56 protein-coding genes and 1 tRNA gene (1 of these 57 running past the window's edge) are annotated in these 57671 nt (G+C 44.1%); 27 read left to right on the plus strand and 30 right to left on the minus strand.

Annotated features, from left to right (window positions below):
* Positions 1-487 precede the first annotated feature (487 nt).
* The 3 genes from WA381_RS04080 to tnpA all read right to left on the minus strand — a co-directional run bounded on the left by WA381_RS04080 (position 488) and on the right by tnpA (position 1919).
* Positions 488-1165 carry an IS66 family transposase zinc-finger binding domain-containing protein gene (locus WA381_RS04080; RefSeq protein WP_264386962.1) on the minus strand — a complete coding sequence of 226 codons (678 nt, stop codon included), beginning with the start codon at positions 1163-1165 and terminating at the stop codon, positions 488-490.
* 86 nt (positions 1166-1251) lie between these two features.
* A complete protein-coding gene (gene tnpB, locus WA381_RS04085) occupies positions 1252-1602 on the minus strand; it encodes an IS66 family insertion sequence element accessory protein TnpB (protein WP_156086391.1) in 351 nt (116 codons plus the stop codon).
* Positions 1599-1919 (minus strand): IS66 family insertion sequence element accessory protein TnpA, encoded by a 321-nt coding sequence (gene tnpA, locus WA381_RS04090; RefSeq protein WP_156086390.1) that lies wholly within the window; start codon positions 1917-1919, stop codon positions 1599-1601. The genes tnpB and tnpA overlap by 4 nt, the downstream gene beginning before the upstream one ends.
* Positions 1920-2052: 133 nt before the next feature.
* Between tnpA and WA381_RS04095 the strand changes: the two genes are divergently transcribed.
* Positions 2053-2259, plus strand: coding sequence for a CcdB family protein (locus WA381_RS04095; RefSeq protein WP_289617965.1), 207 nt, complete (start codon positions 2053-2055; stop codon positions 2257-2259).
* A gap of 448 nt (positions 2260-2707) precedes the next feature.
* Here the strand turns inward: WA381_RS04095 and WA381_RS04100 are convergent, their stop codons facing one another.
* The 7 genes from WA381_RS04100 to pnp form a co-directional block, all read right to left on the minus strand.
* Positions 2708-3334 carry a hypothetical protein gene (locus tag WA381_RS04100; RefSeq protein WP_061485825.1) on the minus strand — a complete coding sequence of 209 codons (627 nt, stop codon included), beginning with the start codon at positions 3332-3334 and terminating at the stop codon, positions 2708-2710.
* On the minus strand, positions 3318-3914 hold the full coding sequence (locus tag WA381_RS04105; RefSeq protein ID WP_061485824.1) for a HEPN domain-containing protein: 597 nt from the start codon (positions 3912-3914) through the stop codon (positions 3318-3320). Before WA381_RS04105 ends, WA381_RS04100 begins: the two co-directional genes overlap by 17 nt.
* Positions 3898-4944: a DUF262 domain-containing protein gene (locus WA381_RS04110; protein WP_061485823.1), complete on the minus strand. Its 1047-nt coding sequence runs from the start codon at positions 4942-4944 to the stop codon at positions 3898-3900. The genes WA381_RS04105 and WA381_RS04110 overlap by 17 nt, the downstream gene beginning before the upstream one ends.
* Positions 4945-5063: 119 nt before the next feature.
* Positions 5064-5408 (minus strand): hypothetical protein, encoded by a 345-nt coding sequence (locus WA381_RS04115; RefSeq protein WP_061485822.1) that lies wholly within the window; start codon positions 5406-5408, stop codon positions 5064-5066.
* A 3-nt stretch (positions 5409-5411) separates the two neighbouring features.
* Positions 5412-6002: a hypothetical protein gene (locus WA381_RS04120; protein ID WP_061485821.1), complete on the minus strand. Its 591-nt coding sequence runs from the start codon at positions 6000-6002 to the stop codon at positions 5412-5414.
* Between the two features lie 280 nt (positions 6003-6282).
* The gene (locus tag WA381_RS04125) at positions 6283-6576 is read right to left on the minus strand and encodes a DUF1244 domain-containing protein (RefSeq protein WP_061485818.1); all 294 of its coding nucleotides are present in this window, start codon (positions 6574-6576) and stop codon (positions 6283-6285) included.
* Positions 6577-6751: 175 nt separating this feature from the next.
* Positions 6752-8863, minus strand: a complete 2112-nt coding sequence (pnp, locus tag WA381_RS04130; protein ID WP_039229711.1) for a polyribonucleotide nucleotidyltransferase — start codon at positions 8861-8863, stop codon at positions 6752-6754.
* Positions 8864-9202: 339 nt separating this feature from the next.
* Here pnp and WA381_RS04135 point away from each other — a divergent pair, with 339 nt between their 5' ends.
* Positions 9203-9757: an HNH endonuclease gene (locus WA381_RS04135; RefSeq protein ID WP_014949384.1), complete on the plus strand. Its 555-nt coding sequence runs from the start codon at positions 9203-9205 to the stop codon at positions 9755-9757.
* A 3-nt stretch (positions 9758-9760) separates the two neighbouring features.
* Here WA381_RS04135 and WA381_RS04140 read toward each other — a convergent pair whose 3' ends face one another.
* The 5 genes from WA381_RS04140 to WA381_RS04160 form a co-directional block, all read right to left on the minus strand.
* Entirely contained in the window at positions 9761-10711 is a 951-nt protein-coding gene (locus WA381_RS04140; protein WP_156086389.1) for a mechanosensitive ion channel family protein, read from the minus strand.
* 130 nt (positions 10712-10841) lie between these two features.
* Positions 10842-12089 carry a glutamate-5-semialdehyde dehydrogenase gene (locus WA381_RS04145; protein WP_061485817.1) on the minus strand — a complete coding sequence of 416 codons (1248 nt, stop codon included), beginning with the start codon at positions 12087-12089 and terminating at the stop codon, positions 10842-10844.
* Positions 12086-13195: a glutamate 5-kinase gene (proB, locus tag WA381_RS04150; protein WP_156086388.1), complete on the minus strand. Its 1110-nt coding sequence runs from the start codon at positions 13193-13195 to the stop codon at positions 12086-12088. Before proB ends, WA381_RS04145 begins: the two co-directional genes overlap by 4 nt.
* 16 nt (positions 13196-13211) lie before the next feature.
* Entirely contained in the window at positions 13212-14726 is a 1515-nt protein-coding gene (gene putP / locus WA381_RS04155; RefSeq protein WP_156087337.1) for a sodium/proline symporter PutP, read from the minus strand.
* A 367-nt stretch (positions 14727-15093) separates the two neighbouring features.
* A complete protein-coding gene (locus tag WA381_RS04160) occupies positions 15094-16140 on the minus strand; it encodes a DNA topoisomerase IB (RefSeq protein ID WP_156086387.1) in 1047 nt (348 codons plus the stop codon).
* Positions 16141-16723: 583 nt separating this feature from the next.
* Between WA381_RS04160 and WA381_RS04165 the strand changes: the two genes are divergently transcribed.
* Together WA381_RS04165 and WA381_RS04170 are read left to right on the plus strand one after the other, a co-directional pair.
* The gene (locus WA381_RS04165; protein WP_156086386.1) at positions 16724-17314 is read left to right on the plus strand and encodes a hypothetical protein; all 591 of its coding nucleotides are present in this window, start codon (positions 16724-16726) and stop codon (positions 17312-17314) included.
* A gap of 179 nt (positions 17315-17493) precedes the next feature.
* Positions 17494-18324, plus strand: coding sequence for an HAD family hydrolase (locus WA381_RS04170; RefSeq protein ID WP_014949377.1), 831 nt, complete (start codon positions 17494-17496; stop codon positions 18322-18324).
* Positions 18325-18395: 71 nt separating this feature from the next.
* Here WA381_RS04170 and WA381_RS04175 read toward each other — a convergent pair whose 3' ends face one another.
* A complete protein-coding gene (locus WA381_RS04175) occupies positions 18396-19100 on the minus strand; it encodes an SDR family NAD(P)-dependent oxidoreductase (protein WP_156086385.1) in 705 nt (234 codons plus the stop codon).
* A gap of 20 nt (positions 19101-19120) precedes the next feature.
* Positions 19121-19651 carry a DUF2878 domain-containing protein gene (locus WA381_RS04180; protein WP_156086384.1) on the minus strand — a complete coding sequence of 177 codons (531 nt, stop codon included), beginning with the start codon at positions 19649-19651 and terminating at the stop codon, positions 19121-19123.
* Between the two features lie 150 nt (positions 19652-19801).
* Here WA381_RS04180 and WA381_RS04185 point away from each other — a divergent pair, with 150 nt between their 5' ends.
* From WA381_RS04185 to WA381_RS04195, 3 genes are all read left to right on the plus strand, one after another.
* Positions 19802-21430 carry a diacylglycerol kinase family protein gene (locus tag WA381_RS04185; RefSeq protein ID WP_156086383.1) on the plus strand — a complete coding sequence of 543 codons (1629 nt, stop codon included), beginning with the start codon at positions 19802-19804 and terminating at the stop codon, positions 21428-21430.
* 7 nt (positions 21431-21437) lie between these two features.
* Positions 21438-22793, plus strand: a complete 1356-nt coding sequence (gene gdhA, locus WA381_RS04190; RefSeq protein ID WP_101564483.1) for an NADP-specific glutamate dehydrogenase — start codon at positions 21438-21440, stop codon at positions 22791-22793.
* A 229-nt stretch (positions 22794-23022) separates the two neighbouring features.
* Positions 23023-23478 (plus strand): hemerythrin domain-containing protein, encoded by a 456-nt coding sequence (locus WA381_RS04195; protein WP_014949372.1) that lies wholly within the window; start codon positions 23023-23025, stop codon positions 23476-23478.
* 152 nt (positions 23479-23630) lie between these two features.
* Here the strand turns inward: WA381_RS04195 and WA381_RS04200 are convergent, their stop codons facing one another.
* The 9 genes from WA381_RS04200 to rlmE all read right to left on the minus strand — a co-directional run bounded on the left by WA381_RS04200 (position 23631) and on the right by rlmE (position 33073).
* Positions 23631-23789 (minus strand): YqaE/Pmp3 family membrane protein, encoded by a 159-nt coding sequence (locus tag WA381_RS04200; RefSeq protein WP_014949371.1) that lies wholly within the window; start codon positions 23787-23789, stop codon positions 23631-23633.
* A gap of 193 nt (positions 23790-23982) precedes the next feature.
* Positions 23983-26277, minus strand: a complete 2295-nt coding sequence (locus tag WA381_RS04205; protein ID WP_156086382.1) for a putative bifunctional diguanylate cyclase/phosphodiesterase — start codon at positions 26275-26277, stop codon at positions 23983-23985.
* Positions 26278-26512: 235 nt separating this feature from the next.
* Positions 26513-26598, minus strand: a tRNA-Leu gene (locus WA381_RS04210).
* 10 nt (positions 26599-26608) lie between these two features.
* Positions 26609-27022: a preprotein translocase subunit SecG gene (gene secG, locus WA381_RS04215; protein WP_156086381.1), complete on the minus strand. Its 414-nt coding sequence runs from the start codon at positions 27020-27022 to the stop codon at positions 26609-26611.
* A 10-nt stretch (positions 27023-27032) separates the two neighbouring features.
* On the minus strand, positions 27033-27776 hold the full coding sequence (gene tpiA / locus WA381_RS04220; protein ID WP_156086380.1) for a triose-phosphate isomerase: 744 nt from the start codon (positions 27774-27776) through the stop codon (positions 27033-27035).
* 96 nt (positions 27777-27872) lie between these two features.
* On the minus strand, positions 27873-29216 hold the full coding sequence (gene glmM, locus WA381_RS04225) for a phosphoglucosamine mutase (protein ID WP_014949367.1): 1344 nt from the start codon (positions 29214-29216) through the stop codon (positions 27873-27875).
* 9 nt (positions 29217-29225) lie between these two features.
* The gene (folP, locus tag WA381_RS04230; RefSeq protein ID WP_156086379.1) at positions 29226-30050 is read right to left on the minus strand and encodes a dihydropteroate synthase; all 825 of its coding nucleotides are present in this window, start codon (positions 30048-30050) and stop codon (positions 29226-29228) included.
* A gap of 345 nt (positions 30051-30395) precedes the next feature.
* Positions 30396-32342 carry an ATP-dependent zinc metalloprotease FtsH gene (ftsH, locus tag WA381_RS04235; protein ID WP_014949365.1) on the minus strand — a complete coding sequence of 649 codons (1947 nt, stop codon included), beginning with the start codon at positions 32340-32342 and terminating at the stop codon, positions 30396-30398.
* A 101-nt stretch (positions 32343-32443) separates the two neighbouring features.
* Positions 32444-33073, minus strand: a complete 630-nt coding sequence (gene rlmE / locus WA381_RS04240) for a 23S rRNA (uridine(2552)-2'-O)-methyltransferase RlmE (protein ID WP_014949364.1) — start codon at positions 33071-33073, stop codon at positions 32444-32446.
* Positions 33074-33168: 95 nt separating this feature from the next.
* On the opposite strand from rlmE, the gene yhbY reads away from it, so the two are divergent.
* Together yhbY and WA381_RS04250 are read left to right on the plus strand one after the other, a co-directional pair.
* Positions 33169-33462 (plus strand): ribosome assembly RNA-binding protein YhbY, encoded by a 294-nt coding sequence (gene yhbY / locus WA381_RS04245; RefSeq protein ID WP_014949363.1) that lies wholly within the window; start codon positions 33169-33171, stop codon positions 33460-33462.
* A gap of 103 nt (positions 33463-33565) precedes the next feature.
* The gene (locus WA381_RS04250) at positions 33566-34342 is read left to right on the plus strand and encodes a 3-hydroxyacyl-CoA dehydrogenase (protein WP_156086378.1); all 777 of its coding nucleotides are present in this window, start codon (positions 33566-33568) and stop codon (positions 34340-34342) included.
* A gap of 78 nt (positions 34343-34420) precedes the next feature.
* Here the strand turns inward: WA381_RS04250 and WA381_RS04255 are convergent, their stop codons facing one another.
* Positions 34421-35125, minus strand: a complete 705-nt coding sequence (locus WA381_RS04255) for a hypothetical protein (RefSeq protein ID WP_156086377.1) — start codon at positions 35123-35125, stop codon at positions 34421-34423.
* 266 nt (positions 35126-35391) lie between these two features.
* Here WA381_RS04255 and WA381_RS04260 point away from each other — a divergent pair, with 266 nt between their 5' ends.
* A complete protein-coding gene (locus WA381_RS04260) occupies positions 35392-36294 on the plus strand; it encodes an RDD family protein (RefSeq protein WP_156086376.1) in 903 nt (300 codons plus the stop codon).
* Between the two features lie 143 nt (positions 36295-36437).
* On the opposite strand, the gene WA381_RS04265 is transcribed toward WA381_RS04260, so the two are convergent.
* Entirely contained in the window at positions 36438-38834 is a 2397-nt protein-coding gene (locus tag WA381_RS04265) for a Lon protease family protein (protein WP_156086375.1), read from the minus strand.
* A gap of 510 nt (positions 38835-39344) precedes the next feature.
* Between WA381_RS04265 and WA381_RS04270 the strand changes: the two genes are divergently transcribed.
* From WA381_RS04270 to WA381_RS04345, 16 genes are all read left to right on the plus strand, one after another.
* Complete coding sequence (locus tag WA381_RS04270; protein WP_014976415.1) at positions 39345-39962, plus strand: hypothetical protein; 618 nt, start codon at positions 39345-39347, stop codon at positions 39960-39962.
* A 311-nt stretch (positions 39963-40273) separates the two neighbouring features.
* Positions 40274-42877, plus strand: a complete 2604-nt coding sequence (gene leuS / locus WA381_RS04275; RefSeq protein ID WP_156086374.1) for a leucine--tRNA ligase — start codon at positions 40274-40276, stop codon at positions 42875-42877.
* Between the two features lie 11 nt (positions 42878-42888).
* Positions 42889-43425: an LPS-assembly lipoprotein LptE gene (locus WA381_RS04280; protein ID WP_014976413.1), complete on the plus strand. Its 537-nt coding sequence runs from the start codon at positions 42889-42891 to the stop codon at positions 43423-43425.
* Between the two features lie 15 nt (positions 43426-43440).
* Positions 43441-44469 carry a DNA polymerase III subunit delta gene (gene holA / locus WA381_RS04285; RefSeq protein ID WP_014949355.1) on the plus strand — a complete coding sequence of 343 codons (1029 nt, stop codon included), beginning with the start codon at positions 43441-43443 and terminating at the stop codon, positions 44467-44469.
* A 13-nt stretch (positions 44470-44482) separates the two neighbouring features.
* Positions 44483-45184, plus strand: a complete 702-nt coding sequence (gene nadD / locus WA381_RS04290; RefSeq protein ID WP_231506466.1) for a nicotinate (nicotinamide) nucleotide adenylyltransferase — start codon at positions 44483-44485, stop codon at positions 45182-45184.
* A gap of 17 nt (positions 45185-45201) precedes the next feature.
* On the plus strand, positions 45202-45519 hold the full coding sequence (gene rsfS, locus WA381_RS04295) for a ribosome silencing factor (protein ID WP_014949353.1): 318 nt from the start codon (positions 45202-45204) through the stop codon (positions 45517-45519).
* A 116-nt stretch (positions 45520-45635) separates the two neighbouring features.
* Positions 45636-46106 carry a 23S rRNA (pseudouridine(1915)-N(3))-methyltransferase RlmH gene (rlmH, locus tag WA381_RS04300; RefSeq protein ID WP_014949352.1) on the plus strand — a complete coding sequence of 157 codons (471 nt, stop codon included), beginning with the start codon at positions 45636-45638 and terminating at the stop codon, positions 46104-46106.
* Between the two features lie 30 nt (positions 46107-46136).
* The gene (gene mrdA, locus WA381_RS04305; protein ID WP_075176511.1) at positions 46137-48050 is read left to right on the plus strand and encodes a penicillin-binding protein 2; all 1914 of its coding nucleotides are present in this window, start codon (positions 46137-46139) and stop codon (positions 48048-48050) included.
* A complete protein-coding gene (rodA, locus tag WA381_RS04310; protein ID WP_039232696.1) occupies positions 48050-49165 on the plus strand; it encodes a rod shape-determining protein RodA in 1116 nt (371 codons plus the stop codon). The genes mrdA and rodA overlap by 1 nt, the downstream gene beginning before the upstream one ends.
* 5 nt (positions 49166-49170) lie before the next feature.
* Positions 49171-50193, plus strand: coding sequence for a septal ring lytic transglycosylase RlpA family protein (locus WA381_RS04315; protein ID WP_156086373.1), 1023 nt, complete (start codon positions 49171-49173; stop codon positions 50191-50193).
* Between the two features lie 318 nt (positions 50194-50511).
* The gene (locus WA381_RS04320) at positions 50512-51696 is read left to right on the plus strand and encodes a D-alanyl-D-alanine carboxypeptidase family protein (protein ID WP_014949348.1); all 1185 of its coding nucleotides are present in this window, start codon (positions 50512-50514) and stop codon (positions 51694-51696) included.
* Between the two features lie 101 nt (positions 51697-51797).
* Positions 51798-52061 (plus strand): DUF493 family protein YbeD, encoded by a 264-nt coding sequence (gene ybeD, locus WA381_RS04325; RefSeq protein WP_014949347.1) that lies wholly within the window; start codon positions 51798-51800, stop codon positions 52059-52061.
* Complete coding sequence (lipB, locus tag WA381_RS04330; RefSeq protein WP_014976409.1) at positions 52062-52733, plus strand: lipoyl(octanoyl) transferase LipB; 672 nt, start codon at positions 52062-52064, stop codon at positions 52731-52733.
* Positions 52726-53688, plus strand: a complete 963-nt coding sequence (lipA, locus tag WA381_RS04335; protein ID WP_061485800.1) for a lipoyl synthase — start codon at positions 52726-52728, stop codon at positions 53686-53688. Before lipB ends, lipA begins: the two co-directional genes overlap by 8 nt.
* A gap of 190 nt (positions 53689-53878) precedes the next feature.
* Positions 53879-54886, plus strand: coding sequence for an asparaginase (ansA, locus tag WA381_RS04340; RefSeq protein WP_061485799.1), 1008 nt, complete (start codon positions 53879-53881; stop codon positions 54884-54886).
* A 41-nt stretch (positions 54887-54927) separates the two neighbouring features.
* A complete protein-coding gene (locus WA381_RS04345) occupies positions 54928-55767 on the plus strand; it encodes a DUF2797 domain-containing protein (protein WP_101564466.1) in 840 nt (279 codons plus the stop codon).
* 100 nt (positions 55768-55867) lie between these two features.
* On the opposite strand, the gene WA381_RS04350 is transcribed toward WA381_RS04345, so the two are convergent.
* Positions 55868-56419 carry an NAD(P)H nitroreductase gene (locus WA381_RS04350; protein WP_014949342.1) on the minus strand — a complete coding sequence of 184 codons (552 nt, stop codon included), beginning with the start codon at positions 56417-56419 and terminating at the stop codon, positions 55868-55870.
* 169 nt (positions 56420-56588) lie between these two features.
* Positions 56589-57200, minus strand: coding sequence for an HvfX family Cu-binding RiPP maturation protein (locus WA381_RS04355; protein ID WP_101564464.1), 612 nt, complete (start codon positions 57198-57200; stop codon positions 56589-56591).
* A 399-nt stretch (positions 57201-57599) separates the two neighbouring features.
* Here WA381_RS04355 and sppA point away from each other — a divergent pair, with 399 nt between their 5' ends.
* On the plus strand, positions 57600-57671 hold the 5' end (the start) of the coding sequence (sppA, locus tag WA381_RS04360; RefSeq protein WP_156086372.1) for a signal peptide peptidase SppA. Its footprint extends 1794 nt past the window's final position; the window shows 72 of its 1866 coding nt (coding positions 1-72); the start codon lies at positions 57600-57602; its stop codon lies off the right edge, out of view.

The following is a 57671-nucleotide window of genomic DNA, read 5'->3' on the forward strand; positions in this document are numbered from 1 at the left end:
GTTTTATTATCGAGTTCGAGGAACGCCTCGAAAAGCATATTAACTAATGGCAGTTACACAGAATCTGTTACAGGCTCGCTAGTACATATTACAGAGCTTTATAGTGCGAGTACTCGTCGCTTCCGATATCTCCGGTACCACCACCATCGGAATTGCCGTGGTCTGACGACATTACATAAACATGCCTGTCTTGTTTAGTATTCATTGACTGCATCGTTTTTAGCGCAATCCAAAGTATAAAAAAGATGACTGTCTTGTTTAGTCCCCAGATGAATTTAGTGTATTTCACGCAAGCCAAAAACAAAAAAGCCAGCATTAGCTGGAGTACATAAACATGCCTGTCCTGTTAAGTAAGTAAGTATTTTAAGTGTGGTTTATTATTGAAACAAATATGTTTGTCTTTTTTAGTCGTTTAATACACATAAAGGTGACTGTCTTATTTAGTCCCATAGTGACTAATTCCTAAATGTTTAACGACATATGTTGTTTAAAAAGGGGCAAAGCCAAACGAGCCCTTGGATTTTTGTCGCTGGCGATTGTTAGTATTCTTTGTAAAGGTGCCTGTCTTTTTTAGTACTCCGTGCTGTTTGAACATCGCTTCTTGTCGATAAAGCGGTAACCCATACTGATATTTGCTGGTGATGATTTGACTTAACAAGCTTGGCGTTGCGTAGCCTTTTGGGATCACGCTGTGAGGTACGGGCGCTTGTTTAATCGTGTTGCTGATACCGTCCTTTTCACAGGTACGGCACGCATATTTAGGGCGAACATGCTCAATCACGTTGACCTGAGCAGGAATAAACTGAAGCTTCTCTGACTTATCTTCACCAATGCGATGTAATTCGCCCGCACAACAGCCACAGATTTTTTCTTCGTCGCTAATATCGTGAACGATAACTTCACGAGGCAGGTCTTTAGGTAGCGGTTTACGTGTGGGCTTTTTACGAGTATAGCTAATCGTTTCTTCGGCTGTTTCAGCTTCAACAACCAGTTCTTCCGCTTCATTGAACAACTCACCTTGCCCAGGGTGGCCTTCGGTGCTTTTTCCAAACTGCTTATGCTGGGCAACGCGGAACTGTTCTTCTAAATAGGCAATCCGCGCGCGCTTCTCTTCAAGAAGCGCTTCAAGTTCAGCGATGCGGGATTGGTATTCTTTCTCGTTCATACCACCATTATCCCGTATTAAGCTGCTGATTACCTTACATTATTAAGACTATTTCGTGATCGTTAATCGCTACTTATGATCACAGGTTATAAGCCGGATGCGTTGTAGTGCAACGGCTGATGGCCTATGACATCGTAACCCGATAACAGCCATTGTAGCTGTTGCTCACTCATATGCATCTGTTTTAAGTTCGCATCGACAGGCCACTTAAAACGATGCTTCTCGAGGCGTTTATACCAGAGAGCGAAGCCCGTTTTATCCCAATAGAGTATTTTGACCTTATCGCGCTTTTTGTTGCGGAAGACGAACAGTGCATCGCGAAACGGATTCAGGTTCATATCCTGCTCAACAACGACAATTAAGCCATTTATCGATTTGCGGAAATCGACGATATCCATGTACAGGTAAATGTCGGCAGGCTCTACGAACATCTTCATTCGGACAATGCCTTCATCACGGTAGCAATCCAGTGAGGGTTAATATTGATTGGCACGCTAAGTTGAGCATTTCCAAGTTGCAGGAGAAGTTCGCCACCCATTGCTTCGGTGTAGGATTCAACCTTCGTGACTTCACGTTTCACCTGAACAAACTTGTTGCTTGTTCGCTGTAACCGAATATCACGACGCCTGGTGTAGTAAGTTTGAACATTAATCTGCTGTTGGCGACAAAACGCCACTGCGGTGAGCCCGCTTTGCTTTTGCTGCTCGAATAAGTTGAGCCAGTCTTGCACTTCTCTTCGTTGATATTGCGGCATGGTCATTCTCCTTAACAAAAAGAGAACACCATGCCGTAGCTGACTTATGAATTGAACGTGGGGATTACCGGACGGACACAAAAAAGAAGCTGCTTAACAGCTTAGGCGACAACTACCTTGAAAAACGCCGGTTGTGCCGTTGACACAGAATAAGACTAAAAACAGTCTTTATATGAAAAACCTTACGCCGGAAATAGAATTCGAAGGCGAGACATACCTATTCATGACTCAACAACTTAGTTCCATACCCGAAGATGTGCTCAAAGACTGCATCGGTTCTTTAGAGCAATCCCGCGAATTGCTAATAGGTGCAATAGACTTTGCTATTACTGGAATATAGCCTTTCTATAAGAGACTCTGACAGGTGGGCATAACGGCATAATGTGCCTAGAGAAGTGCACAAATGAGCCTGTCTTGTTTAGTCGTAGTTCTAATTACCTTTAAACACGATGACACTCTTTAAAAGTGCTAGTTCCATATTCTCACTAAGCGTAAGACAGATAACAAATGTAGTATTTCCTCCCTAAGCGCATAAGACAGGTACCGAATGCATACCGTTGTAAAAAGTGACTGTCCTGTTTAGTCTTACACAAACATGCCTGTCTTATTTAGTCTTTTTTGCGACATAATTCTTCCTTAAAAATCTAACGCCTAAAGCAGAGGCGCATTTACGCGTCCACTGCCTTTACTTGTTAGGCTAGTCTGTCCACAGACATGCCTGTCTTGTTTAGTACGTTTTCATCTACAAACTTGCCTGTCCTATTTAGTTTTTTGTTTAGTTATTCGGATTATAAGGGAACTTTTACCGCATGATCCCATAAACTAGTATCATATAATAAAACTGAAACTTCGCTTGGCTCTTTAATTAACCCTCCCGAAATACCTTGTTGAACAAGAAATCTCGACGCTTCACCTTTGTTATTCATACCTTCGACAATATCTTCATAAAACCTATGGCCACCAACATCAAATTCCTCATCATCAAATCTATCATTGTAGAACGCTTTCGCAACCGAAATCACATGGGGATCATCATGTTTTTTGATGCTTTTCGAATAGTAAATAAATGATTTACCGTCTAATTTAGACTTTGGAAATTTATAAATATGGTCGATAGAGTTGTTGTGTGACCTTGCGTTATTTTTCTCTGTTGAAAAATAAATCCCCCAACCGTATTTGTTGGATACTTTACCTATTTTAGAGTCGTCGAAATCAGTAAAGCTTGCTGTTGGTGAATGCCAAAGAAACTCTTCTTCATTCTTTTTAGTTTTTTTAAACCACATGAACATCGGCTCCAAAGAACATAACGCCCGCCTCAACGAGCAAATTTTGCTGGCGGCAGTTTTGCCGCGCAGCGCAAAAGTGGTGACAGTAAAATTTGTCCGTTGCAGGCTCTTGTTATGCGGCTGCTTCATCTACTGCTTCTTTTACCGCAGCCATATAGGGGACTATAACGTCGATATAAGCCTTGAGATCGCCAAATGATACATCTGCGGCTGTATCATTATGATGAACAATATTATTTCTTTTGGTAACTATTGTATTTATTAGATCCTTGTTGCTTTCAAAGTTTTCCTTTTTAGCTAAGTCAATTCCTAGCAACTGAAATAATTTCAAAGTTCTATATGGATTGGCGGAAATTTCGTTCGCAATATCTTTTTTTGTCACAGGCAGCGATATATCACTGTAATTCAAGTGTTTATCCTTTATCCCCGTAGCAAGCCTCCAATGCAGAAAATTGTGCGGAATTTGCGCAGAAACAACTCGACTTGAAATGGATTGACTATGTTTAAACGCAACATCTTGTAAAAATGCTTCTAGATAACTACAAACACTTATTAAATAGGACTTCACAAAAAAATTAACATTATCTATAAATAGGATATCAGGTTCATCGCAGAGTACACGTTGTTCAGAAATCTCAACCACTTGCTTTAATAATTCAAATTGCTCTGAGTACTGCGTAAACGGGCAAGAACTAGTTGATTGCATCATCTAACAAAGGTCTCCATAGATTTCTTCGTCTTAGAATTGATGTTTTTTTCTGTAAACCACCTGAAAGTGTGCGTCTAAACTCATCACTTGCGCACAATTCATTATATGCAGTTTTAATCTCTTCTTTTCTCTCTAAGATTATTTGCTCATCTAATAATCCTACTGTAACCATAAGCAAATCATAGTGGACCATGCCTTGTTTTGGTCTATCGCGTGTTACATCAGAGAACAACCCCTCCCCAAAGACATTTTTACAATTGTTTATAGCGCTATGAAATTTTGAGCGCAGCTGGGTGATTTCATCTTCAGCCGACTCAAAATTTTGCTCCATGTAACTGTCAAGAAAATCACTTAAAACATCGTTAAATTCGGCTAGCTCAAGATCACTAGAGAATGCCAAGAACCTCAACACCTGTTCATCAGGCTCTCGATTATCACGAACCTTGCCACTTCCATCCACAATACCAAAATTCTTTATTTCATCTGTTTCAGCTAATTCGACGAGGAGGTCGTCAAGAGCCCCGGGGTAAATGGCATGCCTAATTTCTTGCGGGCTTAACTGGACGGCGCCCTGATTTAGTCTCGCGAATATTTCTCTAATTAGTTTCTTGGGATTTTCCTTACGAAGAACAATGCAACGAATTGTTGTGGACTCTAATTCGGCTTGTAAATCGCCAAGTTCTGAGAATTTTTTTCCCTCTAACTCTTTAAATGTTGTCATCCCCTCCAAAGCAAATTCATCGTTAAAAAATCTAGTTATAGTTGTTAACCTTTGCACACCATCAATAACTAACTGCTTTCTATTGTCATCTTCAGCGAAATAACACGAGGGAAGTGGAATTCGCATTAGGCATGATTCTATAAATTTCGACGCTCTTCCCCAACCATCCTTGTCCCATTTATATTTTCTTTGAAACTCTGGGTTCAGTATTGTCTTAGGATTATCGGAAGTGATTCTTGAGACTAATGTTTCAAACGGATAATCAATTGGGTATAGATTTAACGTCTTGTCTTGAACTTCTTCACTCATTTTTATTCCTATATTTTGTAAATTGTCGATTTCTTCGCATAACGCTCGCATTTGCGGCTGATTTGGAGCGCAGCGGAAAACCAGTCCGACAACATGCGCTTGTTATGTTAATACCCTACCTACTTTCCTGTTATAGGTAATAGTACCGGTACTTCAAACTGAATCCTGCTCACTGAGCTATTTTGCGAACTATTGGAATTTGCTGAAGATACAGATATAGAGCCTACAGAACCACCATCATTTGCTGATGTTTGTTCTTCAGCAACTGTAACAGCAACATCGAACTCAACCTTTTGTAATGGAACACCAGTTTCTCGGCAGTATGCATGGCCTTCAGTGTTGCTGTGAAATCTTGCGGTAATTGGGTTAACTTTAGCATTTTGAGTATTTCCATACTCTTGTGCAGCCACGACCCCTTTTATAATTTGCTTTAACGTTTCCGAAACAAAATCATCGAGTTTCATAATTTACCCCAATAAAGAAACTAAAAAAGAACCGATCGACGCAATACTACCTGCATTAGGCAGCCCATTTAAAAGAGTTTTAACTACCGCTTTGCTTGGCTTGCCACTTTCGACTTGAGCTTCAACTGCATCAATAACTTCATAGGAGGCCAATTGCTCTTCTTCAGGAAGACATAGTCTATCAATTTCGTTACGTAAAGCAGCGATATGCTCTTGAAGTTCAGGATTTAAATTTACAATATTGACCGAGTTATCTGTAGAGTGTTGGTTAATTCTATTGTTTGTGCCGGATATATTGTAAGTAATATGTTGGACAGCTGCTTTTGCTTCAGGAAGACCGAGTTTGATAACATCCATTTGGTACCCAGCAGGAATACCATGGAATTTTTCGTGAAAACCCGGATCGATAACTTTGTATGTTTCTTCTGCACCGTTACTCATTGAACGCTGAATTAAGTCACCAGTCTCTATCAAAATATCAGAACGCTGAATAAATATCTTATCCTTTTGAACGCTAGATTTGATATCCGAAATTATTACTCCGTCTTGTTTTAGCACTTTCACGATGTCATTCATTAGATCATCAAATGGCATTTTTCGAACTCTCCTTGGTAACTTAACAGCGTACTCGCCCCCAAACCGTCATGCTATTCCACACAACTTTCGGGAAAATTGTCCTTGTATTTATAACTACAATAAACCACAACCAACAGAAAAATAAAGAAAAAACGCAATACTTTTTATCACGCGCATATTAAAAGCACCATATCAGCGCACAGACGCCACGACTGCTTTTCGCTCGTCCCCAAAAAAACAAAAAAGCCAGCATAAGCTGGCTTCAAAACACAAAAATAAATTTCGTCTTATCTAAAAACTACTTCTTCTGCCTAGCAGCCAACTTCTCCAACTGCTCGTCAGTCGCCGGAAGCTGGTGCTTCTCTTTCCACTCTGAATACGGCATTTTGTATACCACTTCGCGTGCGGCTTCGTAGTCGATATCAGCGCCCTGCTCGCTTGCAGCCGCCGAATACCATTTTGCCAAGCAGTTACGGCAGAAGTCGGCCAAAATCATCAGGTCGATGTTCTGAACGTCTTTGTTTGCGTCTAAGTGTTCTACTAAGCGGCGGAATACCGCTGCTTCTACTTCGGTTTGCGTTTGCTTATCCATTATCCAATACCTCTAAAAAAGCGCTTTTTCGTTATGGGTTGAATGTGTGGCGTAAATGTATGGGTTAGTGGGTAAAACCCAACCCGTTTTTACTTTTAAAACCTAAAACGAAAAAAGGGAGCCAAGCTCCCTTTTTACTTATATACAGCTAACTAGGTTTAAAACCTAATTGGCATTACTCTGCGTCGTCAGACTTAGGCGCTGGCTTTTCTAGAAGCTCTTTAATGCTTAGACGTACACGGTTTTGGCGATCGATTTCCATAACCTTAACGTCAACCATTTGGCCTTCTTCTAGGTAGTCAGTTACTTTGTTCACACGCTCGTGAGCGATTTGTGAAATGTGAACAAGACCTTCTTTACCTGGAAGTACTTCTACGAACGCACCGAAGTCTACAATACGTGTAATCTTACCGTTGTAAGTCTTACCAACTTCAATTTCAGCCGTTACTTGCTCAATCTTGCTAATAGCGATGTCTGCTTTCGCACGCTCTGTCGCAAAGATTTTGATAGTACCGTCGTCTTCAATCTCGATGTTAGTGTCAGACTCTTCTGTAATTTGACGGATCATTGCGCCGCCTTTACCGATAACGTCACGAATCTTGTCTTGGTCAATCTTCATGGTGTAAATGCGTGGAGCAAATTCACTTAGCTCTTCACGGTGACCGCCAATCGCTTCGTCCATTACGTTAAGAATGTGCAAACGTGCTTCTTTTGCTTGTTTAAGCGCAATTTGCATGATTTCTTTAGTAATACCTTCAATCTTAATGTCCATTTGAAGTGCAGTAATACCTTCGGTAGTACCCGCTACTTTAAAGTCCATGTCGCCAAGGTGATCTTCGTCACCAAGGATGTCTGAAAGTACAACAAAGTTGTCGTCACTCTTAACTAGGCCCATTGCGATACCCGCAACAGACGCTTTAATTGGAACACCTGCATCCATAAGCGCTAGTGAAGTACCACAAACCGACGCCATTGAAGATGAACCGTTTGATTCTGTGATTTCAGAAACCACACGTACTACGTACGGGAATTCTTCTTCACTTGGCATTACTGCTTGAATACCACGCTTCGCTAGACGACCGTGACCAATTTCACGACGCTTAGGCGAACCAATCATACCGGTTTCACCAACACAGTATGGAGGGAAGTTGTAGTGAAGCATGAAACGGCTGTCGCGCTTACCTTGAAGCTCGTCAATCATCTGTGCGTCACGCTCTGTACCAAGCGTAGCAGCTACAAGTGCCTGCGTTTCACCACGAGTAAATAGTGCAGAACCGTGAGTACGAGGAAGAATACCTGTTGCTACGTCTAGTGCACGGATCATTGCTGGGTCACGACCGTCAATACGTGGCGCGCCAGATAGGATGCGTGAACGTACAACGTCAGACTCAAGGTCGTGAAGAAGGTCTAGTACTTCTTTCTTATCTTGTTCTTCGTCTTCAGCAAGGATAGCTTCTAGTGCTTTTTCAGTTGCTGCAGTTACTGCGTCTTTACGCTCTAACTTGTCAGAAATCTGGTAAGCCGCAGTCATTTCTGCTTCAGCTAGTGCTTTAACTTTGTCTTTAAGCGCAGTGTTTTCTGCTTCTGGTGCCCAGTCCCACTTCTCAGTGCCAACTTCAGCAGCAAATTCGTTAACTGCGTTAACTACAGTTTGCATTTGCTCGTGACCGAACATAACCGCACCTAGCATGGTGTCTTCAGAAAGCACGCTTGCTTCTGATTCAACCATAAGTACTGCGCCTTCAGTACCCGCAACAACAAGGTCAAGCTCGCTTTCAGCTTGCTCTTCTGCGCGTGTATTTAGAATGTATTCACCGTTGCTAAAACCAACACGAGCCGCACCAATTGGGCCGTTGAAAGGAATACCAGAGATAGCAAGGGCTGCTGAAGTACCAATCATAGAGATGATGTCTGTAGGGATATCTGGGTTAGCAGACATTACAGTAACAACAACTTGTACTTCGTTTTTGAAACCTTCTGGGAATAATGGGCGGATTGGACGGTCGATAAGACGTGCAATCAGTGTTTCACCTTCAGATGGACGACCTTCACGCTTGAAGAAACCACCTGGGATTTTACCCGCAGCGTACGCTTTTTCTTGGTAGTTAACAGTAAGTGGGAAGAAGTCTTGATCTGCTTTGGCTTCTTTTTTACCAACTACTGTTACCAGTACAGACGTATCGTCCATGCTCGCAAGAACCGCAGCTGTTGCCTGACGAGCAATTACACCCGTCTCTAGAGTTACAGTATGCTGTCCATACTGAAATGATTTAGTAATAGGAGTCACTATTTGTCCTTTAATTTCAATCTTTATTTTATCGCTTTTAAACGCGGCGCATAGTATAGCCATGAAGTAGCGTTAATACCATGGTCAAATGCAGCCCCGCGCGGAATTTGTCGTGTTATTAGGTCATTAACCGCTATCACCTATAGCACCATGACTATATGAAATATCTGTGAAATTTCAATTATTGACTATATTTTCATCATACTGACACAAAACAGCGTATGCTAGAACAAAAAGCGAACAACGTAAGAACTTAAATAAACATCTCGTGCGACCAATGCGCAGAAGTGATTAACCACAACAAGAACGTCTAATATTAGTGTGCTAAAGGAGATAACCATGTTGGTACTTCGACTTAATAAAGCAGGCATGCCACAAGAGTGGATAGATGTTGAACAAGCCGCAAAGCTTTACAGTCAAGATAAGGTGCTATTTGAGCTAGGTAGCGATGCTATTACGCTTAAGGGAGGCTGGAATCACGAAGGGCTGCAAAGTCAGCTTACCCTGTCTAGTATTATCGCGTGCGACGGCAAGGTAACAGATTTATCTGGCAAAGTTGCCCTTACTAATCGCTATTTGTTTAGGCGCGATAGCTACCTGTGTATGTACTGCGGCAATAAGTTTACGCCAAAGCAGCTTACCCGAGACCACATTATCCCCCGCTCTCGCGGCGGAAAAGACAGTTGGACGAACGTTGCCACGGCTTGCCAGCGGTGTAATCACGCGAAAGGTGCTAAAACACCAGAAGAAGCCAACATGCCCCTACTCGCGGTTCCGTTTAGACCAAATGTGTACGAGCGTTTTTATTTAATGAACAGGCGGATTTTGGCTGACCAAATGGCCTTTTTACAAGGCCACTTCACCAGCCACAGAGAATGGACGTGCTTAGAATAGACGCTATAGCGTACCGCTAGTAGTTGTCTGTGCTTCGGGCATTGCTTTAGCTTGGTTTTGCACCGAAGAGGAATCGCTGTGCTGTGCATGAAGCTGGCGCTGCTCTTCTTTTTGCGCTTTGAACCACAGACTTAACCAATCTGAGCACATTTTGTGCTCTAACTCGTGAGCTTCGGCTGTAGGGCAAAACAAGCTTACCTTTACCACCACTTTGGCAAGTTCATTGGTTTTAATCTCAACCTCTGGGTCGATGCGAATAAATTCTTGCTCTAAATGACGTTCAATTAGGCCTTTGTAGCGCTCTGCTACATCGCGGAAATATTCACAATGTGCCTGTGCCCTGGCATGAAACGCTGGAAGCAAACTATAGGCGTTAACAGAAGGCTCGTTCACTATTTCAAATGAATGCAAACGGTAGCGACGCATGAAGTTAAGGTTACGCACAGTTTGAGTTACAAGCTGACTATTAGGCACGTACACGTGTTTACCCGTGTAGTTAAAGCTTTCAGGATCTACTTCTAAAAGCGCTGTCTTTGCCCAGTCCATTTCTACCACTTCACCAATGATGTTGTTCATTTGGATCCAGTCGCCTACCCTGAACGGCCGAGCGCCCAGGTAGTAAATGAACCCCATAAAGCACTGAATAAACTCGCGGGTTGCCAACACAATGGCTACCATAAAGGCAGCAATGGAGATTGCCAGTGTTTGGATTTCAGAGCTCCATACCATCATTAACACAATAATGATAAAGGCATTACCCAGCTGCTCTAGGATATTGATTTGGTTTCGGCGGTCTTCGCCACGATGAGAACTAATACGCCTGATAAGGCGCAACACACCCTTTTTGATAAAGTGCAGTACAATTAAAAGTACTAGAGATGTCAGCAGTTTATAATCATTGGCAAAACTTATAAATTGATGCCATAACTGCGCTGGGTCTATCACAATCTCCATGTAAGCTCCGTCTGTACTCCGAGGGTAAATATTTGAATAGGCGAAAAAAAGCGCCGACGAATGTCAGCGCTTTTAATTATGAAGCATGTAAACTCGTGGCACAATGCCGACCAGTTAAAACATCTTTTTATTAGTCGCGAATTTGGCCTTCGCCATTCACTAAATATTTCTCTGAAGTCAATGACTCCAAGCCCATTGGGCCATAAGCATGTAGTTTAGTGGTTGCAATACCAATTTCTGCACCTAAGCCAAGCTGGCTACCATCAGAAAAACGTGAAGAGGCATTAACCATTACTACACTTGCATCAACTGCACGTTGGAATAACTTGCCTTTTTCAGCATCTTCCGTACAAATTACTTCAGTGTGGTTACTACCAAATTGCGCAATGTGGTCAACCGCTGCTTCGAAATCGTCAACTACACGGATAGCGATTTCAAGGCCAAGATACTCTTCACCGTACGCGTCTTCAGAAATAACGTCAGCACCATCAAAGTACTGGCTACCTTTGTCGTTTACGTGAACCTTAACACCCTTTTCTTTGAATGCATCGGCCACTTTAGGCAGAAAATCACCCGCAACGGCTTGGTGTACAACTAAGCCTTCTAAGGCATTACATACGCCAGTACGCTGTGTTTTACCATTTAGAAGTAGCGCCATGGCTTTATCTAGATCAGCATCTTTGTCTACGTAAAGGTGACACACACCTTTAAAGTGCTGAATTACCGGCACTTTAGCGTTGTCAGTCACGTAGTTGATTAGACCTTCCCCACCACGTGGAATAATCACGTCAATGTAATCACGCTGCTCCATTAGCTCTTGCATTAATGCACGATCTGGGTTCGGAACTACCGTTACCAGCGCTTTTGGTAAATTGTGCTTCTCCAGCACGTCTTGCATAAGCTCAGCAATGGCTAAACTCGTATCTAGTGCTTCTTTACCACCACGTAATATCACTGCGTTACCCGATTTAAAGCACAGCGCGCCTGCGTCGGCAGTAACATTAGGTCGTGCTTCATATATCATGCACACAACACCAAGCGGTATACGCATTTTCTTAATCTCAATACCGTTTGGACGTGTACCGATAACGCGCTCTTTACCCACAGGATCGTCTAGTTCAACAATAACTTCGATGCCTTCAGCCATTGATTCAATACGCTCATCGTTTAGGATTAAGCGGTCAACCATCGCTGCGTCTAAGTTATTCTCTTTGGCGCGCGCGACTTCCTTTTCGTTTACTTCAATAATTTTGCTTTTGTTTGCACGAATTGCCGCGGCCATATCAGTTAACACCGCGTTTTTCTGGCTTTCACTTAAAATAGCCAGTGTACGTGCAGCTTTTTTTGCCTGTTGTGCTAACTCTGTAATAATGCTCATTCTTTCTCCAGATTTGCTATGTGCTGATCAGAAATAATTGGCCCAGTCTTTTCCTCAAACTCATGGGCGAATTCTTCGTTTTCCTGATTCGCAATGAAATTCAATAAACAGCTACTGTAATTCGACTTGGCTTTTACCAGTTTAGTACCGTCTTCTTTACGTACTAGAATGGTGTCGCCTACCGAGAACTCACCTTTCACGTCAATAATTTCGCTACTTGTCAGTTGCTCTGCGTCGCCAGCTAAAGAGGCGTCAAAGTCCCCTTCTACTATCACCTCACCCTGCGCGTTTGACGTATGGCGCATCCAATGCACATTCTCTTGCATTGGCTTGGCGTGAGGTTTGAAATGCGTGCCTGGGTTTTCACCTGCTAGCAGCATATTAAACGACAGTTCAGTAAAGCCGTTAATAATATATGTATCTATACCATGCGAAACGGCTTTTTCGGCCGCTTCAATTTTAGTGCGCATACCACCGGTGCCTACACCGCCTTTTACCGCACCGCCAGCCATGTCATAAATGCTTTGATCAATGGTATTAACTGATTTAAGCAATTGTGCGTCTTCGTGTTCATGCGGGTTCTTATCGTACAACCCATCAATGTCTGAACAGATAATAAGTGCATCTGCTTCAGCTGCCGACGCCACCATGGCCGATAAATTATCGTTATCACCCACTTTCAATTTGTCGGTGGTAACGGTGTCGTTTTCATTAACGATAGGCAGGATATTGTTGTCCAATAAACTGAATATCGTTTCACGGATACTTACGTAACGCTCTCTGTCTCGTAAATCAGCATGCGTTAAAAGCATCTGAGCAGACGGAAAATCAAACAGTCTGTCCCACGTGGCAATCATTTCGGTTTGACCCGCTGCTGCCATTGCTTTTTTAACTGCAATATCTGACTTTTCTTGCTCTGGAAACAGGTGCGCGCCCGCTGCGACAGAACCAGAAGACACGAGTACAACTTGTGTACCGTTGGCTCTGCATCGCACGATAAATTGCGCAATGCTCAAAAGGTAATGACTGCTACAACCTTGTTGGTTGGGCGATATCAATGCACTACCCACTTTGATGACTACGCGTTTCCAATTTGGATGACTCATAATAAACTTTTTAACCTTAAGATTGTTGATTTGCTAATTCTTCACTGGCTTGCGCGAATGTTGCCTGTACGTTTGACGATGGGTTTTCGCTAAAGCGACTTACCAAATAAAGCGTTAACGTACTTACCGCAAACCCTGGAATAATTTCATAAATAACGCTGCTTAACGTTTTACCGTCAGCTAAAACGGGCGCGTAAATCCAGAACAGTACGGTTACCGCACCGCTGATCATGCCCGCCATTGCCGCTTTCGCTGTTAAATCTTTTTTATACAGACAAAACAGTACTAACGGACCAAATGCTGCACCAAAACCTGCCCAAGCATTACTTACTAATGATAAAATTGTGTTCGACGCATCCATGGCTAACAACAATGCAACCACAGCTACACCTGCTACACCATAACGGCCAATTGTTACCGTTTGCTTTTCACTCAGCGCCTTGGTTGAAGACTTTTTATTTACCATTACGCGGTAAATGTCTTCGGTTAACGAACTTGCGCTAACCAGCAGTTGCGACGAAATTGTACTCATAATAGCGGCTAAAATAGCGGCCATTAAAAATCCACTGATAAGTGGGTGGAACAGCAATTGTGAGAAAATAATAAATATCGTCTCAGGGTCGTCGACAGCAAGACCAAACTGATTGGCATAAGCAATGCCTACGAATCCTGTTGCCAGTGCACCAATGATGGTCACTAACATCCACGACATACCAATATTTCGCGCTGTGCCAATGGCATTAACAGAACGAATTGCCATAAAGCGAACAATAATGTGCGGCTGTCCAAAGTAACCTAAGCCCCAACCTAAACTCGATAGCAACCCTACAATCGTTAGCGTTTCTAACGATTCAGAAAAATTGGGTACAGATTGATAAGCGGCGCTTGTCATTTGCGACACGCTATCGAACTCGGTAAACGCGACAATTGGAACCAGTACCAGCGCCACGAACATGATGCACCCTTGTACAAAGTCCGTAAGACTTACTGCCAAGAAACCACCAAGCAGCGTATAAGACACCACTACACCCAGCGTAATAAATAGGCCTAGCTGATAGTCGACCGAAAACGCGCTTTCAAATAACTTACCACCTGCAACTAACCCGGCAGAGGTGTATAGCGTGAAAAACAGTACGATAATCACCGCTGAAACAATGCGTAAGCTTGAGTTAGGCGTATTAAAACGCTTCGCAAAAAACTCAGGCACAGTCAGGGAGTCGTTCGCTACTTCGGTATAAACGCGAAGTTTCGGCGCTACTAGTAAATAATTGGCTAACGCACCTGCAACCAACCCTATAGCAATATAAACCGCATCGAAACCGGTTAAATACATTGCACCTGGTAAGCCCATTAGCATCCAACCAGACATGTCAGACGCACCCGCAGACAGTGCGGTTACTTGAGGGCTAACTTGTCGCCCTCCCAAAATATAACCAGAAATATCACTGGTAGATTGTCGGTAAGCAAACAACCCTATCCCTAACATCGCTATAAAATACACCGCTAGTGATAGGTAACTTTCCATTGGCATAACGTTCGTTATTTCCTCTATTGCTCTTCGAAAACTCGTAAATGAAAACGCCATTTAACCTTTGCTAATTCAAATTCAAAAGCAAATAATTAAATCGAACAATAATCATTAGAGCTCTAACAATATAAGGATCTGACAGAAAATTTCAAGTGCAATTTTTAAACAACATCGTTTAACAGGCACTTATGTTTAAATTAGCACCAACCATGTTTCACAGCATATTACGCTAATAAAATTCAAAATTACCATTATTATTCATTAACTTAAAAACACTAAGTCATTTATGAAACAATTTAACTTTAGCTGGAAAGGCGCGAAAAACAGCAACTTTACTATCAGCTAAAACATTTTCATTAAAAATACTTTGTTACGCGCACTCAGACGAAATAACATCCAAAAGAAGCTTTTCTACAGGCAGTAAATGGGTAAGTTGCGTACAATCTTCACTATGTAGCGAGCGAACCCGATTAATTAGCTTCTCACACGCCTTTTCGTCATTTTTCACAGTAAATAGTTTCGGATGAATATAATATTTCCTGCAAACGGTGGGAGTATTGCCAAGTTCTGCTGCAACACACTTACTTAACGTACTCTCCCATTTCTTGGTTCTGGAGTTTGCTATCTGTTCATACACACTGGGCAGGTTTGTTAGTGCAAATCGACTTGATGCCCACGTTCGAAAGTCTTTACAACTGAACTGTTCACTTAGTTCGTTGTGGATGAACGCATTAACGTCTTCGCTCGTTACGTCGTGCCATTGTTTATTCTCATCTTGATAACGAAATAAACAGTAACCTTGTTGTTGCGCACAGTCACAAACTAATGAAGCAAGCTCTGGGTCGCTTACTTTTAGTGTTCTTGGTTTGCCGTGCTTACCAATGTAAGCAAGTTCAACACTATCGTCACACTGCGCTTGTACATGCTTGCGCCGCAATGTAGTTAACCCATATGTGTTATTTTCCTTGCTATATTGAGCGTTGCCAACTCTAGCACCTGTGTAATCGAGCAACAGGCACACCAGCGCGCAAGCTCTTTCTTGCGTCCATGTTGGCTGTGAAATTAATGAAAGACAGTGCTCACGGAACTCAGGAAGTGCATTACCAAAGGCAACCAAACGCTCAAATTTTTCTACTTGCTGCTGCTCGTGCCATTTGCTGTGATAGATATATTGTTTACGTCCTTTTTCGTCATAGCCGACGGCTTGAACGCTGGCTTTACTGTCACGGCTTATAAAGGTGTCGCGCCAATTTGGAGGAATGACAAGCTTTTTGATACGCTTTAGCACGCGCTCTCCTGTGACTTTTTTTCCACTTGCATAGCGATAGTAAAACCGTTTATCACCGCAAGCGATGCGCCTTATTGATAGATGGCTATCATCAGAGTAGACGTTGCAATAGCCCTTAATCCGTTTCATTTATAGATACTCCTTTCCTTACCAGCTAAGAAGACCGACTGTTAAGGTGCTGCTACGGCCGCAGATGCTCGCTGTTCTTTCTTAGTCAGATTGCAAACAACGGTACCAAATCTCAATTTATAAATAGAATCTACAGAAGAACGTACAGAAATGATCACTACACGCAACTAACCTTACCGCAAGCCGACGCTTCCACTGCAAGACAGTGATTTTAAAGGCCATAACGAATTTTCACGCTATGTGTAAAATTATCACAGTACCGGTTGTTTGGTCCGGTAGCGGCGCTTGCTAAAACTCAGCATATCGCTTCGAAATCCTTCTCTATTTCGCCTTCCAGCTTACTAAACCATATTTAACATTCCGAAAATAACCATTAAAAACAATAGTATAAAAACGAACTTTCTCTTTTTTCTACTAAAGTATAAACCGCTACTTTTCTTCATCGGAATGCAACTTGAATAAGTATGAACAATAGTTGTCGAGTTTCCTATGCACTTGGGTGAAGCCGAACAGCAATACCCTTTGAAGTGCAAGTGAAGTGGATTGATTTAGAGAGTCCAAGTAAGAAGTCGAGGATTTAAAGATGAATGTTCAAAGTTCGAAAAACGTAGAGTCAAAAAGCGAAAACAGTAATGAACATGAGAATTTGAGAGCCCATGTTGTATCAACCGGTGATTTGCAAGTCGCGGCTGTATTTCCGTCAAAACGTAAAGTGCAGGAAGTACTTGAGATAGTTCAAGACCAAACATCTGTTGAGGTATCTCAAGTAGAAATTATCGAAGCTAGCGACCCTAAAATGAGTGAAAAACTTGAACGTAACAGTGCATCCATTGGCAAAAGCATGTGGTCGTCCCACCTGTTGCTTGGTTCAATCGGTCTGATTGTAGGTTTAGTGGCGGCATTTTTGTTAACGCAGTTTGGCCCAGCGCTTACTCAACAAAATCCTTTGTTTACCTACATAGCACTAATTAGCCCAGGCATATTCATTGGGTTATTCATAGCGGGTTTAATCGGTTTACGTCCAGACAGAAATGAGGTTATACAAACCGTAAGACACGCGGTTAGATATGGTAAAGTTGCGCTGGTAATTAACCTTAAAAAGTCACAGTCTGCTTCTAAAGTCTCGCAATTATTGAAGCAGCACACCGACAAAGTGGTCGAATCTATTCGGTAGTAAGACTAGCGACATAATATGGAACGCTGCTTCAAAGCAGAATGTGATACAGTAATCATAGCGGAGTTATCAATCTAGCTGTTCCAATATTTTCGAAGGGCAATATAACGAACTCCACGTTTATTGCCCTTCGTCGTTTGGTCGGCGTTATTCTGAAAGAGAGATTAGGCACCAATTGTATGGATTTAATATTTTTTGATTTAGATGGCACTTTGTTAAATAAGTCTTCTGAAATCTCCTCGTTTACTAAAGAGACATTGGGCTTGCTTGGTGAGAGAGACATTGCATTCACCGTAGCGACGGGTCGTACCATGCATTCAGCGCAATTTGTGCTACAAGGTCAGTCTTTTGTACTCCCTCACATTTATAATAATGGGGTGGCAATTTGGGATCCTGCCGGAAACGCGCTAACACTAGAAAATTTGCTCGCGCCCAGTGAAGTAAATCTTATTATCGAGCACGCCGTAAATAATAATATCACGCCTTTCATTAACACAGTGAATATGGATAGCCCAGATCACGAGCACGTGATTTACCATTCGTCGCCTAAGCATCAGGTGGAACACGATTTAATTGAAAAGTATTTCTCGCGCACTAAAGCGCGACTAGCGTCTATAGAGTCGCTACCTGCTAATGCACATATAACAAACATCAGTATGATCGGAGATGCACCGCTAGTCTATGACATGTATAAGCAGCTTAACATGCACGAAGGACTGATAGCGTACTCTGGGCCAGCTATCGAAGGGGATGAGTACCGTTGGATGGATGTACACCACAATCTTGCGAATAAAGGTAGTGCGGTAGAGCTTTTGCGCCAACAGTTGAATGCAAGCAACGTTATTGTGTTTGGCGACAGTGATAATGATTTAAGTATGTTTAAGCTAGCAGACGAGGCTTATGCACCTTCTAACGCTAAACCTTATATCAAAGACGCCGCCACTTCCGTCATTGGGCATCACGATGAAGATGGAATCGCCCGCTTTCTACGAGAGCGATTCTCACTTTAGAAGAAGCTGATTAAAAAGCATCGTGAAAATGGTAGCCTTCAAACTATATGAATTAGGCTAGTTAATTAAGGCTACCACTCTATAGGCTCTCTATCTTTTAAGAATTGGCCATGGGGGCCGCCCTCTTCCATGGTTGCTAACCAAATGGCCGTATCTGCACCTTCCTCGGGTGTTTTAGGCGCATCACTCCCCCCCATTCTGGTATGCACCCAACCCGGGGTCATGCTATTAACGGTTACATCAAGAGACTTCCCGTCAGCAGCTTCATCAACTACCGCTGCCATCTTAACCGTAAGCGCATTAATAGCAGCCTTTGTTATCGCATAGCACATTGGCCCTTTCAGCCCCTCGGCGAAGCTACCGTAACTAGAGCTTACATTGATAATACGTCCAAAACCTCGCTCAATCATTTGCGGTAACGTTTGCTGGATAAGTGTAAGCGGGGCGTTCACATTAATTTGCATCGATTTAGCCAACGTCTCAGAATTTACATCTTTCCATGGCGTGTCGTCTAAGATACCTGCATTGTTTATGAGGATATCAACAGGGCCATACACGGCCTCAGCTCGAACAAACGCATCGACGATGGCTGTTTCGTTATCAAGAGGCATCTCAATAATATGCAAATCCCCTCCCACAATATCTTTCTTGGCTTCAAAGCCGGCCTCTTCGTCTCGACACCCCATTAGCACTTTATAGCCTTTAGACAGCATTCCTTTTACTATTTCTAGACCTATACCTCTGTTTCCACCTGTAACTAATACGTTTTTCGTCATTGCCAATACACTCCTTGCATTTACGCTTGGGCTTGTTTTGCCTCAAAACGATTGGATAAATAAAAACACAGCGGGAAGATTACACTCCACACTAGAGCGATAAAAATATAAGAAAGCACTACGCTTGCGCCCAATTCAACCGCGCCGAATTTGGCGCCGGCGATATAACTGAGCGGCGCGAAGATAGCTCCAGCAACCGCCGCAACGGCCATTCGACCATTAAAGGCGGTTAAACTGTGATAGACCGTACCTGCAAAGGCTGCCCATAGAAGACTTAGCCAAATTGGAATTGGCCAGAAGCTGACCAGCGTTTCTGTCTCGTTAAAAATGAACAGCCCGCAAAAGGTTAAAAGCGCATCAACCACCGTGCCCAGTAAAAATACCGTGCCCATTAGCTTTATATCTTCCACTCGCTTGGGCGAAATGACTATCCATAGAAGGATTAACCCTAACACTGGAATTACTGCTTTATTCTGGAACAAGATGACCAGCCACCAAATTCCTTGAAACCATACAAAGTTCGCAACCTTTAGTACTGCACTATTCTTCATTTGAAACGCTCATATTTTCAATACCAAAGCATACGTTTACCGGTACGTGATAGTTCAACCCTATTGCGACAAAAGTAAACGAAAACGCTCCAGTGTAAGTATAGATGCATAGACTGTTTGCTCTTTCCAATTACAAAGGATGTGTTAATCGTGAAAATGGTGAAGTATTACGTACTTGGTGCATTAGTGGCGTTAGCACTAACGCTGACCGTGCCAGTGATATTGTTAAAAGTGGTTTTTGGTTGGATTGCATTTTCCCTTATTGCCGTAAGCAGCGCCTATTTGCTCAACTATCCAAGCCTGTTTCGCAAACGTGAGGATGGCTCAATACCATTCTACATACGCTGGATTTTTGTACCTTTTTTACTGGGCTCTTGGCTTTACAATGAATACGCACGCAGAACGGATAAAGTCCCTCCCCTACAAAAAATTGAGCCGCACTTATTCCTTGCGTGCCGCATGTCGGGAAAACACGTTAGCCTTTTAAACGAAAACAACATTGATGCCATTCTTGACGTAACCGCTGAATTTGATGGACTGGATTGGACGGCATATCAAGAAGATTACCGCTATTTAAACGTACCGGTACTCGACCATACCAGCCCCACTCCTGAACAACTTGTTTTGGCAATAAATTGGTTGAACCAGCAAATTTCTGAAAAGAAAAATGTTGTTGTGCATTGTGCGCTTGGACGAGGTCGCTCTGTTCTGGTGGTTGCAGCCTATTTACTGGCCAAAAACCCTTCGTTGAGTGTAGATGATGCATTACGTGAAATTAACCAGATACGCCAAACAGCAAGGCTCAATAAACGTCAATTAGCATCGCTGCAGCAGATTAGAGATGGTGGCCTACTTTCACTACAAAAGAATCTAACCCTTATCGTTAATCCAGTTGCTGGTGGCGGTAAATGGGAGCAATACCGAGATGACGTTCTTTCTCGATTAAATGAAAAATTCAAAGTGACCGTGAAAGAAACCACACCTAAAGTAGATGGTAAGGCACTAGCAGAAAAGGCAAAACAAGACGGCGCCCACATTATTGTCGCATGCGGAGGCGATGGAACGTTAACTGAAGTCGCCTCGGCTTTGGTCAACACCGACGTTACCATGGGGATTATCCCCTTTGGTACAGCAAACGCACTAAGCCAAGTGTTGCATGGCTACATTAGTAAAGTCATGCCTATTAGTACAGCATGCGACATCATTATAGAGGGCAACACCTTAGCCATAGATACCGCGACCTGTAACGACCACGTTATGCTTTTGGTAGCAGCAGTTGGCTTCGAGGAAAAAATGATTTCGGCCGCTGATCGCGAAGAAAAGAATGTAGGCGGCCAGTTTGCCTACCTAAAAGGGCTATGGAACGCGATTTCAAACAACGAAAACATGACGTTTAAAGTAGCAAAAGACAACCAGCCAGCTGAAACCTTAGAAACGCCGAGCTTTGTTATTGCAAACGCAGCCCCAATGACCACAGCACTTGCTCAGGGCGCAGAGCCGCCCGACATCACCGATGGAAAGCTTGATTTGACCTGGCTATTACCTCAGCCCAGCTCTGATAAACAATTCGCATCGTTAGCAGAGCTAGTGCTAAGTCCAGCTGAAGCAAAGAAGCAATCTGAATCAATACGGCACGAACGCGCATCAAGCATAACGTTAACATTTGATAAGCCCACGGCGTATGCTGTCGACGGCGAGATCTACGAAGGCGAAAAGCTTGAGATAAAAACATGCCCTCGAAGTCTTACCGTTCTCACCAATTTTGAAGAAAAGGATTAAGCAGTACATGACTCAGAAAAGTAACTTTGAAGAAATCTATACCTTTCTTAATGAGAAGTTTGCTAACGAAACGGAATATCTACAAGCGGTACACGAAGTATTAGAAGATATTGTTCCTATTTACAATGCAAACAAAGACTACAAAGCGTTCGATATTATAAGACGCATTTGCATGCCTGAACGCATTATTTATTTTACCGTGTCGTGGATGAACAGTGATGGCGATATTGAAGTCAATCAAGGTTGGCGTGTACAGCACAATTCAGCCATGGGTCCTTACAAAGGTGGCTTGCGCTTTCATCCTACCGTCAACTTATCGGTGCTTAAGTTTCTTGCTTTCGAACAGTGTTTCAAGAATGCCCTGACCGGCTTACCCATGGGCGGAGGTAAAGGCGGGTCAGACTTTAACCCCAAAGGGCGTACTGATCGCGACATTATGTTGTTTTGCCAAGCCTTCATGCGTGAATTACAGCGACATATTGGCGCAAATACCGATGTACCTGCAGGTGACATAAACGTTGGCGCAAGAGAAATAGGATACCTTTATGGCGAGTATCGCAGACTAAACAATAAGTTCGAAGGCGTATTAACCGGTAAAGGCTTAGAATTTGGTGGTAGCTATGTACGTACTGAAGCTACAGGCTTTGGCTTAATTTACTTTTTAGAAGCGGTATGTCGACATCAAGGTACTCCAATTGAAGGCAAAACCATTGCAGTGTCTGGAGCCGGAAACGTAGCGTTGCATGCTGCACTTAAAGCGGTAGAGAAAGGCGGAAAAGTTATTTCGCTGTCTAATAGCCGAGGGCTTTTACATAATGAGAATGGGTTAACTGATACCGCGCTTAAATGGGCAATCGACAACCACGCAAACCGCAACAATATTCTTGCTGACATGTCAGATGAAAACATGGGCAAGTGGATAGCTGATAAAAAGCCATGGCATTTAAAATGCGACATAGCACTGCCTTGCGCTACGCAAAACGAACTACTTGAAGAAGATGCAAAATCACTGCTAGATAACGGCTGTCAAATGGTACTAGAAGGTGCGAATATGCCGTGCACAAACGAAGCGCAGGCTTTGTTTTTAGACGCCCAAATTGCATACGTACCAGGCAAAGCATCTAACGCTGGCGGCGTTGCGCTATCAGGCTTAGAAATGAGCCAGAACGCCATGTTCAATCAACGTAACGCAAGCGCACTCGATGAACAGCTCTATTCAATTATGGAAAGCATTCATCAGCGCTGTGTTGATGAGGGTAAATCTGAAGGCGATGCTGGAAGCAGCTACGTTGATTATATGAAAGGCGCCAATGTAGCAGCATTTCGTAGACTCGCTGACGCCATGGTCGCACAAGGCGTATAGCGCATATTCCATCTCCCTCTTTCGGTAAATTCACGGACTTACTGCCGTGAATTTATCGGAAACTGACTTGTAAAATTTGCGTTGTCCCCTTCCCCAATTCAATGACTCTGTGTCACTTCATTTGAAATTTCTTTTAAAAATCAGCGCGTAACAGATATCTCATTCATGGAATAAAAATAGCATTGCCACAGGTGTGATTCATTTTTTAGGTATTTATAAGGAACTACCCATGAAAATTTTTGAAGCTTTGCGTCAAGACCATGAAAAGCAACGTTTACTGCTTAAAATTCTAGCTGAAACAAGCGGAAACACTGCTGCGCGCCGTGAATATTATCAAGAGCTTAAGACACAGCTTGAAAGTCATGCTATCGCTGAAGAGCGCCATTTCTATTCTCATCTTCTGGAGAAAGATGCCACTGTAGATTTAACACGTCACGGCATTGCAGAGCATCACGAAATTGATGAGCTACTCGCAAAGCTCGATGATACGGATATGAGTTCACCAGCTTGGTTGCGTCATTTGAAAACACTTCAGGAAAAGGTGGAACATCACCTTGCCGACGAAGAACAGGAATTCTTCCAAGTTGCAGGCAATGTGCTTAATGACCGCCAAAAAACAAAACTTGCAGATGAATATCAAAAAGAGATGAAGCAAGAGTTAGACGACGAAAAGCTCACCGCCTAACATGAGATATGTCACGTTGCCGAAATCGTCCTATTCGACAAACGTCATAACGTAAAAAGCCAGCTATTAACGCTGGCTTTTGTTTTTGGTTGCTGTACTCACTACGACTATGCGATTTATTGCATAGCCGCCAATACAGCGTTTTTCACCACCTACTTTTTAGCGATGATGTAAACAGCGTGAATAACACCTGGGAAATAGCCAAGAATAGTTAAGAGTATATTAATCCAAAAGTGAGCACCGATACCCACTTGTAAAAATACGCCCAGCGGTGGAAGTAAAATCGATAAAAGTATACGAATGATGTCCATAATAAATTCCTTGTTTTTGAAGTAATTTCACAACTCAGTGGGCAAAATACTCACACTTTGGCGAAGAAATCAGGCCCGCAGAGCGTTTTACACGCTTCATTATTAGTTTTGCATTTACGATGCCATGTCGCCAAATACTGCGACAAAGGCATAGTGATTACTGTAAAACAATAAATTTAATTTGAAGAAATAGCTATTCACCGAAAGGCGTATTTTGAAGCCAGTCTTCAAGGTCTGAACGGCTAAGTGGGCGACTAATGTAATAACCTTGAACGATATCACAGCCCCAGTCCTTTAAGATTTCAAGCGACGCTACGTCTTCAACACCTTCAGCCACAACCTTTAAATTAAACACATTCGCCAAACTCAGCACGGTATGAACAATTTGCTGGTCGTTTTCATCACTCGCCAGCGACAGAATAAAACTCTTATCAATTTTAATCGTTTTTACGGGCAAGTTCTTTAAATAGGCTAACGACGAATAGCCTGTACCAAAGTCGTCGATGGCGAAATGAAAGCCCCGCGCCGTTAGTTCATTAAGGTTCTCTATAGCAAGCGACGCATCAGCAACTAAATCGCTTTCTGTTATTTCAAGTTCCAGAGCTTCAGGTGACAGGCCTTCCTGAGTTAAAAGCGACACCAGCTTCCCTAGAAGTACCTTATTTTGAATATCCTGAGTAGATAAGTTCATCGCAACGGTGAACCCATACCCCATACCTCTAAAATAAGCTAAGTCTGAAATGGTTTGCTTCATTACCCAAGTCGTAACTTGCTCAATTAACCCTGCTTGCTCAGCAATGGTAATAAACTCATCAGGTGGAACAAAGCCCAGAACACTATTATTCCAACGAATAAGCGCTTCCATGCTGCATACTTTCATAGTCTGCAGATCTATTTTTGGCTGGTAAACCATAGACAGTTCGTTTTGCTGGCTAGCCAGTGCACGTTTTAGTTCGGTGGTAATTGATAGTCTTCGATTGTATTTATCTTCTAATTCCGTTCTGTAGCGAACGCACCAGCTGTCGCTGTGTATCGCTTCATCAGTAACAATATTCATTTTTCTGAATAATTCTTCTGATGTTGTTGCATCGTGCGGGCACTGGATAACCGCCATTGCGACTTTTACTGGAATTGCAATCAGGTTACTTTCCACTGGTTGCTCTAATATGTGCTTGAGCGTTTCGAGCTGGTCATCATTAAGTGAATCTTGCGTAATATATAAAATCTCACCGCCAGCTAATCTTGCGGATGTACCAGGCCAACGCTGAAGCCTCTCGGCCAATGCTTTCAGTGTATTATCGCCGTTAGAGTAACCGTAGAGGTCGTTAATGGTTCGAAATCCGATTACGGTAATAGCAACAACCTGTAACTCTCTTTCTTCCTGAAGTTCTGACTCAAAGAAGCCTTCAACATAGTTCCGATTGAAAAGCCCGGTAAGCACGTCGTGCTCTGCTTGATAACGAATATGATTTTCACGGCTTTTAATACTTGCTTGCATGCTGTCGACTGCGTTGGCAAGTTCGGTAATCTCTTTGAGGTTCGACGGTGCGTCAAGGGTTGCGCCATAGCTTCCTGACGCGACCTTATTCACTGCTTTTACCAAGGTAGACACTGGTCGACTCACATTCCTGGCAAGCAGCAGAGAAAGACCCAGAGCAATGAATATTGCGACTAAGCAAAATGCCAGAATCGTCAATTGAATACGTGTGAAAGCACTAAATGAAGACGTTGTATCTACAGCTAGAGTTATCTTAACCGGTAAATTGCCATCAGAGGCGATATTCACCTCACGGGCAAAGTAAGTAAGCTCGTCTTTAAAGGTTACATCTATCCACGAGGGGTCGTGTTCTGACGCGAGGATCCGTTGCGCATCATTTTCTTTTAAGGTAGTCGTAAGAACGTCATTGGTATCAGTTCTTGAGATAATAATTTCAGCGTCTACGAGCGCTTTTAGCTCTTCTAATAATCTGCTATCAAACTCAACGCCTATTAGCATGTAATATCTAAGCGTAGGTATTTCTACGCGAATTAGATTTAACTGTACTAATTTGTTATCGACTACGAAGAAACCGCTGTCTTTCCCTTTAGCAACCAATGCTAGGCTACTTTCCACATTTTGACCGACTTCGAATAGGTCTGTACGCGTTACAACTACTTGATGGTCTAGACTTACCAGAGCGATGATATCTGTGTTTAGTCGCTGCGCGTAACTGGTAAACGCCGCTTCAATAGAAGGTATATTCTCTGTGCCAACCGCACGCCTGAAATCAAATGAGCGAGACAGTACTTTTGAAACGTTGCGTATGACAGCTTGACGATCCGCAACCACTTTATCGAATACTTTCTCTGCTAAAACAATATTGTGGTCAATGTTTTGAACAACGAGAGTATTGGCTGAGCGCCACACTGCTCCAATTATCAGAAGTGATGCTATCACAATCCCTACGAATAGGGTTTGGAACAAACTCTGACTAAGCGTTTTTTGCACTATAGTGCCTCGTAAAAATTGTTTTGTTTATGTCGCAGACAGTATGACTAAGTATTGAAAAGCATAGCTGAATAATAAAAATAGGAACAGACATAACATCCTGTAAATTTTAGATTTTAACGCTTTGTTACAATTAACAAGGCCAGTTAAAAGTGAGCGTACAGGGTCACCTTAACAAGAATTTCACGGTGTAAAAACAGAAAAGGCCAGCATTGCGCTGGCCTTTACATTTATTTGGTGCGGAAAGCGGGACTTGAACCCGCACGAGCTATGCTCACCACCCCCTCAAGATGGCGTGTCTACCAATTCCACCACTTCCGCGAAAACTTTGTTAGTTTGAACCTTCAGCGTCGTTAGACTTTGGTACGTCTGTTACATCGCTTTCAACAACAGGAACATCACTTTGAGCTGCATCTTCAATAACTGGTACGTCTTGATCAGCTGGTAGCTCTACTGGCTCTTCTACTGCCGCTGGAACTTCTAGGTTGTTCCACTCATCTTCTGCGCTTTCACGGTTTGCAGTCATTGCACCCAAAGAAAGGCTAATTAAGAAGAACAAGCCTGCTAATATAGCGGTTGTACGAGTCATGAAGTTACCTGAACCTGATGAACCGAAAACAGTGTTTGAACCGCCTGAGCCAAATGAAGCGCCCATATCTGCACCTTTACCTTGTTGGATCAATACAAATCCAATAAGTAATAGCGCTACAATTAGGTATGCTACTAATAGCACTTCGTAAATCATAAATACCTCGTCAGTTTGCCGCTTGGCAAATTGAAATAAAATCTTCAGCTTTTAAACTGGCTCCGCCAATTAAACCGCCATCTACATCTTTCTGTGCAAATAGGGTTTCAGCATTATCTGGCTTAACACTACCACCGTACAAAATACGAAGGCCTTGAGCCAATTGTGCGTCTACTTTATTAAAGTAGCCGCGAATAAATTCGTGTACTTCTTGTGCTTGCTCAGGGCTGGCTGTTTTACCAGTACCAATTGCCCAAATCGGCTCGTATGCAATAACAGTTTTGCTGAGTTCATCTACCGACATGGCGCTAACTAGTGCATCTAGTTGCTCGCCAACAAACGATTCAACATCACCTGCTTCTCTCACTTCAAGTGGCTCACCTACACAAATGATGGGTACGACACCTGAAGAAACACATTGCTTTGCCTTTAATGCAACAAGTTCGCTTGACTCGCCTTGGTCTTCTCGTCTTTCTGAATGCCCAACAATTGCGTAACCGCAACCTGCTTCTTTAAGCATTTCAACTGACAACTCACCAGTGTGAGCGCCGTTATTTAGATGACTTACGTTTTGAGCACCAATGGCAAACGAATGGGTTTCAAATGCGTGTAAAAGAAGTGAAGGAGCGCAAATAACGATTTCCGAATCAGCTTTTACATTCGCCAGTTTTTGATTAAATTCAGCAACTAATGCCAAATTTCCGTTCATTTTCCAGTTGCCAGCCACGAATGGCTTTCTAAGATTTTCACTCACAACGCAGACCTTAGCCCTGTCTTCAAAGCGGGCGTGATATTAACTATTTAATTGAGAAGATACAAGCACAAAAAGCAAAATTTCCTGCTACGCCAACTAATTGGCGAGATTACGAACAGTTTCAGCAATATGCTCTGCCCATTTGTGAGATTGGCTTTCGTCATTCGACTCAACCATCACACGAATTAACGGCTCAGTACCACTTTTACGTAGAAGTACCCTGCCCGTTTTACCTAACGCAGACTCAGCCTCTTTCTTAGCATTTTGTACATTGCTGTGTGCTAAATAATCCACTTCTTGGTTAGCGTACCTCACGTTAACTAACGTTTGCGGGTACATTTCAAACCCACTTGCTAAGTCGTGTAAGTCCATGTGCGAACGAAGCATTGCTGCAAGCACTTGAAGCCCAGCTACAATACCGTCACCCGTAGAGCTCATATTAAGATTGAGAACATGACCAGAGTTTTCACCGCCAATAGACCAGCCTTTTTGCTGTAGCAGCTCCATCACATAACGGTCGCCAACATTACTTCTTGCGAAAGGAACACCAAGCTTTGACAACGCATTTTCAAGGCCTAAATTGCTCATCAACGTGCCAACGACACCACCCTGCATTTTGCCGTTCTTAAGCGCGTCGCGGGCAATGATGTAAACAATCTGGTCACCATCAAGCACATTACCAAGGTGGTCTACCATCATAATGCGATCGCCATCGCCGTCTAGGGCAAAGCCAAGATCAGCGCCGGTCTCCTTAACCTTTTCAACAATCGCATCCATTGAGGTTGCGCCCACACCGTCGTTAATGTTTAAGCCGTTAGGCGCTGTACCAAGTTCAATAACCGTAGCACCTAACTCTCTCAATACATTGGGGGCAATGTGATACGTTGCGCCATGTGCGCAGTCCACAACAATTTTAAGATCTGTCAGCGATAATTCTGAAGGGAATGTCCCCTTACAAAACTCAATATAACGACCCGCAGCGTCGTTTATACGCGTGGCCTTACCCAGCTTATCAGATGCCACACATGTCATTGGACGCTCAAGCATATCTTCAATCGCTAATTCGATATCATCATCAAGCTTAAAGCCTTGCGCTGAGAAAAATTTAATGCCGTTGTCATAAAACGGATTATGTGACGCACTAATCACTATCCCTGCTTCTGAGCGAAATGTTTTGGTGAGATAAGCAATGGCTGGCGTTGGCATGGGGCCTAGCAAGCCGATATTGATACCAGCAGCCGATAAACCCGCCTCTAAAGACGACTCTAGCATGTAGCCAGAAATACGCGTGTCTTTACCAATAAGTACTTTGTTCGTCCCTCGTCCGGCAAGGACCTTACCTGCTGCCCACCCGAGTTTTGTAACAAACTCTGGGTTGATATTGCTCTCGCCTACCTTTCCGCGGATACCGTCGGTGCCGAAATATTTGCGCTGCGTCATTATTATTCCTTATTTTACTGAATTCAGCATTTTCACGATATTGACAGCATCAGCTGTTTCTTTCACGTCGTGAACGCGAATTATCTGTGCGCCCATTTGGGCGACAATTGTAGCGAGGCTTATGCTTCCCGCCAAGCGCTCATCCACTTTTCTATTTAGCAAATTGCCAATCATCGACTTGCGAGACATGCCTACTAACACTGGGTAACCCAGCTTCATAAGCGATGGCAAGTGTTTCACCAACGTATAATTATGTTCCAGTGACTTTCCGAAACCGTAGCCAGGGTCGAACAAAATCTTGTCTTTAGCAATGCCCGCTTCTTCACACACTTTGGTACGCGCGAGTAGAAACTGACCCACATCATTCACTACATCATCATACTCAGGGCTTTGCTGCATGGTTCTCGGTTGCCCCTGCATATGCATTAAACAAACAGGTACTTGTGCTTCAGCTGCTACTTGCAATGCACCAGGCTCTTGTAAAGCGCGTACATCGTTGATTAGCCCCGCGCCGGCTTTCACCGCTTCCCGCATAACGTCGGCCTTGCTGGTATCAATAGAAATAACACATGAGGTATTTTTAGCTACGGCTTCAATAACGGGTATTGTGCGATCAAGCTCTTCCTGCAGCGATACGTCGGGCGCGCCTGGCCTTGTCGATTCACCACCTATATCAATAAAAGTTGCCCCTTCTTCAATCATGCGAAGCGCATGGTCAAGGGCTTGAGATACATTTGTGTGCTTGCCGCCGTCAGAAAATGAATCAGGAGTAACATTTAAAATGCCCATTACCTGAGGCTGTGACAGATCTATGAAGTACTTACCAAACTGCATGAATTACCTGCATTATCTTTGTTTTGAAATTACCGTATTTCTTAGTCAGAAAATATGTTGAGAAATGAAGCTTTAAAGCAAACTGATTTTGACCCGCTGTCTTAGCAATGAAACCTACTTAAAAATGCATGCTCTTTGCCTTGTTGCTTGCTGAATTCTTTGGTTAGTTCTTCGCCGTGATTTTTTCATTGTTCTTTGCAAAGAACAGTGTGAAGTGAAGCGTAACGAAATAAATAACTCAGCTGACACAGTGACATAAACTGTAAGTCAAATTCCCAGGTTAAAATCAATCAGCTCTAACAAAAAACGCCAGTTAAACTGGCGTTTTTCAATGGATGTAGAAGGTTAGCTTGGAATATCGCCCGGCTTACCTACCGACGGTTTGTCTACACCGTCATTTTTAATTTCACCTTCACGAACCGGCGCACCACCACTTGGCTTATCGCCACCCGATGGCTTGCTGTCATCCCAGTCAGCAGGAGGACGAACGTCAGTGCGGTTCATCAGATCATCAATTTGCTTAGCATCAATGGTTTCGTACTTCATCAGTGCGTCTTTCATTGAATGTAAAATATCGATGTTGTCTTCAAGGATCTTTTGAGCGCGCTCGTAGTTGCGGTCAATCAGTGACTTAATTTCCGCATCAATGGCACGTGCTGTGTCATCAGACATGTTTGTTGCCTTAGACATAGACTTGCCTAGGAACACTTCACCTTCGTCTTCAGCGTAAAGCATTGGGCCCATTTTGCTCGACAAGCCCCATTGGGTGACCATCTTACGTGCAATTTCAGTTGCGCGTTCGATGTCGTTAGATGCACCCGTGGTTACTTTGTCGTCACCATAAATAATGGCTTCAGCAATACGCCCACCAAACAAGCTAGAAATCATACTTTCTAAGTGCTGTTTAGAGTGGCTCACTCGGTCTTGCTCTGGTAAGTACATGGTCACACCCAGCGCGCGACCGCGTGGAATGATTGACACTTTGTATACCGGATCGTGCTCTGGCACTAAGCGACCTACGATAGCGTGACCCGCTTCGTGATACGCTGTCATTTCTTTTTCAGGCTCAGACATCACCATAGACTTACGCTCAGAGCCCATCATGATTTTGTCTTTCGCTTTCTCAAACTCTTCCATAGAAACAAGGCGCTTGTTGCCGCGAGCAGCGAACAATGCAGCTTCGTTTACTAGGTTAGCAAGGTCAGCACCTGAGAAACCTGGTGTACCGCGAGCAATAACTGACGGTTCTACGTTATCAGCCACTGGCACTTTGCGAATATGAACTTTAAGAATTTGTTCACGGCCGCGGATGTCAGGAAGACCAACCACTACTTGACGGTCAAAACGACCTGGACGAAGAAGCGCAGGGTCTAGTACGTCAGGACGGTTAGTTGCCGCAATAACGATAATACCTTCATGACCTTCAAAGCCGTCCATTTCAACAAGCATCTGGTTAAGGGTTTGCTCACGTTCGTCGTGACCACCACCTAGACCAGCACCACGTTGACGGCCTACCGCATCGATTTCATCGATAAAGATGATACAAGGCGCCGCTTTTTTAGCTTGCTCAAACATGTCACGCACACGAGATGCACCTACACCCACGAACATTTCAACGAAATCAGAACCAGAGATAGTAAAGAATGGTACTTTCGCTTCACCGGCAATGGCTTTTGCAAGCAACGTTTTACCTGTACCAGGAGGACCTACCATAAGTACGCCCTTCGGAATTTTACCGCCTAGCTTTTGGAACTTAGACGGGTCGCGCAGGAAGTCTACCAATTCAGAAACATCTTCTTTCGCTTCGTCACAGCCTGCTACGTCAGCAAATGTTGTCTTAATTTGGTCTTCACCAAGCAAGCGAGCTTTGCTTTTACCGAATGACATCGCGCCACGGCCGCCGCCACCCTGCATTTGACGCATAAAGAAAATCCATACACCAATAAGCAGTAACATGGGGAACCATGAAATGAAAATAGACGTCAGAAGAGACTGCTCTTCTGGTGGTTCACCGTACACTCTTACGTCGTTCTTAACCAAGTCAGATACTAACTTGTCATCGAAGTAAGGTACGAATGTTTGGAAAGTTTCGCCTGAACGCTTAGTACCTCGAATTTCGCCACTATTATTGATGCGAACTTCTCGAATATTTCCCTGTTCTGCTTCTCTCAAAAACGTTGTGTAGTCAGTTTGCGAACGAGACGATTCACTCGGTGAAAAGCTCTGGAAAACCGACATTAAAACAACGGCGATGACTAACCATAAGATTAAATTTTTTGCCATATCGCTCAATGCTACTAACCTCTATAAACCCGAATTGCTTGTATATTCAACAAGTTGTTTATTGAATAAACGACACAACTCGCAACGAAAACCGCTTATCTCAAAGCGTACTACACTTTATACCCACAAGCCACCAAATACACCTCTCGCGAACGTGATCTGGACGAGTCAGGCTTACGCGTCTTTATGGTTGTGAAAGATTGTTTAAGTGCGTTCATGAACTCAACAAACCCCTCACCTTGGAACACCTTTATGACAAACGAACCACCAGGCTTTAACACTTGGTGACACATATCAAGCGCTAGTTCGCAAAGATACATAGAGCGAGATTGGTCAACCGACGCGTTACCTGCAAGGTTCGGTGCCATATCAGACAACACAATATCTACGGTGTTCCCACCGATTCTGTTCAATAGTGCGTCGAGAACAGCGTCCTCTCTGAAATCACCTTGTAAAAAGTCTACGCCCACGATTGGGTCCATGGGCAAAATATCGCACGCGATAACTTGACCATTGTCGCCAACGAGCTGTGCGGCTAGCTGTGACCAGCCCCCCGGTGCAGCACCAAGGTCTACAAGTGTCATTCCTGGTTTAATAAGCTTATCTTTTTTCTGAATTTCTTCCAGTTTATAGATAGCTCGCGAGCGCCAACCTTCCTTATTTGCTTTTTGCACATAATGGTCGTTAACGTGTTCTTGTAGCCAGCGTTTACTGCTGGCGGAGTGTTTCTTTTTTGTCATTCCAATACAATGTCATTAGGATTGTAGAGAAGATGGCGTTAGAATACGTTATTTCAAGCATAAACTAACAGATTAATTGTAAGAAATATTACTTCATGAAACTTTCAAATAAACAGAAACAATTCCTAAAAGGCCTTGCACACCCTTTAAAACCTGTTGTGCAGCTAGGTGGGAACGGCCTGACAGAAGGTGTGGTTGCCGAAATTGACAACGCCCTTAGCCATCACGAATTAATTAAAGTTAAGGTGCCAACAGACGATCGCGAAGAAAAAGCGCTAATCATGGATGCCATTGTTCGTGAAACAAACTCAGTTAAGCTACAGGTAATCGGCCACACGCTAATTATCTACCGTCAAAGCGAAGACTGTAAAATTCAGTTGCCAAAATAGCTGAATATAAGGTGCCGATCCCCGTCGGCACCGTAGTTTTTCTTCTTACTTCCCGTTAACATCATGTTAATAATAGTGAAAAACTAGGGTTTAAGGGAAATCTATGACGCTAAATAATCTTACTGCCATTGTTACTGGCGGTTGCTCCGGACTTGGTCACGCCACTGCTATCGCACTTCGAAATGCAGGTGCTAACGTCAGCCTTTTCGACTTGAATGAAGAGCTTGGCGCACAGCGCGTAGAGGAATTAGGCAAAAACAACACACTTTTCACCAAAGTCGATGTACGCGATGAAACTTCTGTTCAAGCGGCTATAGACGCGACAACCGAAAGGTTTGGCGCCATTTCTTTAGTGGTTAACTGTGCAGGCATCGCTCCAGCTAAGCGACTGCTCGACAAAGAAGGTAATCCGGCGCCGTTGGGTGACTTCCAGAAAACTATCGATATTAACTTAGTAGGAAGCTTTAATGTTTCTCGCTTAGTTGCAGCGACGATGGCAAAGCAATCGCCAATTAACGAGGAAGGCGAACGCGGTCTTATCGTAAACACTGCTTCAGTTGCTGGTTACGAAGGTCAAATAGGGCAAACCGCTTATGCCGCGAGTAAAGGTGGTATTATCGGCTTAACCCTTCCAATGGCTCGAGACTTAGCCCCGTTGGGTATTCGTGTTAACACTATTGCGCCGGGTGTAATGGGCACGCCAATGCTACTTGCTATGCCAGAAAAAGTGCAAGACGCCCTTTCTGCTAACGTTCAGTTTCCTAAGCGCCTTGGGCTACCAGAAGAATTTGCTAAGTTAGTTATCCATATGGCGAACAATAGCTACCTAAATGGTGAGACAATCCGCTTAGACGGCGGGCTGCGCATGCCTCCAAAGTAGTGATTAAGTACATTAATGCTTTAATCAAAAAAACCGCCTTTCGGCGGTTTTTTTTAAAGCGTTATCTATCAGTAATAGTTAACTTTTCATTTTGATTAGCGTATCAGCTTCTACGGTGAAACGATTAAAGAAATCGTCTTCTAGTTCGCCAGTGATGCGTACGCGCTCGCCTTTCATTAGCGTTAGGTAACCATCCGCATCCACAGGTGCGTCCTCTAACTCATCAAGCTCTACTGTGAGGGTGGTATCGCCCACGTCAATTTGTAACGCTTCTTTACCAATTGATTTAACGGTACCTACAAGCACCATTTCTTCATCGTCAAACTCAATGTTACTTGCTGTACTTAAATAAAGGTCTGCCGAAGCCTGATTAACCGACTCAGCTAAGTAAACAGTATCCATACCATCAACAATCACACTCTGAGCAACTAACCTTTCGCTCGAAAACATGCCATCATCAAGACGCGCCGTTACCATGACTTCTTCGCCTTTCATTTTTGCATAGGCATTACTGTCAAGGTCGGTGTCTCTTAACTCAACAAAAATGTTCCCGTCGCCGTAATCTAACGTGAAGAATTTTGAATCTACAGCAGACACCTCACCGGTCAACGTAATCCACGTATCACCAGACTCAGATGTTCTGGACTCAGGTTGCACTGACGCTGAAGCTGCTTGAATTTGCGCAGTTTTCATCTCGTCAACCTTAGCTTGTGCCATTGCAGATGACCCCATCATAGCGAATGAAACCAAAGTTGCTGTAATCGTTCGTTTTGAGTTAAACATCGTAACCTCCTTAAAGGCATCATTGTTATCCATTCGATAATCTCTGATGCAAACCCAATGCCGCGCATATAAATCAATAGCTTAAGTGAAATACACCTAATTTATCTATTTGCTAAAAAGAAAAATATTCCGACTATTGAAGAGATTACACTGTATCCTGCATGGGTATTTGTGGGGTGCTTACCCTTCAGATAAAAGAGTTAAATTAATACGCCTTACTGTGTAAAGTAGTGCTACGGAATTAGGTTAAGCACAGTGGACGGCAAATGTCTCACCCTCATCAACATATTGATACGCCACCTCTTAGTAGTGATGTCGAAAATAATACTGCAGATAAATTAGAAACCGTAGAAACAAAGGATATAGTCACGCCCTATGCGTTTGGCGTGGCTAACTCGCTGTTAGGCAAGCGTCTGGCTACACCTTTTCAACGAGGGTTGGCTCAGTGTATTGACCTACTATTTGTCGCCATTTTGAGCTCACTGGATGCACTGTTTTTGGCTATTATTGCTACAGTGACGTTTTATAAAGCTAGCCGCAACGTAGCCAATCAAAGCCATAAAAAAACTACGCGTTCATTTCTTCGAATAGGTGGAGCGTTCATGCTCTTTTGGACAGTGTTGCTTACGTTAGATGCTGCCAATGAGGCTAATTACTTTCGTGACGATGCAACTGTCAGCAACGTGATCGACTCGCCTAATCGCCCAGGTGAGAAAAATGGTGCGAATGATGATATTGGAGTAAATGAGCAAGTTGTAAATAAAGGTGTGCATGACAATGGCCTACAGGAAGCTGAAGGTATTGAAAGTGACCTAGCAGATTTCGATGACGCAACTTCAGAGCCCTCAGCAAACACATACAGCATTGTCGCGTGGATCAAAGGGTTAATTACTGAGCTTGGCTTAGGCTTTGGTTGGGCCGCGCTTTATTACAGCGTGTTTACCGCTTGGTTTAACGGAAAAACACCAGGTAAACGACTGCTAAATATACAAGTACTCAAACTCGATGGTTCTGGACTGTCGCTATGGGAGAGCTTTGGTCGTTATGGCGGTTATGGTGCGGGTTTAGCAACTGGCTTGTTGGGATTTGTGCAAATTTACTGGGATCCTAACCGACAAGCTATCCAAGATAAAATTTCAGAGACTCTGGTCATCAGCACCCGCAATTAGCGCGCTCTGGTACTTGCGTTTAACATTGAATGGCTGTGTGCACGTTCTACTGAAAAAACGCTTCTTTATAAGCGCATCAATCAAGATTAATGCAAAAATCAAGAAGCGCGTCTCGACACTGCAAGTACGCGCTTCGTTCTTATCTATTCGCCATCTCCACCATTAACAATGAGCGCAATATTGTATAGACGGTTTACGGCATGGTAATTGATTGAATTTTTGGGGTAACGACCTTTACTACTTATTTTACCCGCTTCCTGTTCCATCAAAATAGAAAGCGCATCATCAACGGTCTCTACAGTGTAAATATGGAACAGCCCTTTTTTCACTGCGTCGATAACGGTGGCATCTAATACCAAATTAATCGCATTTGATTTAGGAATAATCACGCCCTGCGTACCGGTAAGGCCGCGGTGTTGACACAAGTCGAAAAAGCCTTCTATCTTTTCGTTCACACCGCCAACCGCTTGCACTTCACCATACTGGTTTATGGAACCCGTGATAGCCAAGGTTTGTAAGCAAGGGATTTCAGTCAACGCAGAGATAAGCGCAACCAGTTCACCAAGGGATGCACTATCGCCATCAATATGTCCGTATGACTGCTCTAGCGCTATATTTGCCGATAGGGTTAACGGGAAATGCTGGGCATACTTGTTGCCCAAGTAGCCGTTTAGCAACATAACGCCTTTTGAGTGAATAGGCTGTCCAAGCTCTACCTCACGCTCAATATCAACGACACCACTTGCGCCGGCAAATACAGTAGACGTAATGCGTGCAGGCGTACCAAATGCAGTGTCACCAATATCCAATACCGTTAACCCGTTTACTTTGCCTACCGCTTTTCCTTCAGTGGCAATAAGCACGTGCCCTTCTTTAATATCGTTTAATAGTGTTTGGCTGACACGGCCGGTACGACGCTTCTTGGCACTTAATGCTGTTTTTAAATGATCAAGTTCTAGCGTGTCGGCATTAGATTTCTGGCAGAAATAATAGGCTTCATTAACTAGCTCGATAACTTCAGCGAAGTGCGCAGATAGCTTTTCTTTATGTTCAGCCATTCTTAACGAGTACTCAACTAGCCTGCACATCGCGTTAGCGGTAATGCCTTTAAGTCCTAACTGAATAAGGTGCGCACGTACTTTGCCCACGAAATCAAAAAGCGCCTGTCTGGTGACGGGAATTTCCAAATCAAAATCCACCAACACTCTAAACAGTTCATCAAACTCGTCATCGTAATCTTGCAGCGTGTAGTATAAATCACGCGAGCCTAACAGAACGATTTTCACATTTAAGTCGATGGGCTGTGGATTGAGCGTAATATTGTTCACCATACCCACATCTTGCTGGGGTAAGTCCATGCGCAAGCGCTGTGACTTGATGGCAAGCTTAAGAGTATCCCACACGAAAGGTTGTTCAATAAGTTGGTCGACATCCAACAACAAATAACCGCCATTTGCACGATGGAGCGCACCGGGCTGAATCATGCGATAGTTGGTAAACACGCTGCCGTGAATGTTGGTGTACTCTATTTTGCCAAACAAATTTTGATAAGTAGGGTTCGGCTCATAAATAACAGGGGCTGCGTCATCGAGTTTATTCGACACCAAAACGTTAGGAAGAAATTGCTCTTCTAAAAATACCTTCTTGTCGAAGTCATCACTCTTCTCTTCTTTCTGCTCTTCACTGTGAATGACTAAGATAGCATTGACTAATGCAGTTTTAAGCTGCTTGAGGTACTTCATTACCCCTAGCTCAGATGCGTATTTGTGTTCAAGCACTTTTAGAAGCGGCTTAATCCCCTGCTCTGCGGTCTTTTTGTCAAGCTCACGCAGACGCTCAGAGTTTTCGCGTTTCCACGTAGGCAGGCTTAACAGGCCTTCGCTTAACCTATTTTCTAGTTCGTCAATAAGAGTATAAAACCCTTCCCGTTGTGCGTCAGTTAATGACGCAAACTCTGTGTCACTTATTGGCTTGCCGTTAACGATAGGTGAAAACGTAATAGAGCCACCCTCTTCGTACAGCGCAACATCATTCGCTTGTGCGTAACGCTCTACCGCATCGATAGCCGCATCGTACTTTTGCTCGAACTCTCTGGAAATTGACGCGCAACGGCGCTGATATCCCGGGTTATCAAAGGCAATGGGCAGTGAGTCTAAGACATCGTCAATAAGCGCAGCCATGTCCTTGTGGAATGCTTTTCCACCACCGGGAGGAAATTTTAGCGCAACAGGTTCGCGCTCTTCGTCAAAATTGTTGATATAACAACAATCATCAGGCGCCGGTAGCTGGGCAACTTGGCGTTCAATGTAATCCTTCACTAGAGTGAAGCGCCCCGTAGCGGGCTCACCCATCACATAAAGATTATAGCCTTTGGTGTTAATACCTAACCCAAACGTAAGTGCTTCACGCGCACGCTCTTGCCCAATGAAGGTCGCATTTAGCGCTTCATCATCTTTTAAGGCACTGTTTATCGCTCGGCGATTTATGGTAGGTGAAAGCGCGTCTACATCTAACGCATATAATTTACTGTCTACAGACATGTCTGTTCTATCTTTGTTTCTTTACTTAAGTGAAACCCTAATTAACATTAGTGTCAAACGCTTATCCTGAATAAGGCAGCTTTGCATCGCTAATTGCACAACAAACAACCACCTTCATGATTTTAGAGAGGAATTGACAAGCACTACGAGCTTTTTGCGGCCTTCATTAGAACTGATACCTTGAGGCACAAGGTGTAGCGTTTAATTAAGCCGAAAAGGAGTTAAATACGAAAGAACTTACTTCAATTTAACTGCTGCATTTATTTCTGCCACATAATTTGGATCGGAGCATTAAAATCACAGCGTTAAGAAAAGCGCGCCAAGGTCAGAGCCGTAAGGACAATGTGGTCAAGACAAAGCTCTGAAGAGTCCTGTAACAGCAAGGCTTTAAAGTAGGTAGCAACGCAAGCTGCTTTCAATTACCTTAGAAAACACAAAACCGAAATTCGTTTTGGCGACGAGACTAGGTTTCGCGCGCAATAACCAATGAACAAAAACAGGGTAATAACAATGACAAAAAAATTGAAAACTCGCTCACCCCTTCTGCTCACTTCCTCTTTCCTTGCTACCTTTCTGGGTACGGCATTTTCTTCAATGAGTATCGCTAACGTAAACTATGCAGATAACTCAGGGTTTTCTATCACCAATGAGAGTGAAAGCTATGCGCCAGTTGAAGTCGTGTACTCTCATTTTATTCAACATGTGGATATGTGGTGGCCGAAAGACCACACATGGTGGAAAGGTGCTTTGCGCATAGATGAGCAGGCTGGTGGCTGTTTCTGTGAAACGACAGACACGGCGAGTGCAGCGCATATGCAGGTAAGCTATGTTGAACCGAACAAAAAAGTGGTGATGACAGGTGGCTTAGGCCCGCTTCAAGAGATGGGTATGTCAGGTGCACTGACATGGGAATTCAGCACAATAGCATCGAGCACTTCATCGGATGCAAACACACAAGACGGTCGCATACCGAAAACTAAAGTCACCCTTACCTACCACGCCTCAGGCAATATTCACTTTAATGGTCAAAAAGCATCTAACGAAGACGCCGCCAATTTAGTTCGAGTAGTAGACAAAGTGCAGGCGCAACAACTAAATGCGCTAACCGCGTTTAGTGACAATAATTAGATGCGACACCGGGGCCTGTTTATCGACAAGATAAGATGGCGCCAAGATAAAGTAAGATGAGCAAATGGGGCGTGTTCTGGTGTTCAATCGACGAAAACCGTGTCATTAATGCTCACTTTTCAAGCAAGCAATAATAAATATTGCCAAGTTCGGTGTTAAGCTATTGAGGCATGGCTTAGCGCTGGGTTATTCTATTGGGCTATATGTATGTTAAGTGGGTGAAACCCACGCGCGGTTAGTTGGCGTTGCTACAAACTCGCCTTATGCCGCCCCATAAACGTTTTAACTTTTAATGCGGAAGCCTAAGTTTCATGGCCGATAATCAGTACAATCCGAAAGACATTGAACAACGCGTTCAGCAATACTGGGAAGAAAACCAATCGTTTAAAGCAAATGACGACGTAGAAAAAGAAAAGTTCTACTGCCTGTCTATGTTCCCATACCCTAGTGGCCGACTTCACATGGGCCACGTGCGCAACTACACCATTGGTGACGTGATCAGCCGTTTCCAGCGCATGCAGGGTAAAAATGTATTGCAGCCTATGGGTTGGGATGCTTTTGGTCTTCCGGCTGAAAACGCAGCAATTAACAACAACACTGCGCCTGCGAAATGGACATACTCAAATATTGATTACATGAAAAACCAACTTCGCTCGTTGGGTTTCGGTTACGACTGGGATCGCGAAGTAACCACATGTAAATCAGATTACTATCGCTGGGAACAGTGGTTCTTCACACGCCTCTACGAAAAAGGTCTTGTTTACAAGAAAAACTCTACTGTGAACTGGGACCCTGTAGACCAAACTGTTTTGGCTAACGAGCAGGTAATCGACGGTCGCGGATGGCGCTCTGGTGCGCTGGTTGAGCAAAAAGAGATCCCTCAGTGGTTTATTAAAATTACTGACTACGCCGAGGAACTTTTACAAGACTTAGAACAGCTTGAAGAATGGCCAGACCAAGTACGCGCAATGCAGGCAAACTGGATTGGCCGCTCTGAAGGTGTTGAAATTACCTTCGATTTAGCGTCAGCGGTTAACGACATTGCCGATTTGACGGTATATACCACGCGTCCAGATACCTTTTACGGCGTTACTTACGTTGCAGTGGCTGCGCAGCACCCTCTTGCCGAATTCGCAGCAAAATCGAACCCAGATTTAGCGGCCTTTATCGACGAATGTAAAAACACCAAAGTTGCTGAAGCTGAATTAGCAACCATGGAGAAGAAAGGTTTCGCCACGGGTTTTGAGGTTGTTCACCCACTAACCGGTGAAAAGCTTCCAATTTGGGTCGCTAACTTCGTGTTGATGGACTACGGTTCAGGCGCGGTAATGGCTGTTCCTGGCCACGACCAGCGCGATTGGGAATTTGCGACTAAATACAACCTACCTATTCAACAAGTCATTGCGCCAAACGCAGGTGATGAAGATAAGTGCGACCTTACCGCCTCTGCATTTACTGAAAAAGGTAGCTTGATCAATTCAGCTAAGTTCGACGGTCTTGAGTTCGATGCCGCATTTAATGGTATTGCTGATGAACTTGAAAGCAAAGGCTGTGGAAAGCGCAAAGTAAATTACCGTCTTCGCGACTGGGGCGTAAGCCGTCAGCGCTACTGGGGCGCACCTATTCCAATGCTAAATTTGGAAAACGGTGAATCTGTTCCGGTTCCTGCTGACCAACTACCGGTTGTTTTGCCTGAAGACGTAGAAATGAATGGCGTTACCTCGCCAATTAAAGCTGACCCTGAGTGGGCAAAAACCACATACAATGGCGAAGCCGCGTTACGTGAAACGGATACCTTCGACACCTTTATGGAGTCATCGTGGTACTACGCGCGCTATGCCTGTGCTACTAACAACGACGCCATGCTTGATCCAACATCAGCTAACTACTGGTTACCAGTAGATCAGTACATTGGTGGTATCGAGCACGCTATCTTGCACTTACTTTACTCGCGTTTCTTCCACAAATTATTACGCGATGAAGGCTTGGTAAACTCTGATGAACCGTTCAAGCGTTTGCTGTGTCAAGGCATGGTATTAGCTGACTCGTACTATCGTGAGGACGCGTCTGGTAAGAAAACCTGGTTCTCGCCTACCGAAGTAAGCACTGAAAAGGACGACAAAGGCCGTATTGTTAAAGCATGGCTAACCGCTGACGGTGAAGAAGTTATTCACGGCGGAATGACGAAAATGTCTAAGTCGAAGAATAACGGTATCGACCCGCAGGAAGTTATTGATCAGTACGGTGCCGATACGGTGCGTTTATTTACCATGTTTGCTGCGCCACCGGAGCAAACCCTTGAGTGGGTAGACTCTGGTGTTGAAGGTGCAAACCGTTTCTTACGTCGTATCTGGAAATTAGTGACCGAACACGTTGAAAAAGGCGCGCCAGAAGCGATTGATGTTAAGGCACTGTCGAAAGACCAACAGGCTCTTCGCCGTGAAGTACATAAGACCATTGAAAAGGTGTCTGATGACCTAGGCCGTCGTCAAACCTTTAACACTGCGGTTGCAGCGGTGATGGAATTGTTAAACCACCTTCAAAAAGCACCACAAGAAAACGCGCAGGACATCGCAATTATGCGCGAAGCCTGTGAATCTATCTTGTTGCTTCTAAACCCTATTACGCCGCACATCGCTCACGAGCTATGGAAAGTGTTGGGTCACAGTGAAGATATCGATTTAGCGCCATGGCCACAAGCTGATAAAGCCGCATTGGTTGAAGACGAGAAGCTTATCATTGTTCAGGTTAACGGTAAGGTGCGCGCTAAGATGACAATTGCTGCTGATGCAAGCAAAGAGAGCATTGAAGCATCTGCGAAAGAACAGCCTAACGTTCAGCAATTCATCGAAGGTAAGACCATTCGTAAAGTGATTGTTGTGCCTGGCAAGCTTGTAAACATTGTAGCTAACTAGGTCAGATACTGATGAAAAAGCACTTACAATTCGCAGTCGCTGTGTTGGGAACCGTCTTGGTTACTGGCTGTGGCTTTCATTTGCGAAGTAGCCCTAGCCTACCCGACGACATTAACACCGTTGCTATTGAAAGTGCCCGAGCACACGCGCCGTTGGCGCGTGCGCTTGACAAACGCTTAAACGTTTACGGTTTATCCAGTGTTAGTGTAGATAAAACATCGCGCTCTAACCAAAACGTAAACATCTATTTGCTTCCAGAGAAATTAGAACGTCAGCTGCTGTCGGTTTATCCTTCGGGTCAAGTTGCTGAATATGAACTGATATATGTTGTGCGTTACCGCGTGCAGTTTCCTGGTAAGGAAGCGGTAATGGTGCAATTTGAAGTAGTACGTGACTATCAAGACGACCCTGACCAAGTGTTGGCAAAGTCTCGCGAACTTGAATTGATGCTAAGTGAAATGCGCGATGAAGCCGCTGATATCATGATCAGACGCCTTTCCAGTCAGGCAGCCGCTGCACCAAATGCATCAACTTCCGTTAGTCAGTAAACATCAGAATTTTTCATGCAGATTTATCCAAACCAATTTAGCCAAGATATCACCAAGGCACTTCGCCCGTGCTATCTGGTGTTTGGAGATGAACCCCAGCAGAAGTTTGATGTCATTGAGCAAATACGCGCTAAAGCAAAAGCCAATGGCTTTGAAGAGCGTACAGTACTTGTTGCTGAAACGGGCTTTAACTGGAATCAGTTGATTGAAGCCACGCAAAGCATGTCGCTTTTCTCAAGCCAACAGTTTATTGAACTAGAGCTGCCTACGGGAAAACCGGGCACTGAAGGCAGTAAAATGCTGCAAGAAGTCGCGGCATCATTAAACCCCGATATTTTGTTGCTGGTTCACGGCCCCAAAATTGGCAAAGACGTGCAGCGCGGCAAATGGTTTAAAGTGCTTGATGATTTGGGCGCGTCGGTATTGTGTTACCCGTTGGAAGGCAAGCAGCTCAATGCATGGCTAAACCAGCAGTTAAATGCCCACCAACTCTCCGTATCAGCGTCGGGTGCTAAGATGATTGCTGATTTCTGCGAAGGCAACATGCTTGCTGCTAAGCAAGAAATTGATAAGCTCGCCCTACTCTATCCACACCAGTCTATTTCAGACGAACAAATTGAAAAGGCGATGGTCGATCAGTCGCGTTTCAACGTGTTTCAACTAGTTGACGTTATGCTTAGCGGCGACAGTACCCGCTGCATAAAAATGCTATACCGATTAGAGAGCGAGGGTCTGGAGCCTAACATCATTATTTGGGCGCTGATTCGAGAGTGGGAGCAGTTATGGAAACTAAAACTAGCGCAGCAAAGCGGTGCCCCCATTCAGTGGCAAAAATTCGGTATTTGGCGTAATAGACAAGGTTTTTATCAAAGTGCCTTGAATCGTCTGAGCGTCGCGCAGCTAGAAGACATCCAAAAAGCGTTGACTCAGTCAGATCATGCATTCAAACAAAATGTCATTGCCCGCCCTTACGTCGAAATGTGTCACTTGTGCATGATGTTCATGGGTATGGACCTTCGCGAAATTCCTTTGTTACAGGCATAATGGGCAAGTCTAAGTGAGTTTTTCCGGCGCTTCTCGAGCAACTCCAACGGTGAAAGCCATTCTTGGTGGTACATTTAATCCGCCGCATAAAGGCCATATTGGTGCGGCACTAAAAGCGGCAGATGAAATTGGCGTAAACCACGTTCATCTCATGCCTTGTAAATTAGCTCCGCATAAGTCAGTAGGTGTGTCAGAAAGCCATCGGGTAAAAATGATTGAACTTTGCGCCCAAAACAATGACAGACTTATTCCAGAGTTAATTGAACTGACGCTTCCGTCACCCTCTTATACAGTTAAAACACTGCGTGCACTTAAAGAGAAAAGCGATGACACAATCTGTTTTTTCATTGGCGCAGATTCACTGTATAATCTGGACAAATGGTACGAGTGGGAACACCTGCTCGATTATTGTCACTTAGTGGTTATGCGCAGAGACGATGAGAAATTTTCGCCTCCTCCCGCAATACAAGCTTGGTTAGATTGTCATGTGGCTAACGATAAAAGTGTTATTCTCGCAAAGCCTGCAGGCCATGTAGTGTTAACCAACACACCGCTTTTTAGTGTTTCATCTACTGAAATTCGTGACGTACTAGCAAGTGCTGCCACGTCCGAGAAATCGGGTACGCCAAACAGCTCAAATGCTGACCTATCTAACTTATGGTTAGAAGAAAGCGTTTTAGATTACATAAACGAACATCAGTTATATAAAAGTTAAGTAAGTGAGGAAAACTCTTGGAGAGTCAACAGCTCAAACAGTTTGTTAAAGACAAAATTGACGATATGAAAGGCCGTGATGTTATTGAACTAGACGTTCGCGGCAAATCAAGTATTACAGATACCATGATCATTTGTTCAGGTAACTCAAAGCGCCACGTTTCATCTATTGCAGAAAATGTCATGGTAGAAGCGAAGAAAGCGGGCCACGCACCTGGAAGCGTGGAAGGTAAGGAAACCGGCGAATGGGTTCTGGTTGATTTTGGTGATGTTATTTTGCACGTTATGCAAGATGAAACCCGTGATTTCTACCAGCTAGAGAAACTGTGGTCGTAGTGGCGTAAACGCCTGCTATAAACATGCAGTAACACGGTCAATAAAGGCCATACTCAAATGCGTATGGCCTTTATTGTATAAGTGAAATACTAATTCCTGCGGTAAGGGTAAAAGAAGTGCGTATACAAATCGTCGCGGTCGGAACAAAAATGCCAAGCTGGGTAAGTACAGGCGTGGATGAGTTTATTCGTCGTTTCCCTAGCGACATGCCAGTGTCCTTTACTGAAATACCCGCCGGAAAGCGAGGCAAAAACGCCGATATTAAGCGCATTTTGGAAAAAGAAGGCGAGCAAATGCTAGCCGCTATTCCCAAAGGAAATCGCATTGTTACGTTAGAAGTAACAGGTAAACCCTGGGACACTCCCACGCTTGCTAAACAACTCGACAATTGGAAAATGGACGGGCGCGACGTAAGCCTGCTTATTGGTGGTCCAGAAGGGCTAGCACCAGAATGTATTGCAGCGTCGGAACAAAAGTGGTCCTTATCAGCCTTAACTCTACCCCATCCACTTGTTAGGATCATTCTTACAGAAAGCTTATACCGCGCGTGGTCGGTGACGCAAAATCACCCTTATCACCGTGAGTAATTGGTCGCTTTATTAATGCAAAGGAAGTCAATGCAACGAAAACGTCAAGCAATACGGGACCACTCCGCTGAAGCGAACTTGTTCGCGCGCCGAGCGACCATTGCTTTTATTATTGTTGTGGCCATGTTGGGCATTGTACTTAACAACCTCTATTCTTTGCAGGTCACCCAGTTTGAAGATTATCAAACCCGGTCTAACGGTAACCGAATTAAAGTGCTGCCCGTAGCGCCTAACCGCGGTCTCATTTATGACCGTAACGGCGTGCTTTTAGCCGAGAACCGTCCGGTTTTCAGTTTGGAAGTTATTCCAGAGCAAGTGGATGATATTGAGCAAACCCTTGCAGATCTGACCGAGTTAATGAGCATCACCAGCGATGAAATTGAACGCTTTCAATCTACGCTTAAAGGAACGCGAAGATTTAAACCCGTTGCGCTTCGCACTCAGCTAAGCGAAGAAGAAGTAGCGTTATTCTCTGCCAGCAAACACAAATTTCCAGGTGTTCAAATTGAAGCGCGTTTAGCTCGTCATTACCCTTATAAAGAAACGCTTACCCATGCACTGGGTTATGTTGCACGCATTAACAAGCGAGACTTACAAAAACTTGTTGAAGCAGGCCAAGAAGATAATTACGCCGCAACCCACGATATCGGTAAGCTAGGCATAGAGAAATACCACGAAGAGCTGCTTCATGGAAAAGTGGGTTATCAGCAGGTCGAAGTAAACAACCAAGGCCGAATTATTCGTGTACTCAGTGTTGAGCCACCAACACCGGGCAAAGACATCGTACTTAACCTGGATTTAGAGCTTCAGTTAGAAGCCCAGCGAATAATAGAAGGCATGCGCGGCGCTGTAGTGGTTACCGATGTTAAAACAGGTGGCGTACTGGCACTTTACTCTAACCCTAGTTACGACCCCAATTTATTCGTGCACGGTATCAGCAGCAAGAATTACTCTGCGCTACTGAATTCGCCAGACCGCCCGCTAATTAACAGGGCGACACAAGGACAATACCCTCCCGCTTCTACCATTAAACCGCACCTTGGTTTTGTTGGACTAGAAGAAGGCATTATCACCAAAGACTACACCATTAACGATACAGGTCGCTATCAATTGCCAAATGTGTCGCACGTGTGGCGCGATTGGCGTCGATGGGGACATGGCAAAGTTAACGTATCAAAAGCAATAGAAGTGTCGTGCGATACTTATTATTACGAGCTAGCGTATAAATTGGGTATCGATAAAATCAGTGAATCTATGTACGAATTCGGATTCGGAGATTTCACGGGTATCGATCTTTACGAAGAGTCAGATGCCAACATGCCTAGCCGAGGCTGGAAACGCGCTCGCTTTAATCAACCTTGGTATATTGGTGACACCATACCCGTTGGTATAGGACAGAGCTATTGGACCACCACGCCGGTACAGTTAAATACATCGGTTAACACGCTGATCAATGCTGGGGAACGCTATATTCCACAAATCATTCGCGGTTATATGAACACCGATAGTTCTGTCGACCTCATCCCACTTAAGTCGCTGCGGCCTATAGAGATCAAGAACCGTAACAATTTAGATGTGGTGTTAAACGCCATGCGCGATGTTGTGAGTGGCGAAGAAGGCGGCGCGCGTCATGCATTTGCAGATACCCCTTACGACTCTGCGGGTAAGACAGGAACAGCACAGTTGTTTACCGTTGGCCAAAATGAAAAATATGACGCTACTAAAATTGATGAGCGTCTTCGAGACAATGCCATGTATGTTGGCTTTGCTCCTTTCAATGATCCAGAGATATCGGTAACCGTGGTCCTTGAAAACGTAGGCGGTGGTAGTAAGAACGCAGCACCCGTCGCCCGTCAAATCATGGATTTCTATTTCAGAGACCGAGTTTTTGAAACTGCCGAAGCTGACTCGGCAAACAGTGATAATGAATTAGGGACGAACTAGTGAAGAGAACCACCATAAACCCTAATAAAATAAGTTTTCTTCAGCGCATTCATATCGATGGATGGCTGTTAGTCGGGCTACTCGTGCTAAGTTGTGTTGGGCTATTTACTCTGTACTCGGCGTCAGGTCAGGATATGGAGCAAATGGAGCGCCAGTTTATCAGACTGGGATTTAGCTTTATCGTTATGTTCGGATTAGCCCAAGCCCCTTTGGGCGTGTTTAGGTTTTTCTCAACCTATGCCTATGGTGCAGGCCTGCTCATGCTAATTGCCGTTTTATTATTTGGTGATATGGGCAAAGGCGCACAGCGCTGGCTAGACCTGGGCTTTATCCGTTTTCAGCCCTCTGAACTGATGAAGCTTGCCGTGCCTATGATGGTTGCATGGTATATCAGTAAATTCACTATGCCGCCACGCACCACCCACATTATCGTTGGGTTTGGTTTGGTGGTCGTGCCCACCATTCTCATTGCAAAGCAGCCTGATTTAGGGACCTCGTTACTTATCGCCAGTTCAGGTATCTTTGCCATATTCCTGGCAGGTATGAGCTGGCGTCTTATTTCAGTAGTGGGCGGCCTCATTGGCGCGTTTGCGCCTGTGATGTGGTTCTTTTTAATGAAGGATTACCAAAAGCAGCGGGTTCTTACTTTTTTGAACCCAGAAAGCGACCCGCTAGGGTCTGGCTACCACATAATCCAATCTAAAATTGCCATTGGTTCCGGTGGTGTAGACGGCAAAGGCTGGTTACAGGGTACGCAGTCACAACTCGAGTTTTTACCCGAACGTCACACCGATTTTATCTTTTCAGTATTCAGCGAAGAGTTTGGTCTTACCGGTGTAATGTGTTTAATGGCAATATACATTTTTATAATTATGCGCGGCCTTATAATTTCTAGCCGGGCACAAGACGCCTATGCAAAATTGCTTGGTGGCAGTATTACCCTTACCTTTTTTGTTTATGTATTTGTAAACATGGGCATGGTGTCCGGATTACTTCCCGTGGTGGGTGTTCCCCTTCCTCTAGTGAGCTTTGGAGGAACATCTATGGTGACTTTAATGGCAGGTTTTGGCATTCTTATGGCCATTGCCACTCAGAAACGTTTAATGTCTAGATAACTTGTATGTTGCAACGCCTTTTTTCGGTACTTGATTTTGTAAAAGCGGGTTTAGTTAATGCGGGTCTTGTTGCCCAAAATCTGGCAAACGGACAGTTCTTTCGCTATGGCTCAGCTGTTTTTATAGTTTTGGCATTAGTGGGATGCCAAAGTGCACCTACACAATCTGGTCGCTATACTCAAAAGCAAGACTCAGCGCCTAAGCACGTTGCCAAAAAACCAGAAACACTTGATGCTGTACCAAAATACGAAGCCTACCGCATGTTTAACAGCAGGCCTTACAAGGTACTGGGCAAGCACTACACGCCAATGGATAGTGGTAAAGGCTATGAAGAGGTCGGCTATGCCAGTTGGTATGGTCAGAAGTTTCACGGTCACTTAACCTCAAATGGCGAAACTTACAATATGTTTGCCATGAGCGCGGCTCACAAAACATTGCCACTGCCCTCTTACGTGCGTGTTACTAACTTGGAAAATAACAAACAAGCGATCGTCCGCGTTAACGACCGCGGCCCTTTTCACGATGATAGAATTATCGATTTGTCGTATGCAGCCGCAGTAAAACTAGGCTACCACAGCAAAGGCACAGCGCGAGTCAAACTTGAAGTTATCCACTTTGACGAACAAAACAATGTGACGGTGGGAAACAATCCAACTGTTACTTACGATGAATACTTGGGTATTGCGGTAGTACCCGCACCGGCCTTGGCAGCAACTTCACCCACACCACCATTAGCCCCCTCTTCGAACACCGCGGATACCAACTCAAGCAGCAGTGAGAAAAGTAGCAACGCGGTAAGTGATGCGATCTATATTCAAGTTGCTGCGCTTTCAAACGCCGAGAAGGCAAAATCTATCTCTAACGTGCTATCGGCGTTATATCAAATTCCCGCTCACCTGCCAGTAGCAGATAACATTTATAAACTACAGCTTGGCCCTATCCACGATGAAGCTGTCGTCGCGGAGGTTCTTGAACAATTAAAGCAAAATGGCTATCCCAACGCTTACGCGATTACACAGACCATGTAGTTGGTTGGGTTGTCGCACGCTCATAAAAACAACGACATTGTGGCAGCATTGTGTCATTCAGCAGGCAATATCACGGTTTCTTCGCCTAATACCTACAATCGCGTAAACTTTTTTGATAAAACCTAGTCTTATAAGCAGCCTTTCGTTAAGATCTCTCGTCACCTCAGCTAATAAGTAGGTGAAACAACAGAATTCGGTTACGAACTGGACAAAAGCTAAAATTGGGTAGCCATGTTTTGCGGTCATCGTTTCGCGGTCATCGCAACAATAGGGTAAGCTTTAACTCACACGGATAAAACGGTCAAAGAAATTAGAACCATGCTCAGAATAATTCAACGCGCTAAACCGTCATTACTTTCATTTGCCTTTTTGGTGATAGGCACTTTACTACACACAGCAAATGCTGCCGTAGTCACTCCGCCTGCTCCTTCAGTTGCCGCAGAAGGTTTTCTTCTAACCGACTTTGAAACGGGTCATGTGATTGCATCTAAAAATGCGGACATGCAGCTTGCTCCTGCGAGCTTAACGAAAATAATGACTATTTATGTTATTGGCAAAGAATTACAGGCCGGTAACATCAGCTTAGACGACGAAGTGACTATCTCGGAAAACGCATGGGCGAAGAAATTCCCTGACTCGTCAAAAATGTTTATTGAAGTAGGTACACAAGTTTCAGTACGTGACTTACTACGTGGCATTGTTGTGCAGTCAGGTAACGACGCCTGTGTTGCTATGGCAGAACACGTAGCAGGTTCAGAATCTGCTTTTGCCAGCATGATGAATGCACACACGGCATCACTTGGCATGAGTGGTTCTCACTGGGTTAATGCTCACGGTCTTCACGACCCAGACCACTACACTACCCCTCGTGACATGGCGATTCTGTCTCGCGCGCTTATCGCAGAAACGCCAGAAATGTACAAGATTTATAGCGAGAAGGAATTCACCTACAACGGCATTAAGCAATACAACCGCAATAGCCTGTTGTGGGACAAAAGCTTAAACGTTGATGGCATTAAAACTGGCCACACGTCTGATGCGGGCTACAGCCTAATCACTTCTGCAGAGCAAGGCGGTATGCGTCTAATCTCTGTAGTCATGGGGACTGATAGCGAACGTGCACGTAAAGTTGAAAACAAAAAGCTACTTAAGTACGGCTTCCGTTTTTACGAGACACTTACGCCATACCAAGCTGGTCATAGTTTCGTTGCTCACCGCATCTATATGGGTGATAGAGAGACAGTAGACCTTGGAATTAATCAATCTACCCCCATTACTATTCCACGCGGTCAGGCGGCTAATTTAGAAGCTAACTTCGAACTTGATGACAAGCTTGAAGCACCACTTGCAAAAGGTCAGGTTGTTGGAAAACTTTATCTACAACTAGACGGTGAAGATGTGGCTAGCTATCCCCTAGTTACCCTTCAAGAAGTAAAAGAAGGCAGCTTCTTTAATCGCATGAAAGACTACATTATGCTTCAGCTAGGATTTGACGACGAGTAAACACCTTTACTGAATACGTTAAAAAGCTAGTTGTGAAGCGGCCAGATTTGTTACAATCTGGCCGTTTTTTTATATGATATTTTAAGTACCAAGGATATCGCATGGATACCCGTTTCGACGAATTACTAGATTTTCCAACAAACCAAACGTTTAAAGTCATGGGCGTTGCTCATGAAGACCTACCTCAACAGGTAGTGAGCTGCCTTCAGCAACATGCGCCAGGCGATTACTCGCCTAACGTAAAACCAAGTAGTAAAGGTACTTACCACTCGGTGTCTATCAGTGTGCGTGTAACCAGTAAAGAGCACATGGAAACCATTTACACTGAACTTGCCAAATTAGAGCTGGTTAGGGTTGTACTTTAAGTGAATGAGCAGTCGATAGCGTCTGACGCAAACGGCGTTATAGTGCGTCAATTAGGGCGTCAGCCGTATGAGCCTATCTTCGAGGCAATGAAGCGCTTCACCGATGAACGCGACCAAAACACCCAGGATGAAATTTGGCTTGTTGAGCACGATGCTGTCTTTACGCAAGGACAAGCGGGCAAAGCTGAACACATACTTATGCCTGGTGACATTCCTGTTGTTCAGGTTGACCGGGGCGGCCAAGTGACCTACCACGGTCCAGGGCAACAAGTTATTTATCTGATGCTAAACATTAAGCGCAGAAAACTGGGTGTTCGTCATTTAGTCACTGCTATGGAAGAAGCGGTGGTCGGACTACTCGAAAAATATGGCGTAACCGCGTACCCAAAGCCCGATGCGCCTGGCGTATACGTCGATGAGAAGAAAGTTTGTTCATTAGGTTTAAGAATACGTAATGGCTGCTCGTTTCATGGCTTAGCTTTAAATGTTAATATGGACCTATCACCGTTTCAGCGTATTAACCCTTGCGGTTATGCCGGTATGGAAATGATCGATACCGCGCGCCTCAATGGTCCAACTACGCTTGAGACCGCTGGTAATGAATTAACGCATTTGTTGCTAGAAGCGCTTTCCATTGCACAGCCAACATACAAAGAAGGTTTTGATGAGTAATGCACGACCTCAAGCGGGGGTAAAACTCCGTGATGATGAAAAAGTAAAACACATTCCCGTCACTATTATTCCTACTGAAAAGGAAGAAATGCTGCGCAAGCCGGAGTGGATTAAAATCAAGCTTCCTCGTACTACCGAGAAAATTGATCACATCAAACAGACACTTCGCAAAAACAATCTTCACTCTGTGTGTGAAGAAGCGAGTTGTCCTAACCTTGCCGAGTGTTTCAACCACGGTACAGCCACCTTTATGATTCTTGGTGATATTTGTACCCGTCGTTGTCCTTTCTGTGACGTAGCCCACGGTAAACCACTGCCTCCGAGTGCAGAAGAGCCAGAGAAGCTGGCTAAAACCATTGCAGAAATGAATTTGCGCTATGTGGTTATTACTTCTGTTGACCGCGATGACCTTCGCGACGGTGGCGCTCAGCATTTCGTAGATTGTATTAACGCCATTCGCGAACACAGTCCAACAACGACAATCGAAGTATTAGTACCCGATTTTCGTGGACGTATGGATCGTGCACTTGAGATTTTCAAAAACGGCGTGCCTGATGTGTTCAACCACAACTTAGAGACGATCCCGCGTTTATACCGTGAATGTCGCCCTGGCGCGAATTACCAATGGTCGTTAGATTTGCTTAAGAAGTTTAAAGCACAACACCCTGACGTGATGACCAAATCTGGTATGATGATGGGTATGGGCGAAGAGAACGAAGAAATTCAAGGCGTACTTGATGATCTGCGCGCTCACAATGTGGACATGCTTACGCTGGGTCAATACCTTCAGCCAAGCCGTCACCACTACCCGGTTAAGCGCTACGTACACCCTAAGGAATTCGACGCCCTTGGTGACTACGCAAAAGAAATTGGCTTCACGCATGCAGCATGTGGCCCAATGGTCCGCTCGAGCTACCATGCAGACCAACAAGCAGCGGGTAAAGAAGTTAAGTAGTACCGAACTTCAGCATAGGGCTCAGCCTAACGTTGCTAAAAAGTTGATACAGAATAAAAGCGGTGATCTTCACCGCTTTTTTGTGCCTTCGTATTTCAGGGTGACAAACCCGTGGGTATTGTTAGAATGCCCGTCAAATTACGCTATCCCCTTCTGAAAAGTATTCCCAAATTAAGGGTAAGGTCATTTCATGCGCAAACATATATATATTGCCTATACAGGTGGAACTATTGGTATGAAGCCGTCTAGACAAGGCTACGTACCCGCTGCAGGCTTCTTGTCAGACACACTGAAAAAGATGCCGGAGTTTCACCGTTCTGAAATGCCCCTTTTTACCCTGCATGAATACGATAACCTTATCGATTCATCAGACATGGACCCGTCTGATTGGCAGCGTATTGCCGATGATATCGCCGACAACTACGACAAGTACGATGGCTTCATTATTTTGCACGGTACAGACACCATGGCATACACCGCCTCGGCGTTGAGTTTCATGCTTGAGGATTTGTCAAAACCTGTCATTGTTACCGGTTCTCAAATTCCACTGGCAGAGCTTCGCTCAGATGGTCAAGTCAACCTTCTAAACGCGTTATACGTTGCCGCGAACTTCCCCATTGCCGAAGTCGGACTGTTCTTCAACAACAGACTACTTCGTGGCAACCGCAGCCGTAAAGTAGATGCAGATGGGTTCAGTGCCTTTGACTCCCCTAACTTTCCTCCACTGTTAGAAGCTGGCATTAACATTCGTCTGAAAGCCGGTGAATTAGCGAAGACACCAAATAACACCTTAACGGTATCGAACGTCAAAGCCCAACCGATCGGCATGGTTAGTTTGTATCCAGGTATTGCGCCGGAGGTCATAAAAAACACGCTGCAGCAGCCGGTGAACGCGTTGATTTTACTGAGTTATGGTGTGGGCAATGCACCTCAGAACCCTGAGCTTATTGCACAGTTAAAATACGCAAAAGCCAGAGAAATTCCTGTTTTGAATTGTACCCAGTGTATGCGCGGTCGCGTAAACATGGGTGGCTATGCCACCGGCCATGGCCTACAAGAAGTAGGAGTTTTATCGGGTAGCGATATGACGCCCGAGGCAGCCCTCGCGAAACTGCACTACTTATTAAGTAAAGGGCTTCCTTTTGAGGAAATAAGCCATCTATTAACGCAAAACTTGCGTGGCGAATTAAGCGACTAGCAGCGTTACAAATAAAGTTTTTAAGAAAAAGGTTTCAACAAGTGATAACAACATATTCGGGTATGCTTAAAAAAATGCGTACCTCCGCCGATGAAAACAATACCGTGCACTACTCGCTTCCAATTGGTGATGAGCTGGTAGATATCAATTCTCTTATCGGCAAGGAAGTAACGGTAACCTACTCTGGTGACATCAACTGTGTTCACTGCAACCGCAAAACCAAAAAAAGCTTCAACCAAGGATACTGCTACCCGTGTTTGATATCGCTGGCACAATGCGATAGCTGCATTATTAAGCCAGAAAAGTGCCATTACCACGAAGGGACGTGCAGAGAACCTCAGTGGGGTGAAGAACATTGCTTTAGTGAGCATTTTGTTTATTTGGCTAACACAGGTACGGTAAAAGTGGGCATCACTCGTCAAGTCACCGAAGGCGTGTCTACGCGGTGGATGGATCAAGGAGCTACGCAAGCTACCGTAATGCTGCGAGTTCCTGACAGGCTTACCAGTGGTTTGGTTGAAACGTTATGCAAAGATCACATTGCAGATAAAACCAATTGGCGAACAATGTTAAAGGGCAAACCTGACGAGGTTGATTTAGAACAGGTCAAAACCGAATTAATGGGTAAAATTGAAAGTGAGCTAGAAGCGCTGAAGCAAGAAAAAGGGCTTCAAGCAGTATCAGAAGTGACTACGCCTATCCATGATATTCATTACCCTGTTGAAGATTATCCGGTAAAGATAAAATCTTTAAACTTAGATAAGACACCGTCATTTACTGGTGTATTGCAAGGTATCAAAGGGCAATACTGGATGCTAGATGGCGATCGCGTTATTAATATCAGGAAGTTCGCTGGTTATAATGTAGACCTATCTTTCTAGGTTAAATGTTAGGGTCTTATTTTAGCTTACTTATAAAAATAAGACCCTTATTACCCGCAGCTAGCTATCTAATGCGGCAGTTTATTCGAATAGGTATCAACTACTGCCAGAATTCAAAGTAGTCGTTACTATTTCTTTGCGGTTTAGGTGCAGGCTCAAACGCTGGTGTTCCTAAATATAAGAAACCTACCAGCTCGTCTTCTTCACTTAAACCTAATCCGTTTCTTACCGTCTCACAGTGTGCGTAGCCACCGGTGCGCCACATGCCGTTAAACCCTTGTGCTACTGCTGCCATTTGCATCGCCATAACGCCACAGCTTGCCGACGCTATCTGCTCAACACGCGGTACCTTTTCATGTTCCACATGCTTTGCGATGGCTACGATAACCATAGGTGCGCGGTGAGGAAGCTGCACGGCACGTTCAATTTCTTTCTGCGACTTTTCATTTTCAATAGCGGATTGCTCATAGAGTGCACCTAGCTTATCCAGCCCTTTTCCTGTGCACACGATAAAACGCCACGGAGTAAGACAAGCATGGTCTGGGGCACGTAGTGCAGCCTGCATAATATTCTCTAAGGCATCTCCACTAGGTGCTGGCGCTTCCAATCGAGGCTGAGAACTTCTGTTGAGTAACAATGTTAATGCGTCCATTTACGTCCCTACTTTATTTTTTCGCGTTGCTGTTATCACGCTTCGATTTTCATAATCGAGAAAAGCGTGCCAACAACAATAATTTACCTAACCTGATTGCTAGATCCTACGGTTCATAAACGAAAAAGACCAGAAAATTCCGGCCTTTTGTACAGGAAATGGAGCGTCCCTAATTACTTTTAGAACGCATGGCTTTATTCACATAGTAATCGACACTAAAGAAGCGTCCACCACCATAGATAAACAAAACTAAAAGCATAATAAAATAGGTCGCAGCGAATTCGATGCCGTTGTTAAGTACCACAAAGTTACCGCTGGATGTAAGCCAGTCATAATGGCCATACTCTTGTAACAATGATTTAGCTGCCGCAAGCTTTTCTGGCGCAGCCATAATGTTTTCATTCAGTAAGATTGTACCGTCGGCCAACCATGAAGACGCATCAGCAATAGCGAGCCATCCATTCTTAGCGTGAACACTCACCATAGCGACTATCATGGTTACCATTAATGGAATACTCACCAAGCGGGTCAATGCACCCAATAACAATAGAACACCGCCCACGAGTTCTGCGGCTGTAGCTAAGAACGCCATTACAAAAGGCATTGGTAAACCAAGCCCATAATCATCGTTACCAAACCAATCTACAATACTGTCGAAACTGGATGCTTTATTCCAGCCAGCCTGTATCATCACTGGTGCTAAATACAAGCGCAATAAAAGTAAAGGAATGCCATCTGCCACTTGCAGTCGGGCTATGATTTGTTGGTAAATGTGTGTCATTGTTTTGCCTACTTTGTGTGATTAAGAAATAAGAACGGCACTTTATGAAAAAAATTTCATCGCGCGAAAATAAGCCCTCACCGTTTTTGCGACTAATGAAAAAGGGCCATGGAAAAACCGGCTATAAAGCAAAGAATGGAAAATTTCTTATGACGATGAGCGAGGATAGTCACAAACGTATTGCCTCTCTCATTCGAAAGTGGCTGGAACAAGACGAAAAAAAAGAACGCAGAATAAAAGTCATCGTAAGTCGCCGAAAACAAAGACACTCACAAAAAATTACAATTAAGTTCGCGATCTTACTCGATTTAGGTAACATAATAGAATGCAGTACGTGAGTAAGGTATGCCTGATCTATCTTGCTCTGGTTAGTTAATTCAAAAAAAGGTAGTGATTAAAATGGCAGCCAAAGGAAATTGGACTAAATCCTTGTTTATTGGCTTGTGGACGGTGCTTAACTTCACCCGCAAA

Origin of the sequence: Alteromonas sp. CH_MED4-4 (genome assembly GCF_037029575.1) — a bacterium.
In the GTDB taxonomy this organism is placed as follows: domain Bacteria; phylum Pseudomonadota; class Gammaproteobacteria; order Enterobacterales; family Alteromonadaceae; genus Alteromonas; species Alteromonas macleodii.

What these genes read in the sequence shown, in the direction of transcription:
- WA381_RS04165 (WP_156086386.1), top strand. Translation starts at nt 16,724, where the DNA reads ATGAATGTTCAAAGTTCGAAAAACGTAGAGTCAAAAAGCGAAAACAGT.
- WA381_RS04145 (WP_061485817.1), bottom strand. Translation starts at nt 12,089, where the DNA reads ATGAGCATTATTACAGAGTTAGCACAACAGGCAAAAAAAGCTGCACGT.
- WA381_RS04180 (WP_156086384.1), bottom strand. Translation starts at nt 19,651, where the DNA reads ATGAAGAATAGTGCAGTACTAAAGGTTGCGAACTTTGTATGGTTTCAA.
- proB (WP_156086388.1), bottom strand. Translation starts at nt 13,195, where the DNA reads ATGAGTCATCCAAATTGGAAACGCGTAGTCATCAAAGTGGGTAGTGCA.
- tnpB (WP_156086391.1), bottom strand. Translation starts at nt 1,602, where the DNA reads ATGAAGATGTTCGTAGAGCCTGCCGACATTTACCTGTACATGGATATC.
- WA381_RS04120 (WP_061485821.1), bottom strand. Translation starts at nt 6,002, where the DNA reads ATGCCATTTGATGATCTAATGAATGACATCGTGAAAGTGCTAAAACAA.
- WA381_RS04250 (WP_156086378.1), top strand. Translation starts at nt 33,566, where the DNA reads ATGACGCTAAATAATCTTACTGCCATTGTTACTGGCGGTTGCTCCGGA.
- lipA (WP_061485800.1), top strand. Translation starts at nt 52,726, where the DNA reads ATGAGTAATGCACGACCTCAAGCGGGGGTAAAACTCCGTGATGATGAA.
- WA381_RS04260 (WP_156086376.1), top strand. Translation starts at nt 35,392, where the DNA reads ATGTCTCACCCTCATCAACATATTGATACGCCACCTCTTAGTAGTGAT.
- WA381_RS04350 (WP_014949342.1), bottom strand. Translation starts at nt 56,419, where the DNA reads ATGGACGCATTAACATTGTTACTCAACAGAAGTTCTCAGCCTCGATTG.
- mrdA (WP_075176511.1), top strand. Translation starts at nt 46,137, where the DNA reads ATGCAACGAAAACGTCAAGCAATACGGGACCACTCCGCTGAAGCGAAC.
- yhbY (WP_014949363.1), top strand. Translation starts at nt 33,169, where the DNA reads ATGAAACTTTCAAATAAACAGAAACAATTCCTAAAAGGCCTTGCACAC.
- WA381_RS04115 (WP_061485822.1), bottom strand. Translation starts at nt 5,408, where the DNA reads ATGAAACTCGATGATTTTGTTTCGGAAACGTTAAAGCAAATTATAAAA.
- tnpA (WP_156086390.1), bottom strand. Translation starts at nt 1,919, where the DNA reads ATGCCGCAATATCAACGAAGAGAAGTGCAAGACTGGCTCAACTTATTC.
- WA381_RS04270 (WP_014976415.1), top strand. Translation starts at nt 39,345, where the DNA reads ATGACAAAAAAATTGAAAACTCGCTCACCCCTTCTGCTCACTTCCTCT.
- WA381_RS04135 (WP_014949384.1), top strand. Translation starts at nt 9,203, where the DNA reads ATGTTGGTACTTCGACTTAATAAAGCAGGCATGCCACAAGAGTGGATA.
- WA381_RS04080 (WP_264386962.1), bottom strand. Translation starts at nt 1,165, where the DNA reads ATGAACGAGAAAGAATACCAATCCCGCATCGCTGAACTTGAAGCGCTT.
- WA381_RS04195 (WP_014949372.1), top strand. Translation starts at nt 23,023, where the DNA reads ATGAAAATTTTTGAAGCTTTGCGTCAAGACCATGAAAAGCAACGTTTA.
- WA381_RS04170 (WP_014949377.1), top strand. Translation starts at nt 17,494, where the DNA reads ATGGATTTAATATTTTTTGATTTAGATGGCACTTTGTTAAATAAGTCT.
- WA381_RS04265 (WP_156086375.1), bottom strand. Translation starts at nt 38,834, where the DNA reads ATGTCTGTAGACAGTAAATTATATGCGTTAGATGTAGACGCGCTTTCA.
- WA381_RS04200 (WP_014949371.1), bottom strand. Translation starts at nt 23,789, where the DNA reads ATGGACATCATTCGTATACTTTTATCGATTTTACTTCCACCGCTGGGC.
- WA381_RS04100 (WP_061485825.1), bottom strand. Translation starts at nt 3,334, where the DNA reads ATGAAGCAGCCGCATAACAAGAGCCTGCAACGGACAAATTTTACTGTC.
- holA (WP_014949355.1), top strand. Translation starts at nt 43,441, where the DNA reads ATGCAGATTTATCCAAACCAATTTAGCCAAGATATCACCAAGGCACTT.
- ybeD (WP_014949347.1), top strand. Translation starts at nt 51,798, where the DNA reads ATGGATACCCGTTTCGACGAATTACTAGATTTTCCAACAAACCAAACG.
- WA381_RS04320 (WP_014949348.1), top strand. Translation starts at nt 50,512, where the DNA reads ATGCTCAGAATAATTCAACGCGCTAAACCGTCATTACTTTCATTTGCC.
- gdhA (WP_101564483.1), top strand. Translation starts at nt 21,438, where the DNA reads ATGACTCAGAAAAGTAACTTTGAAGAAATCTATACCTTTCTTAATGAG.
- WA381_RS04355 (WP_101564464.1), bottom strand. Translation starts at nt 57,200, where the DNA reads ATGACACACATTTACCAACAAATCATAGCCCGACTGCAAGTGGCAGAT.
- ansA (WP_061485799.1), top strand. Translation starts at nt 53,879, where the DNA reads ATGCGCAAACATATATATATTGCCTATACAGGTGGAACTATTGGTATG.
- WA381_RS04140 (WP_156086389.1), bottom strand. Translation starts at nt 10,711, where the DNA reads ATGGAGATTGTGATAGACCCAGCGCAGTTATGGCATCAATTTATAAGT.
- WA381_RS04125 (WP_061485818.1), bottom strand. Translation starts at nt 6,576, where the DNA reads ATGGATAAGCAAACGCAAACCGAAGTAGAAGCAGCGGTATTCCGCCGC.
- WA381_RS04105 (WP_061485824.1), bottom strand. Translation starts at nt 3,914, where the DNA reads ATGATGCAATCAACTAGTTCTTGCCCGTTTACGCAGTACTCAGAGCAA.
- WA381_RS04315 (WP_156086373.1), top strand. Translation starts at nt 49,171, where the DNA reads ATGTTGCAACGCCTTTTTTCGGTACTTGATTTTGTAAAAGCGGGTTTA.
- secG (WP_156086381.1), bottom strand. Translation starts at nt 27,022, where the DNA reads ATGATTTACGAAGTGCTATTAGTAGCATACCTAATTGTAGCGCTATTA.
- putP (WP_156087337.1), bottom strand. Translation starts at nt 14,726, where the DNA reads ATGCCAATGGAAAGTTACCTATCACTAGCGGTGTATTTTATAGCGATG.
- WA381_RS04280 (WP_014976413.1), top strand. Translation starts at nt 42,889, where the DNA reads ATGAAAAAGCACTTACAATTCGCAGTCGCTGTGTTGGGAACCGTCTTG.
- WA381_RS04255 (WP_156086377.1), bottom strand. Translation starts at nt 35,125, where the DNA reads ATGTTTAACTCAAAACGAACGATTACAGCAACTTTGGTTTCATTCGCT.
- rlmE (WP_014949364.1), bottom strand. Translation starts at nt 33,073, where the DNA reads ATGACAAAAAAGAAACACTCCGCCAGCAGTAAACGCTGGCTACAAGAA.
- WA381_RS04160 (WP_156086387.1), bottom strand. Translation starts at nt 16,140, where the DNA reads ATGAAACGGATTAAGGGCTATTGCAACGTCTACTCTGATGATAGCCAT.
- WA381_RS04175 (WP_156086385.1), bottom strand. Translation starts at nt 19,100, where the DNA reads ATGACGAAAAACGTATTAGTTACAGGTGGAAACAGAGGTATAGGTCTA.
- glmM (WP_014949367.1), bottom strand. Translation starts at nt 29,216, where the DNA reads ATGACGCAGCGCAAATATTTCGGCACCGACGGTATCCGCGGAAAGGTA.
- leuS (WP_156086374.1), top strand. Translation starts at nt 40,274, where the DNA reads ATGGCCGATAATCAGTACAATCCGAAAGACATTGAACAACGCGTTCAG.
- WA381_RS04110 (WP_061485823.1), bottom strand. Translation starts at nt 4,944, where the DNA reads ATGAGTGAAGAAGTTCAAGACAAGACGTTAAATCTATACCCAATTGAT.
- folP (WP_156086379.1), bottom strand. Translation starts at nt 30,050, where the DNA reads ATGCAGTTTGGTAAGTACTTCATAGATCTGTCACAGCCTCAGGTAATG.